The organism is Blastocatellia bacterium (assembly GCA_016713405.1).
Classification (GTDB): Bacteria; Acidobacteriota; Blastocatellia; order Chloracidobacteriales; family JADJPF01; genus JADJPF01.
Genome location: JADJPF010000012.1, coordinates 57,672 through 115,342, shown reverse-complemented (window position 1 = coordinate 115,342; position 57,671 = coordinate 57,672). Strand labels below are relative to the sequence as shown.

General features: G+C 34.2%; 44 protein-coding genes (2 of these 44 cut by a window edge). 25 read left to right on the top strand and 19 right to left on the bottom strand.

Translation table 11 applies throughout. From position 1 onward, the window contains the following. Positions 1-3,828, bottom strand: partial view of a carboxypeptidase regulatory-like domain-containing protein gene (locus tag IPK14_16095; protein MBK7994842.1) — the 5' portion only. It extends 2,112 nt beyond the left edge of the window; the window shows 3,828 of its 5,940 coding nt (coding positions 1-3,828); its start codon is at positions 3,826-3,828; its stop codon lies beyond the left edge, outside the window. Positions 3,829-4,143: 315 nt separating this feature from the next. Between IPK14_16095 and IPK14_16090 the strand changes: the two genes are divergently transcribed. From IPK14_16090 to IPK14_16075, 4 genes are all read left to right on the top strand, one after another. After that, positions 4,144-4,701, top strand: coding sequence for a sigma-70 family RNA polymerase sigma factor (locus IPK14_16090; GenBank protein MBK7994841.1), 558 nt, complete (start codon positions 4,144-4,146; stop codon positions 4,699-4,701). Then, positions 4,698-7,343, top strand: a complete 2,646-nt coding sequence (locus tag IPK14_16085) for a FecR domain-containing protein (GenBank protein ID MBK7994840.1) — start codon at positions 4,698-4,700, stop codon at positions 7,341-7,343. The genes IPK14_16090 and IPK14_16085 overlap by 4 nt, the downstream gene beginning before the upstream one ends. Before the next feature lie 116 nt (positions 7,344-7,459). Next, entirely contained in the window at positions 7,460-7,768 is a 309-nt protein-coding gene (locus tag IPK14_16080; protein ID MBK7994839.1) for a hypothetical protein, read from the top strand. Further along, a complete protein-coding gene (locus IPK14_16075; protein MBK7994838.1) occupies positions 7,758-8,318 on the top strand; it encodes a HemK family protein methyltransferase in 561 nt (186 codons plus the stop codon). The genes IPK14_16080 and IPK14_16075 overlap by 11 nt, the downstream gene beginning before the upstream one ends. Positions 8,319-8,320: 2 nt before the next feature. Here the strand turns inward: IPK14_16075 and IPK14_16070 are convergent, their stop codons facing one another. Then, positions 8,321-8,659, bottom strand: coding sequence for an XdhC family protein (locus tag IPK14_16070; GenBank protein ID MBK7994837.1), 339 nt, complete (start codon positions 8,657-8,659; stop codon positions 8,321-8,323). A 254-nt stretch (positions 8,660-8,913) separates the two neighbouring features. Further along, positions 8,914-9,522 (bottom strand): menaquinone biosynthesis protein, encoded by a 609-nt coding sequence (locus IPK14_16065; protein ID MBK7994836.1) that lies wholly within the window; start codon positions 9,520-9,522, stop codon positions 8,914-8,916. 362 nt (positions 9,523-9,884) lie between these two features. Between IPK14_16065 and IPK14_16060 the strand changes: the two genes are divergently transcribed. From IPK14_16060 to IPK14_16050, 3 genes are all read left to right on the top strand, one after another. Then, the gene (locus IPK14_16060; GenBank protein MBK7994835.1) at positions 9,885-11,333 is read left to right on the top strand and encodes an alpha-amylase; all 1,449 of its coding nucleotides are present in this window, start codon (positions 9,885-9,887) and stop codon (positions 11,331-11,333) included. Between the two features lie 98 nt (positions 11,334-11,431). Beyond that, positions 11,432-12,232, top strand: coding sequence for a 5'-nucleotidase C-terminal domain-containing protein (locus tag IPK14_16055; GenBank protein ID MBK7994834.1), 801 nt, complete (start codon positions 11,432-11,434; stop codon positions 12,230-12,232). Between the two features lie 20 nt (positions 12,233-12,252). Then, a complete protein-coding gene (locus tag IPK14_16050; protein ID MBK7994833.1) occupies positions 12,253-13,218 on the top strand; it encodes a metallophosphatase in 966 nt (321 codons plus the stop codon). Positions 13,219-13,277: 59 nt separating this feature from the next. On the opposite strand, the gene IPK14_16045 is transcribed toward IPK14_16050, so the two are convergent. The 8 genes from IPK14_16045 to IPK14_16010 form a co-directional block, all read right to left on the bottom strand. Continuing rightward, on the bottom strand, positions 13,278-13,757 hold the full coding sequence (locus IPK14_16045) for an SUMF1/EgtB/PvdO family nonheme iron enzyme (protein ID MBK7994832.1): 480 nt from the start codon (positions 13,755-13,757) through the stop codon (positions 13,278-13,280). Beyond that, positions 13,751-14,935 (bottom strand): SUMF1/EgtB/PvdO family nonheme iron enzyme, encoded by a 1,185-nt coding sequence (locus IPK14_16040; protein ID MBK7994831.1) that lies wholly within the window; start codon positions 14,933-14,935, stop codon positions 13,751-13,753. Before IPK14_16040 ends, IPK14_16045 begins: the two co-directional genes overlap by 7 nt. Before the next feature lie 141 nt (positions 14,936-15,076). Next, positions 15,077-16,426: an FAD-dependent oxidoreductase gene (locus IPK14_16035; protein MBK7994830.1), complete on the bottom strand. Its 1,350-nt coding sequence runs from the start codon at positions 16,424-16,426 to the stop codon at positions 15,077-15,079. A 13-nt stretch (positions 16,427-16,439) separates the two neighbouring features. Beyond that, positions 16,440-17,300, bottom strand: coding sequence for a presqualene diphosphate synthase HpnD (gene hpnD, locus IPK14_16030; GenBank protein ID MBK7994829.1), 861 nt, complete (start codon positions 17,298-17,300; stop codon positions 16,440-16,442). Between the two features lie 36 nt (positions 17,301-17,336). Beyond that, positions 17,337-18,206 carry a squalene synthase HpnC gene (gene hpnC / locus IPK14_16025; protein ID MBK7994828.1) on the bottom strand — a complete coding sequence of 290 codons (870 nt, stop codon included), beginning with the start codon at positions 18,204-18,206 and terminating at the stop codon, positions 17,337-17,339. 4 nt (positions 18,207-18,210) lie between these two features. Continuing rightward, positions 18,211-19,080, bottom strand: coding sequence for a 4-hydroxy-3-methylbut-2-enyl diphosphate reductase (ispH, locus tag IPK14_16020; protein MBK7994827.1), 870 nt, complete (start codon positions 19,078-19,080; stop codon positions 18,211-18,213). Positions 19,081-19,199: 119 nt separating this feature from the next. Further along, positions 19,200-21,773 carry a TonB-dependent receptor gene (locus IPK14_16015; GenBank protein MBK7994826.1) on the bottom strand — a complete coding sequence of 858 codons (2,574 nt, stop codon included), beginning with the start codon at positions 21,771-21,773 and terminating at the stop codon, positions 19,200-19,202. A 294-nt stretch (positions 21,774-22,067) separates the two neighbouring features. Further along, positions 22,068-22,802, bottom strand: coding sequence for a hypothetical protein (locus IPK14_16010; protein MBK7994825.1), 735 nt, complete (start codon positions 22,800-22,802; stop codon positions 22,068-22,070). 229 nt (positions 22,803-23,031) lie between these two features. Between IPK14_16010 and IPK14_16005 the strand changes: the two genes are divergently transcribed. Beyond that, positions 23,032-23,757 (top strand): hypothetical protein, encoded by a 726-nt coding sequence (locus IPK14_16005; GenBank protein MBK7994824.1) that lies wholly within the window; start codon positions 23,032-23,034, stop codon positions 23,755-23,757. 261 nt (positions 23,758-24,018) lie between these two features. Here the strand turns inward: IPK14_16005 and polA are convergent, their stop codons facing one another. Together polA and IPK14_15995 are read right to left on the bottom strand one after the other, a co-directional pair. Beyond that, on the bottom strand, positions 24,019-26,658 hold the full coding sequence (gene polA, locus IPK14_16000) for a DNA polymerase I (protein ID MBK7994823.1): 2,640 nt from the start codon (positions 26,656-26,658) through the stop codon (positions 24,019-24,021). Between the two features lie 148 nt (positions 26,659-26,806). Next, positions 26,807-29,209 carry a hypothetical protein gene (locus IPK14_15995; protein MBK7994822.1) on the bottom strand — a complete coding sequence of 801 codons (2,403 nt, stop codon included), beginning with the start codon at positions 29,207-29,209 and terminating at the stop codon, positions 26,807-26,809. A gap of 416 nt (positions 29,210-29,625) precedes the next feature. Here IPK14_15995 and IPK14_15990 point away from each other — a divergent pair, with 416 nt between their 5' ends. From IPK14_15990 to IPK14_15960, 7 genes are all read left to right on the top strand, one after another. Beyond that, positions 29,626-31,893 (top strand): hypothetical protein, encoded by a 2,268-nt coding sequence (locus IPK14_15990; protein MBK7994821.1) that lies wholly within the window; start codon positions 29,626-29,628, stop codon positions 31,891-31,893. A 122-nt stretch (positions 31,894-32,015) separates the two neighbouring features. Next, positions 32,016-32,795: a hypothetical protein gene (locus IPK14_15985; protein MBK7994820.1), complete on the top strand. Its 780-nt coding sequence runs from the start codon at positions 32,016-32,018 to the stop codon at positions 32,793-32,795. After that, positions 32,795-33,433: a hypothetical protein gene (locus tag IPK14_15980; GenBank protein ID MBK7994819.1), complete on the top strand. Its 639-nt coding sequence runs from the start codon at positions 32,795-32,797 to the stop codon at positions 33,431-33,433. The genes IPK14_15985 and IPK14_15980 overlap by 1 nt, the downstream gene beginning before the upstream one ends. 224 nt (positions 33,434-33,657) lie before the next feature. Beyond that, complete coding sequence (locus IPK14_15975; protein MBK7994818.1) at positions 33,658-35,454, top strand: serine/threonine protein kinase; 1,797 nt, start codon at positions 33,658-33,660, stop codon at positions 35,452-35,454. A gap of 90 nt (positions 35,455-35,544) precedes the next feature. Beyond that, positions 35,545-37,626, top strand: coding sequence for a sigma 54-interacting transcriptional regulator (locus IPK14_15970; protein MBK7994817.1), 2,082 nt, complete (start codon positions 35,545-35,547; stop codon positions 37,624-37,626). A 240-nt stretch (positions 37,627-37,866) separates the two neighbouring features. Beyond that, a complete protein-coding gene (locus IPK14_15965) occupies positions 37,867-39,426 on the top strand; it encodes a hypothetical protein (GenBank protein MBK7994816.1) in 1,560 nt (519 codons plus the stop codon). Between the two features lie 173 nt (positions 39,427-39,599). Next, on the top strand, positions 39,600-39,899 hold the full coding sequence (locus IPK14_15960) for a DUF962 domain-containing protein (GenBank protein ID MBK7994815.1): 300 nt from the start codon (positions 39,600-39,602) through the stop codon (positions 39,897-39,899). A 40-nt stretch (positions 39,900-39,939) separates the two neighbouring features. Here IPK14_15960 and IPK14_15955 read toward each other — a convergent pair whose 3' ends face one another. Further along, positions 39,940-41,019 (bottom strand): hypothetical protein, encoded by a 1,080-nt coding sequence (locus IPK14_15955; GenBank protein ID MBK7994814.1) that lies wholly within the window; start codon positions 41,017-41,019, stop codon positions 39,940-39,942. A gap of 255 nt (positions 41,020-41,274) precedes the next feature. On the opposite strand from IPK14_15955, the gene IPK14_15950 reads away from it, so the two are divergent. The 4 genes from IPK14_15950 to IPK14_15935 all read left to right on the top strand — a co-directional run bounded on the left by IPK14_15950 (position 41,275) and on the right by IPK14_15935 (position 44,683). Continuing rightward, complete coding sequence (locus IPK14_15950; protein ID MBK7994813.1) at positions 41,275-42,831, top strand: hypothetical protein; 1,557 nt, start codon at positions 41,275-41,277, stop codon at positions 42,829-42,831. 17 nt (positions 42,832-42,848) lie between these two features. Next, positions 42,849-43,649, top strand: a complete 801-nt coding sequence (locus IPK14_15945) for an enoyl-CoA hydratase/isomerase family protein (GenBank protein ID MBK7994812.1) — start codon at positions 42,849-42,851, stop codon at positions 43,647-43,649. 121 nt (positions 43,650-43,770) lie between these two features. Further along, positions 43,771-43,920: a hypothetical protein gene (locus tag IPK14_15940; protein MBK7994811.1), complete on the top strand. Its 150-nt coding sequence runs from the start codon at positions 43,771-43,773 to the stop codon at positions 43,918-43,920. Between the two features lie 136 nt (positions 43,921-44,056). Then, the gene (locus IPK14_15935; GenBank protein ID MBK7994810.1) at positions 44,057-44,683 is read left to right on the top strand and encodes a 2OG-Fe(II) oxygenase; all 627 of its coding nucleotides are present in this window, start codon (positions 44,057-44,059) and stop codon (positions 44,681-44,683) included. A gap of 39 nt (positions 44,684-44,722) precedes the next feature. Here the strand turns inward: IPK14_15935 and IPK14_15930 are convergent, their stop codons facing one another. After that, positions 44,723-46,624, bottom strand: coding sequence for a DUF1926 domain-containing protein (locus tag IPK14_15930; GenBank protein MBK7994809.1), 1,902 nt, complete (start codon positions 46,622-46,624; stop codon positions 44,723-44,725). Between the two features lie 122 nt (positions 46,625-46,746). Beyond that, complete coding sequence (locus IPK14_15925) at positions 46,747-46,980, bottom strand: hypothetical protein (protein MBK7994808.1); 234 nt, start codon at positions 46,978-46,980, stop codon at positions 46,747-46,749. Between the two features lie 182 nt (positions 46,981-47,162). Between IPK14_15925 and IPK14_15920 the strand changes: the two genes are divergently transcribed. From IPK14_15920 to aroF, 6 genes are all read left to right on the top strand, one after another. Beyond that, entirely contained in the window at positions 47,163-48,077 is a 915-nt protein-coding gene (locus IPK14_15920; protein ID MBK7994807.1) for a universal stress protein, read from the top strand. 46 nt (positions 48,078-48,123) lie between these two features. Beyond that, positions 48,124-50,466: a VWA domain-containing protein gene (locus IPK14_15915; GenBank protein ID MBK7994806.1), complete on the top strand. Its 2,343-nt coding sequence runs from the start codon at positions 48,124-48,126 to the stop codon at positions 50,464-50,466. A gap of 692 nt (positions 50,467-51,158) precedes the next feature. Further along, complete coding sequence (locus IPK14_15910; GenBank protein ID MBK7994805.1) at positions 51,159-51,872, top strand: SOS response-associated peptidase; 714 nt, start codon at positions 51,159-51,161, stop codon at positions 51,870-51,872. 90 nt (positions 51,873-51,962) lie between these two features. Continuing rightward, a complete protein-coding gene (locus tag IPK14_15905; protein MBK7994804.1) occupies positions 51,963-52,538 on the top strand; it encodes a hypothetical protein in 576 nt (191 codons plus the stop codon). Further along, positions 52,535-53,923, top strand: a complete 1,389-nt coding sequence (locus tag IPK14_15900; protein MBK7994803.1) for a glycoside hydrolase family 1 protein — start codon at positions 52,535-52,537, stop codon at positions 53,921-53,923. Before IPK14_15905 ends, IPK14_15900 begins: the two co-directional genes overlap by 4 nt. Beyond that, a complete protein-coding gene (aroF, locus tag IPK14_15895; protein ID MBK7994802.1) occupies positions 53,889-54,917 on the top strand; it encodes a 3-deoxy-7-phosphoheptulonate synthase in 1,029 nt (342 codons plus the stop codon). Before IPK14_15900 ends, aroF begins: the two co-directional genes overlap by 35 nt. A 4-nt stretch (positions 54,918-54,921) precedes the next feature. Here the strand turns inward: aroF and IPK14_15890 are convergent, their stop codons facing one another. The 3 genes in view from IPK14_15890 to IPK14_15880 are tightly spaced (at most 22 nt apart) and all read right to left on the bottom strand, a layout consistent with a single transcriptional unit that may run on beyond the window. After that, positions 54,922-56,331, bottom strand: coding sequence for an amidase (locus IPK14_15890; protein MBK7994801.1), 1,410 nt, complete (start codon positions 56,329-56,331; stop codon positions 54,922-54,924). 12 nt (positions 56,332-56,343) lie between these two features. Continuing rightward, a complete protein-coding gene (locus IPK14_15885) occupies positions 56,344-56,673 on the bottom strand; it encodes a hypothetical protein (protein MBK7994800.1) in 330 nt (109 codons plus the stop codon). 22 nt (positions 56,674-56,695) lie between these two features. Beyond that, positions 56,696-57,671 carry the 3' portion of an SUMF1/EgtB/PvdO family nonheme iron enzyme gene (locus tag IPK14_15880; protein ID MBK7994799.1) on the bottom strand. It continues 4,580 nt past the right edge of the window, so only the last 976 of its 5,556 coding nucleotides appear in the window; its start codon lies off the right edge, out of view; its stop codon occupies positions 56,696-56,698.

The window sequence follows — 57,671 nt, the reverse complement described above, 5'->3', positions numbered from 1 at the left end:
ATATTCCCGTATTCTAGGAGTAGTAATTTGATTAGAGCTATTTCTACTAGTTAGGCTAAGTAAATTTTTACTTAACTCTACATTAACGCTTGTGTCTGTTGTACTTATGCTAACTAAATTCTCTTGCGCACTAACTTCAACAATATCTGATTGTCCGCCTGGCCTCATAGCTATATCTAATGCGGTTATAAATGTTTCCTTAATAATTACATTTTGATTAGAAATATCCAAAAATCCAGCAGCAAAAGCTTCTACTGTATAAATACCTGCTGGTAGACCAATTAGCAAATATTCTCCTATTTCATTAGTAGTAGTTTGATAAACCAAACTTGTTAAAAAATTAGTAGCTTTGATCGATGCACCAGGAATAACCGCGCCTGTTTCATCTGTTACTAAACCCTTAAGTAAGCCTTTTAGCTCCAAATCAGAAAAAATAGGCTTGTAATTCGTGCCAATTGGTATAGGGCTTTCCATTAAATCATTTGTGTTTAATAAATAAGAAAAATGTGTTACTTGAAAATCATCTATTGTTTTCGCTAACGCATCTTTGCCTATACTATTAATATAAATTTTTAATTTTGAGCCAATTTTAACTTTTGTATCTGTTTTAGTTTTTCTTTCTCCTTCTTCAAGATAAGTAACTATGTAAGGAAAAGAAAGTATTTGGTTTTCAACTTGAAAATCTACTTGATAATTATTTCCCCAGGGATCTTTTATTTTAGATAAATCTACTTGAACATTTTTTAAGATTGATTGAAGTTCATCTATAGTTTTAGGAAAATTACCTGTTTTTTCTAAATTATTATCTAAAGCTTTTTGGATAACACCTTGAAAATAAGCAAAATAGTTAGCTTTGGCTTGCCAAACTAGAATTTCTTCTTTTGTTGATTTACCACCACTAATTATTTTTACTAAATAATTTGTCTTATGTATTTCAAAATCAACTTTATAAAGATTCCCCCAAGGATCTAGCAAAGTGTCTAAATTTATTCCTCGCTTTAATATTTCTCTTTTTAATATTGCTGAATCACAAATGCAATCACCTGTTTTAGTAGGATAAGAACTAACTACTTGATTAAGCACTTCTCCATAAGGCTTAAAGTAGGGCCAACCCATATTTAAGGCAACAAAATCATCTGTTGTATCAAAAATTTTGTCTGCTCCAGCAGTAACTATTTCCATTACATCCATTTCAGCTTTTACAAAAAACTTTACTTTATAGTTTGTTCCCCAAGGATCTTTTAATTGATAAAAATAATCTCCAAAATATCCAAGCAAAACAAACAGTGTTGGTTCATTAGTGGGGTACAAAGAATTTTTTGCATATTGTGATTCTAAAGTTTCTTTTATTTCTTTTAAGTCTTTTTCAATTACTGATGCAAAAAGCCTACTGTAACTAGCACTAAAGCGATTAGTTTCAGTTATAACAGGAAAATATATATTAGTGTTTGCTAGTAAAATTTCTGCTACCAAGTCTAAATCTTGTGATATAGGTTTAGACATATCTAAAGTCTTTAAGTTGTCTAAAGTAATTCCACTTATGTTTTCATAGTTATTTGAAGCATGAAGGTAAGTTTGATAAAAACTATTTGGCCGATAATTTTTATCTTCTTGGGCGCGTTCCTCTACAGCTTTATCAAAAATAGTTATTCCCAAAGCACTTTCTAAAACTTGTTTATCCTGTGTTTTTACTTCTAGTGTTGCCTTTACTTCCTCAGCAGGGCGATAACTTTCTTTATCTAACTTTAATGATAATTCTAAATTTTTATTGTCAGGGTAAATTATTGTTTTAATAGAACTAGGAAAACTATGTTTGCTACCTTCATTTTCTTTTATTGAGTAAATAACTAAAGTTATTACACCTGAAAACGTTTGATTATAAGGTAAGGTTAAGTTAGCTTTTCCTTGATTTAGCTCTAAAGTTTGTGAATGGATGACTTTTAAGTCTTTGACTACATCAACTACTAACAACATTTCTGCTTTGTTAGCAACTATTTCAAGTTCAACTGCTTCACCTGCTTTGTAAATAGTTTTATTTGTAAAGGTATGTAAACCAACCTCACTTGAAGAAATATAAAAATAATTTTTTCTAAAACCTACTTTCCCAAACTCATCTTGAGCTACAAAACATATTTCGTTGTCTTCTTGTAAATATTTTAACAAGTTTTTATCAACTACTTTTGCTACACCATATTGATTTGTTTTTGTAGTTAATAATGGATTTTTTAATAGATTAATAATTTCGTTATTTTCTTTTTTATCTTTTATTTGTTCATCTAATTTATAAAGAGAAATATTACATTCTGCTGGCCTACCATCAGCATAAAAAGCTGACAAGTAAAATTCTACTGGTAACCCTTCTGTTGCTGATTGGTGAATTAAATAAATATGTATATCGCTTTTTGATAATCTTAATGTAAAGCGTTTTTGTTCTGTTCGATTCGTTGAAGTGTCTGTAACATAAGCAATAAAGTCTAAATCATTATAAGCTTTGTAGTAATCCTCAAAATCTTCTTCACCTGATAAATCAATTGTAGTAGTAAATTGTCCTAAATTATCTAGCTCTCCTTGATAATCAGGATCTTCAATAATTCCTGAATCTAAGTTAATAATTTTAACTGTTCCTTTATTAAGACTTTTACCAAACAAATATTGTGCATTAATTGTAATTCTTGGATTTTGTTTTGGTAAATAATAAGCTTGATCTGTTTTAATATAAACAGCAAAATTTGGTAGTTCATAGCGACTAATTTTTACATTTTGCTCACTACTTAATAAGTGATATTTATCATCATTTAATTCTACTTCTATTCGATAATCTCCTAGCTCTAAGTTTGCAGGAATCAACCAATTTGTGTTAACAATACCAAATTTGGAGGTTTTTAATTCTTGGCGAAATAGATTTGCTCCACCAGGAGCATTTATTTTTATTTTTACTGCCTCATTAGCCAAAGCTTGTTTGTTAGACTTCAAAATTAAAACTCTTAAGTTTAAGGATTCTCCTGGTTGATAAATTGGCTTATCTGTATTGATATAGGTATAAATAACCTGATCAAATCTAATAGCTTTTGTCAGAGTTTGAGAAAATTTTCCTAGTTTAGCAGTTACTTTAACTTCTGAATCTAAAAAATTTATTTTTTCTGGTAGATCAAAATATAACAGGCCGTGTCCATCTATGGCAGTTGTACAACTAGATTTTACTGTGGTGTTATCTAAAGCTATTTCTCCATCAATTAACACATTATTAATAGCTTGTTGTGTTATTGGATGTAAAGCTATAGCGTGTATTTGATAACGTGATTTTTCTCTAATATACTCACTAGACACTAGTTTTAATTCAAATAAATCAGGCAATAGCTTAGATAATGCAATTATCCCTTTGTAGTTTGTTGTAGATTTATTTACTGTATCAACAAAAATACTAGTTTGTAGATGCTTTGCAACAACAGATTGTAATTTTAGTGGTTCAGTAAACACGCTATAGCGCAACCGATAGTAAATAATAGTTGGGTTTTGTAGCAAATCTTCTGTAAAAATAGGCAGTTTTAATTTTATAGCGTTATTACCTACACAAATTTTTTGGTATTCTGAAACGCTAGCTTTAATTTCATTTTCTGGATCTACCAACTCAATTTTTACTAAACCTTCTAAGTCACAACCCAGGCTATTAGTTATTGATAGCTCAACATTTGGAAATTGTTCATCTAGTGAAAATACTGTTTTTTCCTCATCAACTTTGATTATTGGCTCTAGGATTGTTTTATAAGAAGCTTGAGCAGCAATAAAAGATAAAAGTAAGAAAGGTAGGGCAAGAAAATATTTCCACATAAATTTATTCCTAATTTTTGGAGTGTTTTGCGTGGAGAAATTTTTGTGCAAGGTTTATGCCAATAAGTTAATAATATAAAAAAATATTATAACTAGTTCATCTAATTAGATTTACAATAATCAATTAATTAATAATCAAGCAACAATTTCACTTATGAAAATTAATATAATCCAAAAATTTAAATTACTTACAAATTTTTGTTTTTAAGCTTTGCTGGAAAAAATTTTCTTTTCTTAAAAGTTAGTTGTTAATAATTTTGTTGGTTGTCCGTTTTTATAAATAGAAAAGCAATCAACACATTTTAGGAGGGTGCTGTGCCGGCAGTAGTAACACAATTAAAATCGCTGTCAGACCCTAGAGCTAGTATTGAGAGTTTATTTCAAGAACACTATGACAAAGTTTTCCGCACTGCTTATAGAATTACTGGAAATATTGTAGATGCTGAAGATGTGCTTCAAACAATTTTTCTACGTATTATGCGAAGCAAACAAGCAGAAGATCTTGCCCCTAACCCAAAAAGTTATTTAATTCGTGCAGCTATTAATGCAGCTTTAGATATTGTTAGAACTAGAAACCGTACTAAGTCAGTCCCTATAGAAACTTTAGTTAATTATCCTACTGATAATAAAAATCTTAATCCTTATAGCCAACAAGAAGACCGAGAGTTACGCCGGCAAGTACAAAAAGCGATTTCTAATTTAGGTGGAAAATCAGCAGAAATTTTTGCCCTACGTTTTCTTGAAGGTTATGACAATCGGGAAATAGCTGAGTTATTAGGAATGTCTCAAATGGTTGTAGCCGTTATGCTTCATCGCGCCCGAACTAAAGTGCGTAAAGATTTAGGTATGTTTTTGGAGGAGTTACCAGAATGAACAACAAAAAAAATACTAAAAACATTGACAATTTACTAGACCAAACATTAAGCAAAATCCAAGAAGATAATTTAGATCAAAATACTGTAAATATGGCGGCTCAACGAGTTTGGGCAAAGCTAGGAGAAAATACTATGGAAAGTCCTATTACTGAAGTAAGTCAAATCCGTACTTGTGCCGATTTTCAAACTTTAATACCAACTTATTTAGCGAATCAACTGCCTGCGGCACGAACTACACTTTTTGAAGACCATACACGCGAATGTTTGCCCTGTCGCAAGGCTCTAAAAGAAGCTAGAAGTGGTAAACCTGCTGTAGCTAACCCAACTTTAACAGCAAGACGGCCTACTTCAACCTTTACCCGTTGGTTAATCGCTGTAGCAGCAATTTTGATTTTAACTTTAATTAGTGCGCCAATTGTCCAACGTCTTACACATACAGGTAGCGTCCAAGCTAGCGTTACTGCTTTAGATGGAGCAGTTTATCGGGTTGCTAATAATAATAGCGACTTGTTAACTGTAGGTGCAGAGTTAAAAGAAAAAGAAAAAATTCGCACTGCTAAAGATGCTGACGCAGTAATTTACTTAAGCGATGGCTCACAAATTGAAATGAAAGAACGCTCTGAATTTTATCTTTCAGAAAGCCCAAAAGGTATAACACTACATTTAGAGCGTGGAAATATTATTGTTCAAACAGCTAAACAAAATTCTCGCCCGTTTTATGTAGCAACTAATGATTGCTTAGTTTCTGTCACAGAAACAACTTTTGCTGTAAATAATGGAATTAAAGGTTCTCGTATTTCTGTAATTGAAGGCTCTGCACAGGTTGACTACTCAGGTCAAGACAAAAAGCTTGCAGCAGGTGAACAACTAACAACTAACTCTAGTCTAGGCAATGTACCAATTAAAGATGAAGTTTCTTGGAGTCGTGATTCAGCTAAATATAACAAATTGCTAGCTGGACTTTCTGCATTACGTAAGGATATAGATAAAGTAAGTATTGTTGGTGTACGTTACTCTACAGAGTTACTTGATATAGTCCCAGAAGAAACGGTATTTTATGTATCTTTACCTAATTTTAGCAGTTCTCTTGCTAAGTCTTATGGCGTATTGCAAGAACATTTAGCTAAAAATGCAGCTTTACAAGAATGGTGGCAAAGTAAGCATTCTGATGATAGCCATGACAAATTAATCAGCACTTTAGTAGAGTTTGGTCAATATTTAGGTGAAGAAATAGTAGTTTCTGCGGCAATGCAAAAAGATGGTTCACCTAATAGCCCATTAATTCTTACAACTACTAAGGATCCTGCTGGACTACGTGATTTTTTAGTTAAACAAAAAGAAGAGTTTCAATCAAAAGGATTATTCTTAAATATTGTTGATAATCCACTTACAGTAGACCCTCAACTTGGCAACAATAAAAGAGACGTGTTTGCTTGGATTAACAATAATTTATTTGTTGTTAGCCATAGCTTAAACCAACTAAGCCAGTTTGCTAGCAGCTTAAATGCTGGGCAAAAGCCTTTTGCTAGTAGCTTTTTCCACAATCGTATTGCTCAGGTTTATCAAGAAGGTGCTGGACTAATTTTAGCTGTAGATTTAGAAAAAATTGTTCCTAACACTCTTAAACCAGGTGATGAAAAACAACGAGAAGTTTATAAAGAATTAGGTTTCTTAGACTTAAAACACTTTATTGCTGAACAAAAAATTAATGCAGATAAAACACAAAATCGCGCTGTATTAAGCTTTAATCAAGCTCGTACTGGTATAGCTGGCTGGATTGCTGACCCTGGCCCAATCGGTGGACTAGAATTTGTTTCTCCAGATGCTAATGTAGTAAGTGCTTTTGTAATCAAAGATCCAGCATCACTTGTAGCACATTTAATAGAGAATTTAAGCAAATTAGATAACAACTTTGCTCAACAACTTCAAACTGTAGAAAACTTACATCAACTAAGTGTTACAAAAGACTTTGCTGCTACCTTAGGTGGTGAATTTGTATTTGCTGTTGATGGGCCAGTTGTTCCGACTCCAGCTTGGAAAGCAATTTTTGAAGTTTACGACTCTGCTAAATTGCAAAATAGCCTAGAGCGTTTAGTTACAGAAGTTAATAGCTGGGCAACCAAACTAGGCAAAAAAGGCTTACAAATAGAAAAAAGTGAGCTAAATGGACAAACCTTCTACACTATCAAATCTTTAGATACAGGATTGGAGATGAGTTATGGTTTCAATAATGGTTACTTTATTGCTGCTGCTTCTCGCGCATTGGTAGACCAGGCGTTACGCTATCGTGATTCTGGTTATACTTTAACCAAATCCTCTAAATTCTTAAGCTTATTGCCAACAGACAACAATGCTAACTTTTCTGCAATGTTTTACTATGATTTAGCACCTGTCTTAGCACCTGTTGCTGGTCAACTAAGCAAATCTGTTGGTGACAAAGATTCTAATGAACAACAAATGATTAACTCAATAATCAATGCTAAACCAACACTAGCTTATGCTTATGCTCAAGGTGATAGAATTAGCTTTGCTACAAATGGCGATTCAAACCCATTTAACTTATCACCTGCAAATTTATTAGGCATACCAAATGCGTTTCACCTACAAAAAATGGTTAAAAAGAGCGTTAAAAACAAATAGTTAATTCCCTTAAAAATCTAAACGTCTTAAACCCTAGACCAACAAATCTAGGGTTTTTTATTTTTTGTAATTTAAGTTAAACTAAGCAAAAATTTTTACTTTTTGTCATAACCTTCATGTCAAATATTCATCAACTGTTAAAATTTGCAACTGAAAGTTTACAATCGGCTCAAATAGATGATGCTCGTCGTCAAGCTAGTTTGCTGCTAATGGATTTACTTAATTGTAATCAAGCATATCTGCTAGCTCATGATAAAGACGAAGTAGAAGATATTTTAGTAGAAAAATATAAAGTAGCTGTAGAGCGTCGCGCACAAGGCGAACCACTTCAATATATTAGTGGTAAACAAGAATTTTATGGACGAGATTTTATTGTTACACCTGATGTGTTAATTCCCCCGTCCAGAAACAGAACTGCTTGTTGAATTTCTATTAAAACTAGCCAAGGAAAATAAAATAAGTAATCCTAATATTTTGGATGTCGGCACTGGTTCAGGCTGTATTACTGTTACTTTAGCTATAGAATTGCCTAACGCTAAAATTACAGCTATTGACATTTCCCCTAAAGCTTTAGCGATTGCCAAGCAAAACGCGGCTAAACACCAGGTAGATAAGAAAATAACTTGGGTTATTAGTGATTTAGTAAGTAATTTAAGAAACAGCGAACAGTTTTATTTTTGTTGTGCTAATTTGCCTTATGTAAATCCAGAAGAGCTTGAAACTTTAGCAAAAGAAGTAAAAGATTTTGAACCACATTTAGCACTTTTTGCAGAAAATCAGGGTCAAGCATTAATTAAAAGATTGATTCAAGAAATTGTGCCTTTTATTTGCAAATCAGGTTATTTAATTTGTGAAATAGGCTTTGGTCAAGAAAAAGATTTGCTAAATGTAGTAAATACACATATTTGGCAAATAGAAGAAACTATAAAAGATTTGCAATCTATACCAAGAATTATTGTATTAAGAAAAAAATAATTTTATTTATTTTCTGGCAAAAATGGTTCAATAAAAATTTCCATAATCCCCCCGCAAACATCGCCGTCCGGCTCATCAGGGTCTGCTATAAGTTCAAAGCGACAAAGTTCAGCTTTCCCTTGTCTCATCAGCCTTTGAGCCGCTCCAACTACATCAGCTTCAACACAACCCCCGCCAACCGTGCCTGATAATTTTCCATTTTGATAAATTAACATTCTTGCACCAGCCCTTTGTGGTGTAGATCCTTTAGTTGCCACAACACTTGCAAGTGCTAGCGGTTGGCTATTTTCTTTTGCTTCCAATAATTCTTGGTAAAGTGCTGCTGGATTAAGTAAATTCATTTATTAACCTCTAACTGCTTTGTTTTATTATTTGCTGCAAATAATAGAGTTTTCATTTAATTTAGTAAAAAACTTTATTGGACGATTTTCTAAAATTAAACCTAATTCTGCTGCTAGCTTATAAAAATATTCTAACCCTGCCAAGTTTTCTTTATCTAAATCATAGTTAACATTGCTAGTAAGATAATCTAAGAGTGATACAGGAGAAATATTTAGATTATAGCTATATTCTTTAACAATATTATTTAAGTTATTTATACCTTCTGTTTAGCTTCAACAAACAATTTAGCTAAATCTAAATAATCTTTATCTATTGCATTATCAGACCAACAATTATTAACAGCCCAAAGAGCAAACACAAAAGGAAGGCCAGTAAATTTTCGCCATTCTTGAGCTAAATCATAGACATGATAATTATTTAGCTCAACAGTAATAGCAGGATCTCCAATTAGTAACGCACTATCACTAGTATTTAACATATCCTTTAAGTTAGGTGGTGATGTAATGTAATGAGGTTTAATTGAGTAAAATCTTTCTAAGATAATTTTTATAAGAGTTGCAGAAGTACGTGATGAAATATCTAGTGCAACAGTATTTATTTTATCTATTGGGCATTTGCTTACTAAAATTACGCTACGCACAGCTTGTTTAGCAGGGACAGAAATATCAGGAATTAAGCAAATATTATTTATTCTTTGATATTCAATAACAGGAATTAAAGCAATATCTACTATATTTTCTGCTAGTAAATCTGCGCAGAGTGATGAAGCAGTATTTCCTAAAAAGTAGCAATTATCTTTTAAGCTTCCTTGTAAAAAGCTATAAATTAGGGGGTGCAGAATTAAGATAAGTAGATGCAGCAATTTTAAGTTTGTTCATTAAAAAAATCCTAAAATATAAACATATAAAGAGCAAAGTTTGATAGTACAAAACAATTTTACTGACTGACAAGCAGAAGTAGAACTTAAAGAAAAGTCATACTAATAGTAGTTACTAAAAGTCTGTTTTATTTATATTATTTTAGCTAACCTTTATAAAATCTATAGTTTAAGTTTTTTAAAATTATTCTTTTCTGCTAAATTAGATTTTCTTTTCCCTCTAGTAATGGTTATAGTAGGCAAACGATAAAATTTCTAAGCAATCCCGCTAGAAATTAATAATGCCTCTATAGAGCTAACCCTTTAAGGAATAAGGACTAAATAAGATGTCAATAAATGGTGTAATTATGCAGTTTTTCCATTGGTATACTGCTTTTGACGGTAAACTTTGGAAAGAACTAGCCACCAAAGCCCCAGAACTTGCACAGCAAGGTTTTACAGCTATTTGGCTGCCACCTGCTTGCAAAGGACAAGGAGGAAAAATAGATGTTGGTTATGGAGTTTATGACTTATTTGATTTAGGAGAATTTTTCCAAAAAGCCAGCAGAAGAACTAAATATGGAACTAAAGAAGAACTTTTAATAGCAATAAAAGCGGTAAAATCCCACAATATGCAAGTTTATGCTGATGTAGTTTTTAAGCATAAAAATGGTGCTGATGAAATAGAATCTGTAAGGGTTCAAGAAGTTGACTGGTTTGATCGTAATATTACTAGAAGTAATTGGTATCAAATGCTTGCACACACAGGGTTTAGCTTTCCTGGTCGTGGCAATATGTATTCTAGTATGAAATGGCATTGGCAGCATTTTGATACTCTTAGTTATAATGCGGAAACTAAAGATAGGTCTAAACTTTATCGTCTAAAAGATAAATATTTCCCTCCTGGTGTGCCAAATGAATATGGAAAGTTTGAATATCGTACAGCTTGCGAACTTGACACAGATGTTTCACAAGTACGCGGGGAACTAATGTATTGGGGACGATGGTTTATTGACACTACTGATGTAGATGGATTTCGTATAGATTCAGCTAAATTTTTAAGTGAGCATTTTTTTCGTGATTGGATTAATCATTTACGCGCTCATTTTGCTGGACGTGAGCTTTTTTGCGTTGGTGAATATTGGTCAGATAGCCTTGAGGAATTAAAAAGCTATATAGAAAAAACTAATGGCGTAATGTCACTATTTGACTTCCCACTACACTACAAATTACATCGTGCAAGCATTTTAGCTACTAAATTTGATTTACGTACAATTTTTGATAACACTCTAGTTAAGACTTTCCCTGCCCTTGCTGTCACCTTTGTTGATAATCATGACACTCAACCTTGTCAATCATTAGAATCTACTGTAGAAGCTTGGTTTAAGCCTTTAGCCTATGCCTTAATATTACTTAGGCTTGAAGGTTATCCTTGTGTTTTTTATGCTGATTATTATGGTGCAAAATATGAGCATGGCGAAGAAAATAACCCTCCTGTAGAACTTTATTCGCATCGTTGGCTAATAGATAAATTTTTATGGGCAAGAAAATATTTTAATTATGGAGTGCAACTAGATTATTTTGATCATCCTACAACAATAGGTTGGGTAAGATTAGGCGATAGTGTTCACCCCAAAGCTATGGCAGTAGTAATGAATACTGGTTTTGTAACAAAAAAATGGATGGACATAAGGCGAGCAAATACAACATTTGTAGATATCACTGAACATATCAAAGAAAAAGTTATCTCTGACTCGCGTGGCTGGGCAGAATTTCCTTCTTTGCCAGGCTCGGTTTCTGTCTGGGTGCAAGAATAAAACAAGCAAAAACTTGTTTTATAAAAGCTTTATGCTATAACTTCTCTTAACTAAAACATCAATAAATAAAGCTCTATATTCCTTGTAGGATAAATTCTATGTCAAAGATTAAAACTTTGTTCTACTCTTTAATACTTCTTGCTAGTTTAAGCTTTAACTCTAGTGCTTTTGGTCAAGAAGCCGTTAAAGCAACAAGTCCAACTTATCAAGTAACTTCAAGTCAACATAAAATAGATAGTAATATTACAGAAGATAAAACTATTAGTGATATGCTTGCCCCTTATGCAGAAAATGTAAAAAAACAAATGGCTTCAACTATTGGACAAGCAAAAGAAACTATTAATAAAGAAGGCCCTGGAGCAGGTCGCTTAGGTATGTTAATTACTGATATAATTCGCCAGCAATCAGCTAAGGCATCTGGTCATAAGGTTGATTTAGCTTTTCAAAATAATGGTGGTCTTCGTGCAGAAATTCCAGCAGGAGAAATAACTATTGGAACAATTTACAGATTAATGCCATTTGACAATGAGCTTGCTATAGTTGAACTTTCTGGAACAGATGTCATAGAACTTTTTGAAAGTATGGGGTCAAGCATTAAAGATTTTGGAGCAGCTATTTCCGGCGCAGAACTAACTTTTCAGGATAAAAAGTTAGTTAAAGCCAAAATTGATGGTAAAGATATAGATCCTAAAGCTACTTATACCTTAGCACTAACTGATTATCTTTATAAAGGTGGTGGAGAATATCCAACCTTACGTAAAGGAAAAAATTATAAGATAGTAGGCTTATTGCTACGTGATGCAATTATTAATTATATTAAGTCTGAGCAAGCAGAAAATCGTGTGATAACAACACCTGCTAGCCCAAGAATTACCTTAGTCAATGCCCAAACCCAATAAAGCAATAGAGAGAAAAATTTATGAGTAATGATTTTTCAAGAAGAAATTTTCTTAAAACCTTAACTGCAAGTGCTTTATTATTTGAAACTAGCAATTTTTATTCTGCTCAAGCTAGTGATGAAACTAAAATCACAATTTTGCATACTAACGACACTCATTCACAGATAGAGCCGTTTCCAGAAGGCACTCGTAATGCTGGAATGGGAGGCGTAGCACGTCGAGCTAGTTTTGTTCGCCAAATTAGAGCAGAAAACCCAAACACATTGTTACTTGATGGTGGAGATAGTTTTCAAGGTACACCTTACTATAATTTCTACCATGGAGAATTAGAAATAAAATCAATGTCTGCAATAGGTTATGATATTGTAACATTAGGAAACCATGACTTTGATGAGGGTGTAGATAGCCTTGTTAAAGCCTTACAACATGCTAAGTTTGATATTGTTTCTGTAAATTATGATGTGTCAAATTCTGCTCTAAAAGATTTTGTTAAACCTTATGTTATCCGTAATTTATCAGGTATTAAAGTAGGTGTTTTAGGTTTGGGTATTGATTTTGATGGTTTAGTTGTAGCAGATAAGCATATTGGTGTTAGTTACCAAGACCCAATAAAACCTGCTCGTGCCGTAGTAGATGAATTACGCAATAAACACAATGTAGATTTAATAGTTGCAGCATCTCACTTAGGTTATAAATATGATAATGAACCTGATAGAGTATGTGATGTAAAAGTAGCAGAAGCAATTCCAGAAATTGACTTTATTGTTGGTGGGCATACTCATACTTTTATGAAAGAGCCTGCTGTAATTAAACATCAAAACGGACGACAAACCTTAATTTTTCAAGTTGGTTTTGCAGGAATTAATGTAGGTCGTGTAGATTTTACTTTTAAGAAACGTCAATTAGTTAGTTGGCAAGCAGGTATTTTTAATATGGATAAAGAGCAAATAAGCCAACTATATTCAATAAGTAACAAAATTATTTAACTTAAAAGAAAAAAGCCGCTAATTAGCGGCTTTTTTCTTTTAGAAACTATTTTTAAGCATTATTTCTTTGCTTCTTGTGTATCTGAGTCTTTTTCTGGTACTTCACATAAACATCTAAAACCTACACGATCTATATCTTTATAGGCAGGTGGCAATACAAAACGATAAGTTGTTGTTGCTCTATCTGGAGGGTCACCATAAGAAGCACCTCTAATAGCTTTGGTGTTTGGTTCAACTTTACCTTTACCGCCAGGATAAAGAAGAAAATCATCTTTAGTCCATTCACGAACATTTCCCGCCATATCTAAAACACCATAAGGGCTAACATCTTTGCTATTAGATCCTACAGGCATAATTTTGTTATGTACTTTATTTACATTTGCATAGCCTTCTAACCAATCATTGCCCCAGGGATAAACATAATTTTTTTCTCCCCGTGCTGCATGTTCCCACTCTACTTCTGTAGGAAGCCGATAAACCATACCTTTACGAGTACCACGCCAATGACAAAAAGATGTTGCATCATCCCAATTTACAATAACAGGAAGTTGTAATAGTTCATTAGGTGGCTTTGGCCCTGCCCAAGTTTTAGGCGGCTCTTTTTAGTATCTTGAACAAATCCCCAATAATCTTCATTAGTAACTTCTGTTTTATCCAAAAAATAACCATTCTGAATTACTTTTTCATGAACTGGTTTTTGATAATCATCATCTGTATTATTACGCCCAATAATTACTGTTCCACCAGGTATATAAACCATTCCATCTGGTGTTGGAGGTGGCGGAACTTCTTTTACTATAGGCTTATCTGTTGCAGCATTAGTGTTACTTTTTAAGATTCTAGGTAAAGCAATAACTCCAGCAACAATAAACAGCACTACAACTGAGGCAATAGCAACTAAGGCTTTGTTATTATTTTTCTTTGCTTTAGTACCAATTACCTCTACTTTTCCAGTATTAACATTAACTTTTTCAACAAACAAGGTGTTAAGTTGCGCGGCTCCAACAGCAGGAGCAACTTTGGTGGTAGCTTTAGTAGTAGTTGTATTAGTGTTAAGTGGTAGAAGTGGAGTTGCTTTAGTAGTTACAGTTACAGGCCCGCCACTAGCAGAAATCATTTCAATAGTTGAATAAGTGCCTTCCATAGAAGCAGATACAGCACCCATAGCTTGAGTAACAGAAGCATCCATACTTACTTTTAAGCGTGGAGGCTCTTCATCAGCATTTACTGAAATATTTTCTTCAGCAAGTAAGTATTCTTGAAAACCAACTTTGATATTGTACTTGCCAGGTAAAAGAGAACGTACAACACCATTACCCATCTCATCTACTTGTACTTTTGGAAAATCATCTACATAAACAATTGATCCAGGAGGAGCATTAACCTGAAAACGAATTACTGAATAAATGTAATTGGCGGCAGCATTAAGAACAACTTCTTTATCCTCTGCCATTTCTGGGGACTTATCCTTATCATTTAGTAATCTTACTTCTAAAGGAGTTTCGCTGTCCCAAGTTTCATTATTCCATTTATCAATTACTATTTCAGCTTCAGTATCACTCCATAATTCTACGTAAGCTTTACCAGTAAATTTTTGGGTTTGTGGATCTGTTTCCATAAAAATCCACTGTACAGTAGAGATGGGATCTAAGATTTCTAACAAATTAGGAATTGTCTTATCTGAGGGAACTTTTTCAAAAACTACTTTTTTTGCCATTAAATACTCCCTTCCTGAATAAATAAAATCTCAGGTAAAATTTGGAGGTTTTGTTTTGTTAATTAACTAGATTAAACTTTTGACAACTTTTATATAATAGCCTAAGAACCTTAGTCTGAACAGATTAAAAACTATCTTTTACTAACTGTTATTACTTCCTATTATATGTTCAGCACACCGATGACCGCTTAATACAGCACCTTCAATAGTAGCGGGAAGTCCTGTATTAGTCCAATCCCCAGCTAAAAAAAAGTTATTTATAGGTGTTATTGTACTTGGTCGATTAGCTTCTGTTAGCACTGAAGCAGAAAATGTAGCATGATGCTCTTTAACTACTAGTGAACGAACAACTTTTGCATTGCTAGCTTTTGGTAGAAGCCTTTTAACATCAGCAATTGCAATTTCTACTAACTTTTCTTTTGTTAACTTAGAATACTCATGTGCAGCACTAATTACAAAAGTTAATAGTTGTTCTTCAGTTTTTGAGCGAGCAAATAATATATCTTTGTTAAACATCCATTGCAAATGCGTTCCTAACATTCCAGCAAACCCTAGATCTGTTATTTTACGATCAAACCAAAGATAAACCGATACTATTGGCGCAGAGCTTAAAGATTGCCATTGCTTAAAATAAGTACTTTCTTTAAGTAAATCTGTAGGAAGTAATTCTTGTAGTGCAAAATAAGGTACTGCACTTATATAAAAATCTGCATTAAGTACATTATTATCTTTAAGCACTACGCCTTGGCAACTATTATTAGTAATATCAAACTTAGTAACATTAGCTCTAAGTGTTACTTGTCCGCTATGAGATTCAATAAAATTTTTTGCTTGTTCTGTATAAAGTTCACTTAGTCCTACTTTAGCCGTCACCATTGTAGAATCTTCTTTTGTACCAGCAAAAGCTTGCTGTAAGACTTTTATTAATAGGGTAGCAGGTGCAACTTTTGGATCTTCATTAAGTGTAGCAATTGCAAAGGGATACCAAAACCGTTCTTTCATTAAAGAGGATTGATTACAACTATCTAGCCACTCATCAACCGTTAGCTTGCCAAATTTACTTGCTAGTTTACCGTTTTTTGTTTGTAAAGCACTACCTATAAGTAAGGCCCTTATTTTATCAGCAAAACTAATACCTTTTAGACGAAATAGTCCAGCAAGTAAATGTAGTGGGGCAGGCCAAGAAGGACAAAGCAAAGTAGTTTGACCATTTTGCTCATCAAGAAAATCAACTCGAGATTGTTTTTGAAATCGTAATTGCTCTAAAGTATTTAACTTAGCAAAAAACTTAAAAGTCTCCCGATAACAGCCCATCATTAGATGTTGCCCATTATCAATAACCTCTCCTGATATTTGGTCAATAAAAGAATAAGCACGTCCACCTAAAAAAGCACGTCTTTCTAATAAATGGACTTTATAGCCTGCTTCGGCTAGTGCTACTCCAGCAGAAAGTCCTGCTAATCCGCCACCAATGATTAAAACTTTTTTCATTGCTAAATTAAATTTAACTCCAACGGCATTTTGTCCATGTGCTAATGGACACTGTAGCTTTTTCCCAAGTATTTAGTCTTATACGCTGATCAAACACATTATAACGAGCAGAAATTATTTTTTCTAAAATCCTATGATAAATCTGTCCCATAATTTCTGCTGCAAACATATTTTTTTTATCTATTAAACTAAGTGTTGTTCTAGCTTTTTCAAAAAAACTTTCTGCACGCTTGCTTTGATACTCCATTAAAGCAATAAATTCATTACTATAAATATTACTTAATAAATTAGTTTCACTATAACCAAAATCTTTAAGTTCATCTTGAGGTAAATAGACCCGATCACGTTGAGCATCTTCTTTTAAGTCTCTAATAATATTAACTAATTGTAAGGCTTTGCCTAAATTTATAGCATATTCTTTAGTAGAAGGGTCTTGATAGCCAAAAATTTCAATACACATTAGCCCAATAACACTAGCAACGTGATAGCAATAGCGTTCTAGCTCTGCAAAATTACGATAACGGCATTTATTTAAGTCCATTTCCATGCCAGTAATTAAGTCTTGAAAATATTCTTCTTTTATTGAGCAATACTTAAGAACTTGTTGAAGTGATTTCCCTAAAGTAGTATTAGGAGTGCCTGTAAAACATTTTTGAATTTCTACTCTCCAAAAAGCAAGCTCTGTTTGTGCATTATCAACTTTTAAGTCTCCATCTACAATATCATCAACTAGACGACAAAAAGCATAGACAGTTTCTATTGCCTGACGTTTAGGTTTTGGCAAAAACAAAAATGAGTAATAAAAATTAGTATTTGATTGACGTGTAATTAGTTCTGCTGATTGGGCAGCACGTTCAATAGTTGTATTAGACATATAAAGAATATTAGAAAGTTTTTGAAATAAAAGCTTTTAGCAGAATTTTACTTTTGTGCTTGTTTTTATTGTTGGACGATGAACAAAAACATTAAATTTTTGTTCTTGTAATGCTTTTAGTAAACTGCTACCACCTAACCAAACTAGCCTTAATTCTATTCCTAAGCGTCCGCCAACAGAACGACAAAGCGGTTTACCTTGTAAAAATAAGCTTTCTGTACGTTCAGCTAGAGACTGCATCATCCTAACATAATTTTCATTATAAAGCTTATTGTGAAGGTCAGTTTCACTATAGCCAAATTTCTTTTGCTCTTCTTGAGGTATATAAATGCGATCTTTAGCTAAATCAACTACAACATCTTGCCAAAAATTAGTTAGTTGTAAAGCAGTGCAAATATTATCAGACATTTGATGAAGCTTTTTTTCTTTATATCCAAAAAGCAATAAAATCAATCTTCCAACAGGGTTAGCTGAACAGCGGCTATATTCTAATAGATCATTAAATGTAGTGTGGCGAGAGTGTTTAACGTCCCAAACAAAAGCATCAATTAAATCATGAAAAAGTTGTAAGGGAAGTTGGCAGACTTTAATAGTTTCTGCTAAAGCAGTAAAAACAGGATGGTTAACATCCTGTTTTTGACATTGTATAAGAAGATCCCGCCAATTTTCTAAATTTGCTAATCTTTCTGAAGCTGATAAATTTCCTTCATCAGCAAAATCATCTGCACCACGAGCAAAAGCATAATTACTATAAAAATGAGGCCGTTGCGTGCGAGGAACTAAAATAGAGCCTACAGGAAGATTTTCATAATGGCCTGTAGCAATCTTTTGACAATGCCCATAAGACTCGGCAAGTGTCCAAGTGTGAGACTCTAAATCTACAGTTTTAAGAGAAGTTTTTGACATTAAATTAAACTGCAACTGGACTAGCTAGTTCTTGGGCCATTTCTTCTAATCTTTGATAAACACGTTTAATCATCCAATCAGGCGTTGAGGCTCCGGCTGTTAAACCTACGATTTTATGTCCATTTATATCTGATAGAGAAAGTTCATCTTCTGTTTCAATATGGAAAGTATCTACTCCTGCTTCGCGGGAAAGTTCAGCCATTCTTTGAGTATTACCACTATTTTTTCCACCAACAACAATCATTAGATCAACTTCTTTTGCCATATCTAGAATTTCATCTTGACGATCTGCGGTGACATCACAAAGAGTATCAAACATTAAAGCTTCTGGATAAATCTGACGAATTTTTTCTGTTACTTCATGTAAGCGAGCGCGGCTTTGGGTACTTTGGGCAACAATACAAACTTTATCTGGCGGCAAGGCAGGCAAATTTTCTAAATCTTCATCAGCATCAATTAAATAACCTCGTCCTTGAGTAAATCCAAGTAGCCCAATTACTTCTGGATGCCCTCTTTCACCTACAATAATAATGCTATAACCGTCATGAGTGTGTTTTTTAACAATTCCTTGTATTCCACCAACATGAGGACAAGTAGCATCAACTATTTTTAAGCCCTTTTCCTTTAAGTGTATTCGTCTTTGTGGAGTAATTCCATGAGCGCGAATAGCAATTGTTCCATCAGTAATATTATCTATATTACCAGAAACATGAATATCACTTTGTTCTAAGACTTTTAATACTTGGGGGTTATGAATTAAAGCACCATCGGTATAAATAGGAGAATTACCATCATTAGCTGCTTTCATCACTAAATCAATTGCACGGCTTACGCCCCAACAAAATCCAGCCGTTTTTGCTACAATAATTTTCACCGCAAAGCCTCCTTGCTAACAGCTACCAGAAAAAAATTTATTATTTATTAAATAGAAAATTACACCCAATTTTAATGTTAAAACAAAATTGGGTGCAATAGTCGAGTGCCAATAGCTACCTACCACATAAAAGCAAAATCTAGCCGGTAAAACCTACGATAACTAGCAAAAAATGTCCCAAAGCCAGGATCAGCTTGATTAGCCTTGATATTTCTTGGGTTAAAGTGGTTAGTCACATTAAATAAACTTAAGGTAAATTGAGCATCATACTTGTCACGAACCCTTATATCTTTGCTAATAGCCATATCTAAAGAAGCAAAACGTGGGAATCTTACGCTATTACGTGGCCCAACAAAATTCTGTGCTTCATCTCTAATTGAATAAGGAAAACCTGTATGAATATCTAGCAAAGGTGAAACTGTAAATCGAAGAGGAAGCTTAAATGTTCCATTAGCTAAAATTCTATTAGGAGCATCTATTGGTAAGCGTCCAAATTCATTTGGTCTTAAAATTGGGTCAGGAAAATCACCATAGTAAGTATTAAAGTCATTTAACTCCCCTGTAGCACGACTACGAATATAGGAAAAGGAAAAGGCGTTTTCCTTTGGTAACTTAAAGTTAGTTGTAATTTCTAGTGAGCGATAGCGATTTCGTCCATTATTAAAAAGCTTTATAGCATTAACACCATTTTCTTGTGTTGGAGAAACAAAAAAATCATTATCTGTACGGCTTTGCAGGTAAGCAACTTTTAACAATGTGTTGGGAGTAATTTTTTGGTTTACTTCTAAATTAAAAGTTAAGTTTCGTGGTGCAGAAAATTCGCTTCCAGTATTTACTTTACTATTTGGTGTTGGGCCTAATAGGTTAAGAAACAAGGTTGGACTACCAACTACAGTTTGTCCATCAGCGGCAAAGTTAGTGATTAACTGTTGAGGTCTATCACGAAAACTTAATATGTTTAGAGGCAATTTATCATAAAATAGCCCAGCAGCAGCTTTTAAGACTGTATTTCCACTATTTCCAGGCGAATAAGCCATTGCTAGACGTGGCATTACATTAATAGTCGCGGCTGCTCTTTGGGCCTCAACTCTTAGCCCATAATCAAAACTAAAATTACGTTTTATTAACCATTGATCTTGGGCAAAAGCTGCTACTTGTGCATTTGCGGATCTTACTGCACCAAGTGTAAAATATTGAATTGTTTGTGTTTTTGTTCCATCTAAACGAACTATATTAACATTATTATCAGTAATATCACTATCAGAGCCTAAATAATTTAAGTCTACTCCTATTTTAACATTATGTGTGCCAGAACCAGTTTGTTGAGGTGCAAAAGTATTAGTGACTGACAATTGGTAACGTTCCGTAATTCGGTTTTCACGATGAAAATAATTTCCATCACGTCTTAAAGGACTAAAAATCATTAAGTCATTTCCCTTGCCTGCTACTTCTGAATTAATGCGTTTATATTGAAATAAAGTTTCAAGCAGAGAACCATTTGATAAAGTGATTCGGTCAACTAAACCTATAGTAAAATCATTACCATTTTGATTAGGAGATACTACTTGAGGGTTAAAAAAGTCTAGTCCAATGTGTTGTAATCTTTTAGTGGAAAAATTTACTGTAGTTGTTAGTGTATGTTGTGGATTAAGAATAAAATCTAACTGAGTAAAACTACGGAATACTTGTCGCTTAATTTCATTAATTGGAGAAGCTAGTCCTCGAACAGGTTTTTTATCTATACTTACTTCAAGCCCCTGAGAAAAATACGCTCGATTTTTTACAATGGGCCCTTCTAAATGTAGTCTTGGTGAAACATTGCTAAATCCAAAAAGTTGACCACCTCTAAACCTAGGTTCAGGAAAAAAGTCTGTAAAATCAAACTTAAATTTATCTCCTCCACGACGAGTTTCTACTTTAGTAACACCGCCTGTAAAACGTCCATATTCAGGCAAATAAGGATTGGTATAAACTTTAATTTGTCCAATAGACTCTAAAGGAATATTTTTAGTAAAATCTCCTGTAGCAGGATCACTACCATCAGCACCATTTATCAACAATGCACTTTGATTTTCACGTGAACCTTTGATACTCACTTTGCCATCAGGAGGACGGATAACATTTGGAATTGTGCCTAATGTAGCGTCAAAATCACGACTTAAGGCAGGAATCATTTTAATTTGTTGTAATTTTAGTTCCCCAGCAGGTTGATCTAATTTTTCTATTGGGTTATCAGACTCAGCTTTAACTTCTACTTCAATACCAACAGGAGAAAGTTTTTCTGATAGTTGAATAGAAGCGCGTCCCATCATTCCACCAACAATTTCTACATTATCTTCAACATAAGGTTCGTGGTTATCAGCAGTGATTTCTAGTCTATATTTAGCTTGAGCAAGACCTGGAAATTGTACTAAACCTTTAGCATCTGTGACTTTTTCGCCTACTTGTTGATCACTATTATTAATTACCGTAAAAACCTTAATTATTGCTCCTGATAGCGGACTACCTTTAGAGTCCAATATTTCAATACTTAAAACACCATTTTCTACTTGTTGAGCATAAACGCTGTTAGATGGAAAAGATATTTCGCTAACGGGAAAAGCTATTGCTAGCAAACAAAAGCTAGCAAAAACACGAGTATATTTTGACCAATTTTTTTTTGTTTTTTTACTAGTTATATTACTACTATTCATAATGCCTATACCTGTTTAATTAAGTGTTTATGTTTGATGCGTAGTGATTAGAGTTAATTTGTTAAATGATTATAAATAATCTTATTACGCATTCATTATTAAAAAAATACTAATGTTATTATTTTAAGTAATTTTTTAAATGAACAACGAGCTATGTTAACAAAAATTTAGTAATTAGAAAAGCTAAACAGAAAAGCTAGTTGTCACAAAAATAACTTATAACCTTTTTATTTAGTTATAGTTAGTATTAAGACTAGACTACTAACTACTCCAACACCTCCTGAAAACTTTGGTTCAATATTTTGGTAAACAATCTTTTAGTACAGAAATAGATTTTTTTAGATTAAGTAGAAATCTAGCTGCTAAAATGGGATGTTTAGCTAGTTCTACCAGCATTTTAAGGTTATTAACTTCCGCCATTTCATTCATAGCTAAATTAACATTTGGTAGATCTCCACTTGCATCATCACTAATTACCCGTAAAACCGTAGCGGGCAAAGCTTTTTCTTTTGCTGCACTTAGAATTTGGTAGCTTTCCATATCAACAGCAATAGTTTTATAGTTTTTAGCTAGAGATTTTTTTTGATCTGCTTTACAAACTACCCAAGGTAAAGTAATCCCATCGCCTTGATGAATTGTTAAGCTATTAGATTGTAAAGTATTTATAATTAAAGATGTTAATTTTTGATCACAATTAATAGGAGAATCTAAGCTAGCATTATCAGATGGAAGAAAATAGCAATTTTTATAAATAACCAAATCTCCTTGTTGACATTCTTGGGATAAACCGCCAGCAAGTCCAGTTATTATCACAATTTTAGCTTTAGTATTATCTAAAGCTATTTTAGCTTGTTGAGTAGCGTTTTTTGGCCCCATTTTAGTACAAAAAAGCTCCACTAAAGTATTTCCACAAAACCCTTGTCCGCCTAACAATTGGTTTTGATAATTTATCGCTTTCCAATCACTTAAAATCGCTTTTACCAAATTATATTCCAAATCACTAGCAGCAAAAATTGCTACATTTGTCATAGAGAGCCTTTTATTGCTCATCAATTTAGTATTTTAATAACTAAAGTCTGAGCCTAAGATGTGTAATTAATTTAGAGTGTTGCCAGATTGACTATCTGCTAAGGTAGGGATTTTATATAATTTTTCTCTTATTGGTTAATCAAAATAGCTTAGAGTGTTATCAAAAGAATTATTTAAGCTAGTAATTAGTTGCTTATTCTGGGATTTTATCCTTATCTTTTAACTATTTATGACAACATTTAGTGAGCCAGAGAAAACTTTAGCTGATGTGCTGCAAGGTACACGAAACCTTTTGCGACTATCAATTACAGAATATAGCCAATTATTTCAAATATCTAATCAAATTATTGTTGACCTTGAACAAGGCATTCTACCTAATACATTAGATGATAAAATTTTTAGGATTTTATTAGCTAATATTGCAATATCTTATAGCCCAGATCTTTTAGTTATTTTTCTAGCCGCAGCACAAAAAAAGTTCCCTAACTTAAAACTAGATAGTCCTTCGGCTTTATTTGGCAAATTATTTGCCCCTAATTTCACAGAAGATTTATCACTATTTCCTTGGATAAGTAGTGGAACTCGTTTCCGTTGTAGATTGCTTCAATTAACCGATCAAGCTAATGGAATTTTGCTTTGGGCCGAAGACAAAGATACTCATCATCAATTAGTAAGTGTCTGCCCTTCATCAAGTGCTGCATACTTAAATTTAATAGATAATTATACAGTGATTTTTATTCCATCTATTTACTTGTTTCTAAGATTAAATACAACTAAAAGCCAGTTACCTATTCTTTTAACACCTCGTTTTAATGAAAAACTTCCAATTGGCTTGTCTATTCCTCAAGAAGCTTTTCCAGTAAAATCACCTAGTCAAATAGAAGTGCAACAGACTCCAAGACGACTACTAATCTATTCACCTGACAGCCATTCAATAGCAGAAATACAATTCTAGTAGCCCAGCATATTAAATAAAGTGTAACTTAAATAAAATAGCATTAGTGAGGCTTAAGCTCTGAAAAGACAATATAACTATAGCCTAATTACACTGTAAACTAAGTAAGTTACTATTTTTTGAATTTCTTAAGTTGGCGCATATAGGGTTAAAACCTTAGTCTATATATCTATTACCCTGTTGGAGCTTTAGATTTAAGAATATAATATTTCTTAGTTTACAGTGCATTTACTTCTCTCTAATTTTGTTTTTATATTTATATTATTTTAATTCTAACCAGTTTTTTCCTGTGTGTACTTCAGCAACTAAAGGTACATCTAAAGAATATACTTGCTCCATTTCATTTTTTACTATTTCTTTTACTTTTTCTATTTCACTTTCTGGCACAGATAAAAGTAACTCATCATGAACTTGAAGCAACATTTTAGCTTTTAAGTTTTCTGCTTTTAAGCGTTTGTAAACATTAATCATAGCTAGTTTTACTAAATCTGCTGCCGTTCCTTGAATAGGTGCATTGATAGCTTCTCGTTCAGCCCTAGCTTGAAGGTTATGATTTTTATTATTTAGGTCGGTTAATCTGCGAATACGTCCAAATAAAGTCCTAACAATGCCATCTTGCTCTCTGCCTTTTCTAGGTATTTCTTCCATATAATGACGAATACCTGTATAAGTAGTATAGTAATTTGCTATAGCTTCTTTTGCTTCACTTCTGCTAATTCCTACACGCTGAGCTAGACCAAAAGCCCCAACTCCATAAGCAATACCAAAATTAGTAGCTTTTGCTAGACGACGTTTGTTTTTTAACTCTTCCTCAGTTTTAGCCCCAAAAACTTCTTTAGCCGTTTTAGTGTGAATATCCTCACCATTCTTAAAGGCTTCTGTCATTTTTTCGTCTTTGGCAATATGAGCAAGTAACCTTAGCTCAATTTGCGAATAATCAGCAGAAAGTAAAACGTGTCCTTCTTCAGCTACAAAAGCTCGTCGGATTTTGCGACCAAGTTCAGAACGTACAGGAATATTTTGTAAATTAGGATTAATAGATGAAAGTCTTCCTGTAGCCGTGCCTACTTGATTCATTGTAGTATGTATCCTACCAGTTTTTACATTAATTAATTTTGGTAGAGCATCAATATAAGTGTTTTTTAGTTTAGCTACTTCTCTGTAATCAATAATCTTTTTAGGCAGTTCATAGTTAGCGGCTAATTCTTCCAATACATCAGCACTTGTTGAAACTTTGCCGGTTTTAGTCTTTCGTGAAACAGCAATATTAAGTTTTTCAAATATATTAGCTAGTTGTGCTGGCGAATTAATATTAAATTCTTCCCCTGCTAATGAGTAAATTTCTTGAGAAAGACGCTTTATTTCTTCCTCAAACTCTTTTGATAACTCTTCTAATATTTGGAGGTCAAGCTTAATTCCTGTCTGCTCCATATCATAAATAATTTCAACTAATGGAAGTTCAAATCTATGATATAGATCTTCTAAACCCATTGTTTTTAATTTGTTATGCAAAGTTATAGTCAGACGATTTACTAAATCTGCTTTATCAAATTGAGAAAAATTTTCTGGACTTATCCCTAAATATTCTTGTGCTAAATCAGTTAAACTATAGCGATTCTCTTCAGGATTAAGCAAATATGCTGCTAATAAAATATCTACCACAATATTTTCTAGCTTAACTTGCCCTGATAAATTCCCATAAATTTGATTAAGTATATTTAAGATATTTTTGCTATCATGAACTCTTTTTGCTAAAAAGCCATTTTCCCAAATATCTTTTAGAGCTAGCAAAGTTTCTTGGTAATCTAACGAAGCTTGGCTAAAGTCAATTTTGTAAGCATTTGTTGGAGAAAGTGAAAAAGAAATTTTGTCAACTTTTTCATTATTTGCAGTCATTTCCAAAGAAAAAGCAAATTCATCACTTGCCCAAAGTTTATCTAAAAAGCTTTTTAGCTCTGTTGGACTAGTAATTTGTTGATAATGCAAGTTTTCTATTACACTGCTATTATTGTCTACGGTTGAAAACAAGTTTTCAGGCTCTATAACAGCAAATTCCTGTGTTAAAGCTCTAAATTCTAACTCTGAAAAAATCTCAAAAGCTGCTTTGTTATTAGGCTCTAATCTACGTAATTTTGATAGGTCAAATTCTACTGGAACATTTGTATCAATAGTAACTAATTGCCGAGCAAGTTTAGCCTTGTCCGCTTGTGTAAGTAGAGCTTCCCTATAAGATTTACGTGAAACTTTTTCAGCATTAGCAATCAAATTATCTAAAGAGTCAAATTCTGCTAGTAGTCCGCTAGCCCCTTTTTCACCAATTCCAGGCACTCCAGGAACATTATCTGAGCTATCTCCAACTAAACTAAGGTAATCTATAACTTGATCAGGACGTACACCTAGCCATTTTTTTACACCTTCAGTATCGTTTAAAACATAGCTTCCCTTCTCTAACCTCATTATAGAAACATTTTCATTAACTAGCTGTCCCATGTCCTTATCACTAGTCAATATAACAACTTGCAGACCTGCGGCAGCCCCTTTTACCGCAAAAGTCCCAATAATATCATCAGCTTCATAACCAGGCTTTTTAATAGCAGGAATATTTAAGGCTTCGCAAACCTTTGCTACATACTCAATTTGTGGGGGCAAATCATCAGGAATTGCCGCTCTTTGAGCTTTATATTCAGGATAAAGTTGATGTCTAAAAGTAGGTTCTATGGTGTCCCAACAAACAGCCCAATAATCTGGCTTATCTTCCTTCATTAGCTTACGTAGAAGCATTGTAAAGCCAAACACGGCATTAGTAGGAAGTCCTTTGCTATTAGCAAGTTGGCGAATAGCAAAAAAAGACCGATAAAGATGCGCCATTCCATCAATTAAAAAGAGTTTTGGTTTGCTCATTAGTCCCCCTAAAAAATAAACCTTTAGACTCTAGCTATATTCCTTTTTCCATCAAGCTTTCTTAGAAATTGATTCCAAAACAATAAAGCGGTAGAAACAAATTATTTCTACCACTTTATTATATTAATGATAAGTTGGTTTAAAGGGTTTATCTAAAGGCTACCTTTGCATTAGCAGCATTGATCATTCCACCATTAAATAAAACGGTTAGTCTTCTTCCATCAGCAAGTCTAGTTTGAATAGCTTGGAGTTGGTCAGCAGAATTTACTTGGAAAGCTATTTTGCTGGCATCTGCTTTAATTCCAAGGGATTTTAAAAAATCATCAACTTGGTTGCCAAAAACTTGTTCAGGTTTAGCTTGAGCATCTGACACTGGTTTATTACGGTTGGCATCAAATTGACCTTTGGCTGCTGCTAGTCTAGCGGCTCCTGCTGCGTTTGCTTCGGCTGCTGGTGCTGGTGGTAGTTGAGGATTGTTTCCTACTGGCAACCGGTTTAGCTCATAGTTAGAAGTCCCAATGCTTAAAATTCTTAAACCTGTATTAACTTTTCCTTGTGGAGCAGCTTCATCATTCTTTAATGCTCGGTAAGCTTCAGCAACATTACCATAAAGTTCGCGTGGGTCTGGTGATGGTGCTTTTGGATCTGAAAGTGTATCATAAGCTTTACGTAAGCTGTTTAGAGCATCTTTTACTTCTCTACGTGTATCAGCCGACAAATTACGATCATCATTAGCAATATCGGTTAAGTTTTTAGCTAAATTGCCCACATTAGCTTGGAAGTTAGCGCGTGAAGTTAAGTCTTGAGCATAAATATTTTGTACAAATTTCTTTTGAGCATCAGTTAAGCTATTAGCTTCTTTGTAGAAAGAAAGAATTCCTCGTCCATCAAATACGGTTCTAGGTAAAGTTGCTGTGCTTGATGGAGGAAAACTTCCATTATTATTAAATAATGTTACTGATCCTCTATTACCATCAAAAGTAACTGTAGAATTAGCGGTTTGGCCTCCAGCAGTGCGGGTTGTTCTGGTAGAAGCACCATTAAAAGCATCTGCTGGTAAGTTTAAGTTGTTGCGCAATACATTATTTACTTGGTTGTCGTCGCCTTTAGCAGTTTTACTAGTAGCAATTTGTTGTTTTAAGGCTCTTATAGCATCAGCAGCATTTGGTGTTGCTGGGGCGGTTGGTGCAGTTGGCGCGGTTGGGGTTATTGGTGCAGGTTTTACATTAGTGTTATTTGTAGTGTTATTTGTTGCTGCTATACCAGAAAAAGCAACTTTTGCATTAGCAGCATTAATAATTCCACCAGCAAAAAGTGCTGTAAGTTGTCTTCCATCTGGTAAGCTAGCTTGGATAGCTTGAAGTTGGTCAGCAGAATTTACTTGGAAAGAAATTTTCTTAGGATCAACATTTCCTGCTCCAATAGATTTTAAGAAATCGTTGACTTGGTTGCCAAAAACTTGTTCAGGTTTAGCTTGAGCATCTGACAAAGGTTTATTACGATTTACATCAAACTGACCTTTAGCTGCTGCTAGTCTGGCTGCTCCTGCTGCATTTGCATCGGCTGTTGGGGCTGCTGGTAGTTGAGGGTTATTTCCTACTGGTAAGCGATTTAGTTCATAATTAGAAGCACCAATACTTAAAATATTAAGTCCATCATTAACTTTATCTTGTGAAGCAGCAGGGTCATTTTTTAACGCACGGTAAGCTTCAGCAACATTACGATAAAGTTCGCGGGGGTCTGGTGCTGCTGCATTTGGGTCTGAAAGTGTGTCATAAGCACTACGCAAACTGCTTAAAGCATCATTTACTTCTCGACGGGAAGTTTCAGAAAGCTTTCCAGGGTCATTAGAAATATCAGTAAGATTTTTAGCAAGGTTATTTACATTAGCTTGATAATTAGCTCTTGATGTTAAATCTTGTTTATAGATATTTTGTATAAATTGTTTTTGATCATTTGTTAAAGTGTTGGAATTTCTATAAAAAGAAAGTATTCCTTCTTTATCAAATACACTTCTAGGTAAAGTTGCAGTGCTAGATGGGGGAAAACTTCCATTGTTATCAAATAAAGTTACTGCGCCTTTTCCGTTTTCAAAAGCAACTCTTGAACTAGTGGTTTGTCCAGCAGCATTACGGGTTGTTGTTGTAGCACCATTAGCAACAGAATCATTAGAAAGGTTAAAATTCCTATTTAGTAAATTATTAACTTGATTATTGTTACCTCGTGTAATTTGGCTGCTGTTGATTTGTTGTTTTAAGGTGTTAGCAGGGTCGGTTATAGGAGTAGGAGTAGGTTTTGCACTTGTGCTAGTGTTATTGTTTTTTAACGCTCCTGTCCCTCTTTTCATAGGGGCGCAGCGTTGGTTGTAAACTTCTTCTGCTTGTTTTTGCTGTGCTTTAGCAACTGACAAAGGCTTTGTTCCATTAGCTTCTTCTTTTTGTACTTTTAAGCCAGCTAAAGAACCTTGTTTTTCTGCTGCTTTATTCTCAGTAGCATTATTGTTAGTATCAATTCTATTAATATTATTATTACTTATGTTATTGACTGCCATAACTTTTCTCCCTTAAAAGTTTTTAATTGAAAATTTTGATCTCAAGTTAAATAAATCTTTTGGCGATAAATAAAAAATTTTGGTGACTAAATTGATTAGAAATTTTAGTATTTCAATAAATTTGTTGTGCTTTTGTAAAATATATTCCTAAAAAACTTTTTTCTTCATAAAAATTTTTCCAGATTTAGCAAAAATTTTTTAGGATTTATCCAAAAATTACAGCTATTTACTTAATGTAAAAAAATTTTACACGCTAAAACTACTAAAATAGTTAAATCTTTCATAAAATATCGCAACATTTATTTAGAGCAAACTGATAACTGAATGAATATCCATTCATAATTTTTTTCTTAATATTTTAATATTTTAAGTTGGTGCTACCAATTAAATACTGGTAAAAGGAAAGGGAAGCTTAAATGTCGATAAGAAACGTACAAAATGATAGTGCTGCTCAAGTTAATGATTTAATGAAGCAATTAGACACTTTTCAAGGTAAAAGTGAACAAAAAAGTGTTAAATCTGATTCAAGTCCAATATTATCAATGCCAGATCCAGGCCAGGCACAACGTTTAGCCGGCCAATTTGCTCGTTCACGTGTTAGTTTAGGAAGTTCTATCCGTCAACAACAGCTAGCTGGACTCTTAAGCACTAGTGCTAAAAATTCTCCTGAAGCCCTTAATCGCTCAATAGCTCAAATTTCTAATGCTGCTAAACAAACTGATGGTATTCGACAAGCAAGAACAGAAAATTCTTTAGCGACTGCTCAACAAATAATCAATAACGGTACTCGTGAAGAACGTGACATGATTGGAAGACCTATTAATCAAACCAGTGATGCAGTTGCAAGCAACCCAACTTTAGACACATTAAATAAAATCTTAGACACTTTTACGCAAATTATTGATTTAATGAAATCAATGATTCAAGCCTTACGCCAAGGCCAACAATCTAGCGAACCATCCACACCAGCACCTACTCCACAACCTGATCAAGGACGTACAGAACCAACTCCTGTTCCTAGCCAACCAACCCCAACTACACCAACTCCTGCTCCAGGTGGCAATGCAAATAATGAAATTGCAACAGCCCGAGAAAGATTAACCCAAATAGGTTTTGCTGGTAGCACAATGCGTCAAATTACTGATAGTGCTGCTGTTAAAATGTCCAAGCTTAATGATAATCTATTAGGCGAACTTGCTAGAGGCGGTGCTGACAATGAACGTGCTTTTGCTCGTAAAATTGATGGATTACCACAAGATGCGCTTGATAAACTAGTTGGTCTTCCTGAAGCTGACCAAACACGTATTGCTAAACTTAGTAGTCAACAAATACTTACCGAATTAAGTAAAGCTACACCAGCACCAGTTCCTACACCTACACCTACTCCAACTCCAACTCCAACTCCAACCCCAGGAGCCGATATAGCAGCAGCCCGAGAAAGATTAACCCAAATAGGTTTTGCTGGTAGCACAATGCGCCAAATTACTGATAGCTCTGCTGTTAGAATGGCAGGACTTAATGATAATCTATTACGTGAACTTGCAGCAGGTAACGCTGACAATGAGCGTGCTTTTGCTCGTAAGATGGACGCTTTACCACAAGATACATTTGATAAATTAAAAGCCTTAGAACCAGGCGAACAAAGCAGAATTGCTAAATTAGCTGGCGATCAAATCATTGAAGAAATTAAGAAGAAAACCCCAGCACCAACTCCTACACCAACCCCCACTCCAACCCCTACACCAGGTGGTGATGTAGCAGCAGCCCGAGAAAGATTAACCCAAATAGGTTTTGCTGGTAGCACAATGCGCCAAATTACTGATAGTGCTGCTGTTAGAATGGCTAAACTTAATGATGGTTTATTAGGCGAACTTGCAGCAGGTAATGCTGATAATGAGCGTGCTTTTGCTCGCAAGATTGATGGCCTACCACAAGATGCTTTTGATAAGCTAGCTGGCCTTGGAGCAGCAGATCAAACCCGTATTGCTAAACTTAGCAGTCAACAAATACTTGAAGAACTTAAGAAAGCTAACGGGCCAACACCAACACCTACTCCAGTACCTACCCCAGGCCCAACACCTACTCCAACACCTACTCCGGGTAAAGCAGCAGCTTTTTCCAATGCAGTTGATGTAATACTTGGTCGTAAGCCAGCAACCGAAGCAGAAAAATCTGCTGCCACAGAAGTATTAAAACAAGAATTTGTCACCAAAGAACTAAACAATACTCGTAGCCGTCGTACTGATCCAACATTACTTAATGATAAGTTCCCTAAAGATAAAGAGCTTGTTGTAGGTGCTAATGGTGATAAGAAAGTATTTTGGAATGCTTATGATAACCTACACTTCTTAGCACGTCACACATCAGAGCATTTTGACACTGCTGATATTAAAGCTAAGAACGGATTCTGGCCTGCTGGAACAAGTATTCAAGATATAAATAGATACCTTGAAACAATTGCTACAACTTATGGTAAACAAATAGAGCTACCTAGAGCAGGATCTACAGGCCCAGGATTTAAGTACTTTGAATTTGAATTGCCAGAAAACAAAGATATTAGAGTTTCTGTTGGAATTCAAAGCGATGGTCGTATTACTAGCTTCTTTGCTTTATCTGGCCCTGGTGTAACTAACTTCTCTGATAGTGAAGCCAGAAAACTCTTAGGTGCTATTGGTAAAGCTTAAAACAAGCGAAAGATGTTCTAAAATCTGACAAGATCTAGCAGGTGTGCGAGTGTTTAACTTGCACACCTGTTTTTGCTTGTTTAATATTTATTAGCAACAAATTTATTTCGAGATAATTTTTTATGCTCAAACTTATTTTAAGCACATTTCTAGCACTTAACTTAGTTTTATTTGATAGTTGTGAAACAGCTAACAATAAGGAAAACAAAGAAAACAAAGAAAACAAAAAGGCTGTTGAAACTACTAAAACCTCTAAAACTGACAAATCAAGTGAAACTTCTGAGCAAGCTACAAAAACAACTAAAACCCCTACAAATCAAGCAACAAACACTTATAATGCAATAGAAATAGTTTTAGGGCGCAAATCTGCTAGTAGCCAAGAACAGGCCGAAGCACTAAAACTAGTTAAATCTACTTTATCAAGTAAAGAATTAAAAAATAATAGGAATAAGCGTAATGATCCTAACTTATTAAAGGATCGTTATCCTAAAACTACTGAATTATCTGTTGGTAATCCAAAACAAGATGTTTTTTGGACAGCTTATGACCGTTCTCATTTTGCGGCTCGTCATTTAATGGATTATTTTGATAGCACAGATATAAAAGGGAAAAATAGCTGGTGGCCCTCAGGAACAACAATTGAAGAATTATATAGCTATTTACAAAAAGCTATAGAAAACAATAAACAAAGTATTTATTTGCCTAACCCAGCCAAAACAGGCTCAGACTTTAAATTTTTTGACTTTAACTTACAACTACCTGATAAAAGCAATATCCGTGTTTCAGTAGGTTTAACTAGTGAAGGACGTGTAACTAGTTTCTTTCCTAAAACAGGAAAAAACATTATTACTTTATCAGAAATAGACGTAAAAAACTTACTTACTGCGATAGGAAAACGATGATGTATAAATCCGTGTTTTTTTCTTTATTACTATTATCTTTACTTAGTATAGGTTGTAATAATTCAAATAACCCTCAACCTACAAATAGTCCTCAACCTAATACTACTTCTAGCCCTCAACCTAATGCTACTTCTAGTCCTGAAGCTAATTCTACAAATGAACCTACTCCACAACCTTCTACAACACCAGATCTTTCAAAATCAGATCTTACTTCTAAATTACCTCCTCAACTAGCAGGAAAACTTACTCCAGAGCAGTTAAAGCAAATCGAAGAATATAAGAAAAACCCTCAAGCATATATAAACAATAGGACTGCTCCTGTAAATTTTGCTAGACAAGCTAAAGCAATCAATGACCGATTACGTTTATTTGGAGAAGAATTAAAAACTTCTCATAGTCCAGAACAGCAAAAAGCTTTAATGGAAAATGTGCGCCAAACAATAAAACCTTCTTACGATTTAATGTCTAACTTAAATAGTCAAACACCTTTACCTAAGCCTGAGCTAGCAAAAGCAATGCTAAATGCTTGTTCTAAACTTGACAAAGCCTTAGCAACTGGTGATCCTAAAACTTTACAACCTGTTTTAGAAGAATTTAACTCAGCGTATAACTCTTTAAAAGATGAATTTCTACGCTAAGTATTTTATTGATATTGTAATAGCTTAGGTAATATTATAATGTAGCTTAAGCTATTACAAACAGTTCTAAATTAATATTGTCAAAGAAGTTTTATCCGTTATACAAAAGAGATATCTTAGCTGTACCATTGTTAAACTTATGTTAAAATAGGCAACTTAAAAAGCAGATTAAGCAGGCACAATTTATAAGCTTACTAATATTTTACACTTGTGGAGGCAGACGGATGAAGGAGTGTGCCTATTGTAATAGTTGTTTTGAAGATGATGTAAAAACTTGTCCTAAAGATAACCAACCCTTAATAGATTCGTTTGCTGGTAGTCGTGTACTCGACACTAAGTATTTATTAGAAACCTGCATTGGTCGTGGAGGTATGGGAGCAGTTTACCGAGCTAAACATGTCCATCTTAACCGCCCTTTTGCTATTAAAACTGTTTTGCCAGAATTTGCTAGCCGTGATCCTCAAGCTAAAGAGCGTTTTCTTCAAGAAGCCCAAGCCGCTGCTGCAATTCAACATCCTAGTGTAGTGGCAATTACAGATTTTGGAGTAACATCAGATAAACTATTTTACTACGTAATGGAATATATTGAAGGCAAAAGCCTAAGTGAAGAATTACGTAAACATGGTGCAATGTCTCCAGAAAGAACCTATAAAATTTTTAAGCAAGTCTTAGCTGGTGTTGGGGCTGCTCATCGTTTACATATGGTTCATAGAGATCTAAAACCTTCTAATATAATGCTAACTACAATTTCTAACCCTCAAGATGATTTTAAGGTACTTATCCCACTTAATGATGAGCCTGAAGACAGCAAAGCTATGGATAATGAGCTAGCTAAAGTAGTAGATTTTGGATTAGCACGCTTTATTAATAGTGCTGTTGGTCGAGGCGCAGATTTACAAGAAGGAGGTTTAGTAGGTTCTCCTCTCTATATGTCGCCAGAACAATGTGAAGAAGCCAGTAGTGTTGATGAACGTTCTGATATATATAGCTTAGGTGTAATTCTTTATCATATGTTAACAGGAGAGGTTCCATTTAAGGGAAGTTCTTTAACTGCGATACTAAGCGCACATTTATTAAAAGAACCTCCTCCACTACGAAGCATCAAAGGAGAAATTCCAGAAAAAATTAGAGAAAGTAGTCTTAAAAACGCTAGCGAAAAACCAAATTTACGATATCAAAGTATTTCTGAATTTGCTGAAGATTTTGAATCAGCAATGAGTGTTTATTTAACTCCTGAAGCACAAAAACTTAATGTTATTATGCAGACTATCCCACCTGCTTGTGAGGTTTATATTGATGATGAATATCGTGGACGTACAGGCCCGGAAGGAAAATTAGTAATCAAAGGTCTAACGGCTGGAACCCACCAAGCTAGAGTTATCTTAAAAGGTTATTTAGAATGGTCACAATCCTTTAGTGCTGCTTCTGGAGATTTTAACTTAAAAGCAACATTACAAAGAAAAGAAGATGTAGAATTAGCAAAAGCTAAACCTTCTACAAAACCCATTGCTAAAAAACCCATTGGATCAGCATCTACAAGTGAAGTGGCTGATAGTGTTTACTATCGTTCTATTCCTAACCAACCAGCAGAATTATCTTACTTAAATGCCTTTCTAGCTGTTTTAGCTACTTTAGCTACTTTAGGAATGGTTAATATTTTTGAACATATTGATCCTTTATCTGCAAGTATCAGCCAAAGGATATCTATACCTATTGAACCTTTAATGAGTTCTATGGTAATTCTTACAGTAATTGTTTTTAATATTTCTGTGCTTATTCCAGATACACTCCCATCATATCGTAATAGTATTCCTTTAGGTAGGATGTTTAACTTTGCTAGTTTACTATTAGTAGTAATCATAATTTTCCCTCTTTTAGTAGGAATAATATTTAAGTTTAGTGGGGATACAAACTTAGCCCCTCCTATAGCCTGGTTTGGAATGCGTGCGTTGATTATTGTGTGTTGCTTGTTACTACAACAACGTGTTAAATCTAAAGGTAAAGTAGGATTTTTAATCTAATTTTTACTAATTAAGTTTTCTTTGTTCTTTGTTCTTTGCTGTAATCGCTAAATATCAAAAGTTAGTAGGTTTTCTAGGGAGGAAAAATTAGTGTCAGCCGAACCAAGCTTATCTATTGAGCGAACATTACAGCTTTATGAGCGCAAACTACAAATGTATGCAGCACGAGAGCGAATACTAGAAAGAATTAACCCAGAAATTAATAAAGCTATTGACTTAGATAAATTTCTACAAGCTACGGTAACTGAATTAGGTAAAATGATGGGAGTAGACCGTTGTGATATAATGGTCTTACGTAAAGATGCAGAATTAAAAATTGGTCATGAATATCGTGCTGACAATTCTGTTGCTTCTTCTTTAGGCTTAAGCTTACCTGTAGATTTCCAGAGTTTAAGCCGTTCTATTAAATTAACAGCACCTATTGCAATCAATGATACACAAAACTCTAATAATTTTCTTTTCCGCCAAATAACAGAAAAAGTGCAAACTCGTTCACTCTTAGTAGTCCCAATCAGTTTAGCTAGTGAACCTTTAGGCTTTCTAGGCTTTCACCAATGTCAATTTGTCCGTAGTTGGGTAAAAGATGAAATAGAATTTGTGGAATCCATTGCAAGATTAATTGCTGTAGGCTATCAATACACTCGTATTTATCAAGAAAAAGAAAAAGAAGCTGAAATTAATAAAGTTTTACTAGAAATTGCTAATGATATAAATGTACAACGAGATCTATCTACAATAACAGCACATACAGTAAAAAGATCTTTATCGCTTCTTAAAGCAGATTTTGGTTGTTTAGGTTTGCTAGATTCCGCTAAACAAATCTATTTTGATGCAGTTAGCCCTGCAACAGCAGATCGAGTAACTTCATTTTTTAGTAAAAGCCTTATTCCTTTACCACTAAATGACTACCCTTTACTAAAACGTTCTTTTGCAGATAAGCGAACTTTAGTAATACAAGATACAGACACAACAGAAATTTCTAAATTTTACTTACAAAAACTTTTTATAGGCCAAGCAGCTTTAATAGTTCCTCTTTTAATTAATGAGCGAGTTTTAGGAATTTTAGCTCTGATTTGGTCAGAAGCTAGCCGAGCATTTACAGATTTTGAAGTAAAGCTAGCTGAAGGTATTGCTAGCCAAATTGCTATTGCTATGGAACGAGAGCAATTATCAACAGAAGTTTTACAACTAAGACGAGAGTTAAAAGGCCAACAAGCTAATAAAATGCTGATAGGTTCAAGCGAAAAAATTCGCCAAATCATTACTATGGCACTAGATGTAGCTGAAACTAACAGCACTGTACTTTTAGAAGGCGAAACCGGAACAGGAAAAGAAGTATTAGCTACTTTAATTCAACAAAATTCTTCTCGTCGTGAAGGGCCTTTTGTAAAAGTAAATTGTGGAGCAATTGCAGAAAGTTTGATGGAATCAGAACTTTTTGGACATGAAAAAGGTGCTTTTACAGATGCTCGTAATCGTCGTATTGGACTTTTTGAAGAAGCAAACTTTGGTACTTTATTTTTAGATGAAGTAGGTGAACTTAGTCCAGCAGCACAAGTAAAACTTCTAAGAGTATTAGAAGACAGCACTTTTACTCGTGTAGGAGCAAATGAAACAATTAAAGTAGATGTTAGGATTATTGCAGCAACTAATGTTGATCTAAAAGAAGCTATTGAACGAGGGCGTTTTCGTGCAGATCTTTACTATCGTCTTAATGTTTATCCAATCCGTTTACCAGCCTTAAGAGATAGAAAAGAAGATATTCCACTCCTAGCAATGCACTTTTTAGAGTTACATAGCAAAAATACGGGTAAACCTTTTTCTGGAATTTCAGATGATGCACTACAACTCTTAAAAGCTTATGACTGGCCAGGTAATGTGCGAGAGTTAGATAAAGTAATTCAACGTGCAGCAATTTCAGCTAAAAGCCGCGTTTTAACAGTAACAGACTTTCTTTCTATAGAAGCATTTCAATCATTAGTAACAGAAAAGTCAACCGAAAAACTAAAATTAGAAATTGAATTAGGAACGCCTATAGAAATAGTAGAACGTCGTTTGATTGAGCAAACCCTAGCCTACACGCAAGGCGATAAATCTCGTGCAGCTAATATGTTAGGCATTGGAAGAAAAACTCTTTACCGTAAGCTAGAAGAATATCAAAAAGAAAAATAACCTACCCCATTTAGTCTAGTTCTACACCAATTGGTGTAAAAATTTCTCTTGCAACTTCTTTTCTTAGTCAAGAATCTCTACTAACAAAATTTTTAAGAGAGTTAATTGTTTTATTAACTCTTTTAATGGCACTAATTTTAAATTATTTAATTAAAACCAAATAATTCTTCTTTTGGCATAGCAATTGTTGGCTAGCTTTCGGCTAACCTATGACTTTTTAGTAATACTTAGGAGTGTTACATGAAAACTTGTCCTGTTTGTAACCGTAATTATTCTGATCATATGAAATATTGTTCTCGTGATGGAACCACACTACAAACGGGCATTTTATTAACTGTTTGCCCAGAATGTGGAATAAATTATCCTAATAAAACTACTTGTCCTATTCATAATTTAGAGTTAGTAACCTACAGCCAAAAAGCTAATCCAACAGCTAATTTTTGTAATTTATGTAATCAATTCTATCCTTTAGCTACTCAAAATTGTCCTTTACATGGTGTTGAACTACAAGTTAAAACCCTTAATAACAAAGGTGGATTTGAATCATCTATTGATGTGTCACCTGTTGTAGCTAATATTTTAGAAGAAATCACTAGTTCAAAACTAAATGAGTCAGAAAACCCTGGGGCAAATAGTTTTGTAACAGAAAAAACTGTTGTTACTTCAAATTTAGAAAACACCCCTCCATCAGCTAGTATTGAAACTAAAAATTTAACGGCTCCGGCAGTATTGCCTTTTGATACTCTAGGTAAATATGCTGTAAGTCATTTTTCTTCTTCAGCAGATCGTAAACTATTTGTAGCCTTAGCCTTAATAGTGCTTTTATCTATAGCAGGGTTTGCTGCTTATAGCCTTCCTTATGCTTTAGAATGGGCAAAAGTATCTGCTGATACAGAAGAAACTTCTACTATTACAGAAAACAAACCTGTTAATAATACGGTGGAAGAAATAAATAAAACTATAGAACCTTTAGCAAGCCCAACAGAGCCAACAAATAATAGCCAAGTTATTCCAGATTTAACAAATCCTGTAAATTCAACAACTTCAAAAGATAAAACTACTAATGTTACTCCTAAAAAGATAGATGTTAGTAATAAATCTTTATCATCTGAGCCTAATAAAAAGCCTACAACTACCATAACTGCTAAATCAAAAACTACAATCAACCCATCTAAAACTAGTTATCCTAATAAAACTACTAAAGTTGAGGCTGTAAATTCTGGTGCAAAACAACCAGTTGTTGCTAAAAACCAAAAATCAACTAATGAAAAATCAACTGTTGTTGAAAAAAGCAAATCATCATCTTTGCCTAGCAAAGAAGCTTCAGCAAATTCTTCCACTAATAAACCAAAAGTGGCGGATCAAAATACAGCAAAAAGTCCTGCAAAATCACCAATTAGAACTTGGGAACCTTCTGTAACAACAGCAGAGATTAAATACCCAAGCCGACAAAAAGCAAAAGTAGTACTTAGTATTGCTAATAAATCCCGTTTACAAACTAGTAATGGTTATATTTATCAATTTGACCTTGTTGTCAGAGAATTAAATGGCGTTGGAATAAATTGGAACTCTACATCAGCTTATAAAAGCAGTTACTCAGGAAATAGTGATGCAGTTTCTAATTTTTTAGATAGAAGACTAGCACCTAACGCGACAGAACGTTATCGTATGTCCATAAGAATGACAGGACATTCTATTGAAGATTGGTTTGGAGAAATAATTTATAAAGGCTTTGGAATTGACGAAAATGGAAATTCTGTAGAATTACGAGGCTCTTTAGCTTTAGATAATTCATTCTAAAGATTAATAATTTTCCTTAGTAGATTTTTGGGGCCACTTTACCAGTGGCCTTTTAGTTTTTAAAATTTAATTCTTTCTTGCCTCAAAAATTAAACACCCATATACTAAGAAATACTTCAATTAATCTTAATAAACACAATTATTAAATATCAGAAATAGAAAGGTGTATAAATATGGCTTCATTTGTAGAAGAATATAAAGCAAAACATCAACACCCAATTAATAAACTTACTCATACTATTGGTATCCCAATGATAGTTATTTCACTAGTAGTAGTTTTTTTTAATTGGAAATTAGGGCTTACTTTATTTATAGTTGGTTGGATTTTGCAATTTATTGGTCATAGCTTTGAAGGTAATATGCCTGCATTTTTCTCAAACCCTATTTATCTATTGATCGGCCCTCTTTGGTTTTTGAAAAAAGTTTTTGGCAGTGGTATTGAAGCTAAACCGCAAACACAGCAAAATAAATAACTTATAAAACAGCTATCCTATAAGTCGTTATTTTGCTAGATTAATTTTCTACAAAACTACCTGTGTGTGTTTTTACGTTAACAACAATTTTTCCTAAATTAGTTTTGCGTAAAAATTTAGCTTTTTTACTAACTACATCTGAAGTAAAACTGCTGCCTAAACCTTTTTGGGGAAGTTTAGGAAGTTCTCTTAAAGGCAACATATTATCTGAACTAGAATAATTAGGCTCACCCCAGCCAAATCCATCTATTTGCCAAAGTGCTGCACTCCACCAAGCATAATCATGTTTAGCTTGGTCAAAAGCTTGATTTGGTAATACAGTTGTTACACCTAAGATTTTTGTCCCAAAGATTTCTCGATATTTTATAGATTCTGCAATTTTTGATGGGTAAGTATCATCAAATTCCCCATTGCGAATTTGAAAAGACTCAAGTAAAACTAGGTCATTACTACCTAAAATACAGGCTTCTCCAGCAGGATTTCCTCCACCTAATTTATTAAGCGGAACCCTTTTAGCCTCAAATAAATCTTGCAGGTTAAAAGCATTTAGAAAAGCACTTAAACCAAATTTACGAATCACTTTTATAGCAGCATTTTGATGGCTACGATTAACGCCATAATCATAACCTGCTTCATCTAGAAAAATTCCCACTACTCCCATATCAGCCCAAAGACGCACCCGGTTTTCTATTTCTGCTAAAGATAAATTTTGGGAATTACCTAAATCTACATAGCCATAAACACGAGTTTGTTTTTCTGACTGGCTGAGTCGGCTAATTATCTGACGTGTATTTTCATGCTCTACCGGCCCTGCTCCTTGAGGTTTACGACCTAAAACAATGTCTTTAAATTCTAGTCCATCTCCAAAAACTACTATGTCATAGCTAGAGAAAATACTTGTAGCCGTTGCTAAATCCCCTTTTGCTCCATTAACTAAACTTGGAAAACCATAATAAATAGCAAGTTTAGGTGGCAAAGGAATTTGTTTATTGTCTGTTTCAACTATAGATTTAGTTGTAGATTTAGTTTCCTGTACACAAGCTATTAATAAACTTAGACTTAGCAGCCAAGTAATCAATATCCATCTTTTAGTAGCAAACATTTTTACTTTATTAAACATAGCAAGTTACAATCTAAAAATTAAATTTTGGTTGATTAACTTATTAGAAAAATGCAATTTATTAGTTTTTTCCAAGCTTTTTGGGTTCTATTTGTTTTCTACTTACTTTTTTTTTGGCTACCCAAAAAACTATTATCTAAAAAAGAAAATTTTCTTACACAATTAATTAGTGGTTATCTTTATACTACACTAGTAATCTTTTTAGGTGTTCACCTCTTAATCTATCTTAATATATTAAACTGGTTAACTTTGCTTTTGTGTTATTTATTTTGGCCTTTTGTAATTTGGTTTAGAAATACTTTTTGGCAAACACAAACTTCTATTAGTTCTTATTTAGCAAGCAAATTTCTGCAATTACTTGATTTAGTTGAATTTAGTAGCTTTACAAAAACTTTTCCAGAATACTTAAAAACTAAATCAAAAGAAACTTACTTAAAATTATTTACGAATCTAGGAAAATTTAATTTTTCTAACCCTAACACTACCTTAGCAGTTTTAGCAATAGCTACTCTGCTTGGATTTATCTTGATTTTTCGGTTTTCTCAGCCATTGCAGGAATTAAGATTTGCTAGATCAGATAGTTATCAAACTTTACTAGAATCTTGGCAAATAATTTTAGGTCAACCTTCAAAAATAACTTTTTATTCTAGTATAGTTGCTAGTCTTTCAAGTCTAACTGCAATTAATCCATTACAAACTATAAGATTCTTTTCTCCAATATTAGGTATTTTTCTAGTTTTTATGCTTGCTTTAACTATTTGGCAATTAACTAATCAAAAAAATATTGGGTTAATTGTTAGCTATATTTTAGGTGCTTATACTTTTTCTTTTCCTATTGATAAAAAAATTACTAATTCACCATCTTGTTTATCAATAATAAATAATTATTTAGAAAAAAGTATGACTCAACAAATGTTTGCTGAAGAAACGACTTTAGCAACAATTTTTTCACTTTTAGCAATTATTTCTTGGTGTCAAGCCATAGAAGGAAGACAGAAGTTAACCTTTAAGCAAAACTTATTTAATAGCATTGTTTGCCTACTTTTGTTAACTTTAACTTTTCCATTGTTGCTAATTCCTACTTTTTTAACTATGGCTATTTTGTTGGTTTATCGCCCTTTAGCACTACTTATATTTAGCTTTTCATTAGCAAGCCTTGTTATTTTACCAATAGTTAAAGAACCTACTCAAATTTTACCTAAAGAACTTATCTTTATTTTGCCAATTGCTTTAATTTTATTTGTTAGCATTTTCTGTCAATTAATTAATTATTTTATAAAAATATTTACTAATAAATATAATGAAATTATTTTAGTTTTATTTTTTATTATTTTAGCAAGTTTATTTTTACCTTCTGTACCTAAGTTTCAATATTTAGAGTATGATATTACAGCAAGAAAAACCTTAGAAATTTCTGAACAATATCCTAAAAAACAATGGCTAATTGTTGCACCCGTTGAACAACTAGCTAGCAGTTATGGTAAGGGTTGGTATCAAGACTTAGCCGAGTTTGTAGAAAAAAATCAGGAAAAAGCAGCAAACCCTGACTTTTACCTATCTAGCACATTAGAAACTTTTATTTTTGTAGAAAAAAAACCTTTTATGGTTTTTGATAGTGAGCCTCTTTTAGTTCCCTTTGCAACATTAACTGACCCAACTTATCGTTATTATCGCTCTTTAGCAGGTCGTGCTAGCCTTGAGCAGCAAGCTTTAATCTTGTGTGAAACCTACCGTAAACTTCATCCAGAAACTAAAATTTATTACGAGGATGAAGTATTAAGAATTTATTATCTACCTAAAATTATAAATTAAAAGGAGTCTTAACTTATATGCCTAAAATCTTAGTTACTAAGCAAAATCACATTACTACTATTACTATTAATCGCCCAGAACAAAAAAATGCTATTGATCAAGAGGCAGCAGAATTACTAATGCAAGCTTGGTTAGATTTTCGAGATGATGATAATCAATATGTAGCAATACTTACTGGAGTAGGAGACACATTTTGTGCTGGTGCAGACTTAAAAAGTTATGTTACTCAAGCAAAAAGTTTTCCTTGGTCAAAAAATAAGCTACGTCGATTTATTTATAATGGCCCTGGCTATATGGGCTACACTCGTCAAACAGATATTTTTAAGCCTATAATTGGTGCAATCAATGGTGGGGCATTTGCTGGCGGCTTAGAGCTAGCCTGTTTAACAGATTTTCGTATTGCTTCAGAAACAGCTGAATTTGGCGTATTATGTCGGCGTTGGGGTGTTCCTTTAGTAGATGGTGGAACTCAACGATTGCCACATATTGTAGGCTTAGGCCATGCAATGGAGTTAATCATCACCGGCAAACGTATAGATGTTCATCATGCTTACCGTATTGGCCTAGTTAATGAAATAACTCCAGCTAATGAGCTTATGAACCGTGTTTATAAAATGGCTGAAGAAATTTGTTCTTTTCCACAAACAGCTATCCGCACTGATAAACAAGCTCTGTTAAATGGCCTTGGTACAACACTAGACGAAGGATTACGTATAGAAGCCCAGCTAGGACAATATGCTTTAGCAAGTGAAGATATGGAAGAAGGATTAAAAGCCTTTCAAGAAAGGCGAAAACCAAATTTCTCTCAAACTGACTAACTTTATCTATTTCTTGCAGCTAGTTTTAAACTATTCATTGACAAAACGCTAAAATATCAATATATACTTACAGGATTTTCAGCAATTTAATTTATTAGTTTAACCAAGGAGGATAACTACTATGGCGGCTCCAAAAGGTGGCGCAGGAACAAACAGACCAGCAGAAAGTGTATCAGATGAAGTAAAAGATCTAGCAGCAAACGTTACAGATCAAACAGAAACTCAACAAGCAGATTCATCTGAAGAGAAAAAAGATGAAGCCTCAGAATAATTAATAATACTTAAGCTATATAATTTATTAGTTTTTGGCTTTGTATCTGAGTTTTAACTTAAATTGAGGCAGAAAATATAAAGTATTAGTTTTCTGTCTCAACAATTAAATACTTAAAATTACTTAAGACTTCTTCATGGACAACGCAAATAGCCCAATTTCTGAAAAATATAAAAACCTTGATTTACTGATAAACTCAGAGCTTTTAACCATAAAAAAAGACTTTCCTTGGACACATTTTATTTTAGATAATTTTATTGAAACAACTTCTTTTAAGCAGTTTCAAAAAGCTATTTTTTCTAAACAACATACTTTTTCAATTCAAGAAAATGACCCTCACCAAATACAATTTGCAGTATTAGAATACATACCTTTAGCTAAAATTTTTTACTCAGTAGAGTTTAAGTCTATTTTAGAAACCCTTTCAAATACAAAATTAACTATTAATACTAAAAATTATGTTCAATTAAGACATATGGATCCAGATTCTCCAGAATTTCCACCACACATTGATGATATGGGGTTTAGATCAGTAGTAACAATTTACTATTTATCTCCTGATTGGAAAGAAGATTTTGGAGGACAACTTTGTCTTCATAAAAACAAGATTGGGGATGAAGACCAAACAGTTTTTATTAACCCAATTGAAAATAGGTTAGTAATATTTTTTTCTGATGATACCAATTGGCACAGCATTAAAAAAGTCTATGACTGGGAAAGATATACAATTTTAAGTGAGTGGCTTGTTAAGGAAAAAAAATAAAAATGCTAGGTGCGCGGGCAAAATGCCCGCGTCCTTAGGTTAAATAGCTATAGCTGTAAGACTTATTTCTATTGGGTCTGTGTTAGCTTGATTTGCTAGTAAAACTACTATAATTGATGAACCTTGATAAACTCTTTCAAAACCTTCTTCAGATTGTGAAACAGAAAAAACCGGGTAAATCCACCAATCAACAGCTTTGTTTGAATTTAGTTTAACTGCTAGCCTAAAATATTCATCTGTTAAGCTTAATTGGTCTTGTTTTTTAACAACACCTTGCCAGTTAAGGCGATGTTGTTCATCTCCAAAGCGAAAATAACGGTCATGTGCATCTCCAGCTAACAAATTAATATTAAATTCAACAGCTAGACGACCTGCAAAATTATCCTTTAGAAACAATTTACTTGTTATTGTGTCGCTATTTCCTTGAAAAATAAATGTTTGTTCCAATTCAATAGTTTCTGCCAAATTAATTTTTGCTAGATTTAATGTGTGTTTAACTGTAAATTCACATGCTTTTTCAAGCTCAGTTAAAGTTAAATGCCCTGATTGAGCCAGTAAAACTTTTCCATCTAATTGCTGAGTAGCAAAATCAGATAAACTTGTTTCTGTAGCTAAAGCATAGACACTAAAGCTATTACGAGGATATTTATCATAAACTAAAAATTTATCTAACCCTTTTTCTTTTACTTTAGCTATTCCATGAATTGTTTCTACATCATCTTCTTCATTATCATTATTTGCTAACTGTGTTGCTTCTTTAGTTTTTTCTACTAGATTTTCTATTTTTTTATTATTTAACTCACTGTTTGCTTCTAACTCTTCGGCAGCCTCCTCCAAACCTATTTCTTTAACACGCTGATGATAAGCTTCTTCTTTTCGCTGCAAAGAGTTAATTAAGCTAAAATTCCTAGTCTTAAAGTCAAGAACTGATAAACCACCTTCTTTATTATCATAAACAGCAGCAAAGCCTGAGTTATGAATTTCTACTTCATTAATTCCATCTCCATCAAAATCAAACTCACGCGATGTAATCCAGTTGGTTTGCTCTGCAAACTCTACTTTATCTAGTAAATGCTCTGCTTTAATTAATGCCATCAGCGAAGTGCTACGAAGATGTGGAGCATAAAGCCCACCAAATACCCCATGCCAAAAAGCATCATTACACTCGCCTTGCAATAAATAATCATAGGCTTCTTTTAAGCAACTTATTTTAGGGTTATCAGACTGAGTTAAGCAAATTGGCTCATTATATCGATGATAATATTGATAAAGTCTATGGAGGCGTTGACTTACTTGGAGCATTTTTTTATGGATTAGGTTACTTTCTCGATATTTTACAAGGAAGTTTCGCCAATAACCGCCTTGTAAATATTGGGCTAATTTTTTTTCTGGTTCGCTATCACCTAACATATGTTTTAGATCTACAAATTCTTGAGAAACCTTTGCAGGAAGAGACCATTCCATCATTTCTGCATAACTAGCAGTAGGTAGATATATTTGTCCATTAGGTTCACTTTGTTCTAAGTAATCACCTAGTTTAACAGTTTCTAGCCAGTCACTTTCTTTAGCAATAGCTTGATAAAACCTATCTAGCCATTGTTTTTTGTAGCAAAGTTGGTAAGTTTTGGGCCAAACACCAAATTTTTCTGTATCATCGCCCATTGCTACTAGCAAGTCATGCTCAGCTGTTTCCCAAAGCCCACGTAAATAAGCGATTGTTTCTTGTGGATCTGCAAATGGGATTAAATAGCGTACTCTCATACTAGAAGGAACAAGCTTAAGAGTTTGTCCTTGTTCTTCTGTAATATAGTAGCCAAATAGTTGGTTATCGCGTAGTCCTGCCATAGCAAAATGAGTATCATCTAAGATAGTATACTTAATGCCTGTTTCACTAATAGCGGACACTAAATTACTTTCCCATACCCTTTCAGCCGTCCACATCCCTTTAGCCTCATAACCAAGTTCTGTTTTTAGAAAGTGATTAAGCTTATAGATTTGTTCACAGCGATCTTTATAAGGTAAGATAGCTAGAATTGGTTCATAAAAGCCCCCTGAAATTAGCTCTATTTGGCCTTAGCAACTAGTTCAGCAAGTAGCTGTAAGTAATCTGGATGATGTAGTTTAAACCAAGCAAATAAAGAGCCTGTAAAATGTAATGCTAATTTGATCTTAGAATGGTTAGCTAGAGTTTTAACAAAAGGCAAATAAGATTTTTGATAAGCATCTTCTATTACATGATCAAAATTTCCTACAGGCTGATGAGCATGAATTACTAATGCTAGATGAACTTTTGGCATAAAATTTTTCCTCGTTTTAAGCATTTGCAATGGATAATTTGCTGTCGAGTAGACATAGATAAGATAGTTAGGCTACAATGACTTGGCAAGTTTATCACCTCTAGCATCTCTTACCAACGGTTCTAGCCGTTGGCATTGTTAAGTAGTGATTTTCTAAACTTTTTAATCGAGGCATAAATTGTATGTACCCGTTCCAGAACATTCTCTTCTCTACGGATTTTTCTAATAATTCTAAAAGCGCGTTAAAATATGCGGCAGCTTTTGCACGTCAACACAATGCAACATTGTTTATACATAATTCTCAGGAAGCAAGTCTTCCTCCTAATGCGTTAAAACTGTCTGAACGAGCATTATCAGACGGCAACCATCAATGGTTAATAACTATTAAAAAAGAATTAGAAAACTTAGCGCATTCCCACTTGTTAACAGGGTTAAAAGTAGAATTAATACTTACAGAAGGAAATCCCAAAGAAGAGATCCCCCGCGTTATTCGCGATCATGGTATTGATTTAGCAGCTATTGGCACAACAGCACGACCTGGGCTAGGTGGTGCATTAGGTTCAACAGCCCTTAGTGTTATGGGCCAAGCAAGTTGCCCACTATTGTTTACTCGTCAACCTCTACATGATTTTGTTTATTATAAAAAATCCGAAACCAATATTGCATTAAACCGCATCTTATTTGCTACTAGCTTATCAGACACTGATGATAGTGCTAAACGTTTGGCTTTTGCTTTAGCACATGCACATCAAGCAGAATTGACTATATTGCACTCAATAGGTTCATTCTTAGGCTATATTCAGGCAGTCTCATTAACTAAGATTATTGATGTGGAAGATCGTGTACGTTCAGATGCTAGCGAAAGATTATCACAGTTAGCAAAAGAAGCAGGTGATGTTGTAGCAGAGACTTTACTTACAGAAGGAAGTTGTGCTGATGAAGTTTTACGTGTAGCAACAGAAAAAGATGTTGATTTAATTGTTATTGGCACAGGTAAACCTAATGGTACTAACACTTTACCAGGGCGAGAAGCAGAACGAATTGTTCGACATGCATGTTGTCCTGTTTTAACTATTCGTCATGGTACAATTGCTTAAAGCATTTGTTTAGGATTAAAAATAAAATATAGACGGGGTTAGTCTAATGAAATACCAACTCTTTCAGTCGATTTTATTAAAGTTAAGATCGCGTTTAATAGGCGCGATCTTTTTCTTTCTTGCCTTACTTATAATTGTTCCTATCTTAGAAGCAGAAAGCTATGAGATTTTTGACCAAAGCTTTGAGTTTAAGACAGGTGGAACAGTCAAAATTGATAATCTAAGTGGAGAAGTCAAAATAGAAGTTTGGGCAGAAGAACTAGTTCATGTTGTAGCAAAAAAAGTAGAGCCTGCTGGTCATCCTGTTGCACTTTCTGATATAGCTTTTTTTAATACCAGAAACCAAATTCAGATAAAGACCCAACCAGCCGAAAAAACTACTCGTATTGACTTAACTGTCTATATTCCTAGAAATACTAGCCTAAGAATTATAACTAGTAGCGGAGCAGTACAAATTAAGGGAGCTATTGCAAGTGCATTGGTTGAAACCTCTGCTGGTAATATTAAGCTTGAATCCCCTGCATCACAAGATGCTGATTTAGTAGCAACTACAACTAATGGAACTATTAAAGCTGAAATACCAATAGAAACCTATGGAACGCCCTCTAGCAAGGCTGTTCAAGGCAAGTTAAATTCTGGTGGAAACCCTGTAATTTTACGTAGCAATGCTGGAAATATTCAATTGTCGCCTCTTCAATATGAATTAGATAAGGATGTTGCAACAATTCCTGCTGTTTCACCTATAAGCTCTAGTGGAGATCCTAATAATTATTACTCTGGCAATAATAGCAACTCTAATAATCGCAATAATAACTCTGTTAATGATGATTCTCTTTTTGGTGGCGCACCTCCAACAGTAAGCCGACGACCAAACAACAATAACAATAATGATAACTATCAGCCTTATACTTATGGTGGTAGTTATGGTGGTAGCAGTAGTGCCAACCCAGGGAATCAACCTAGTAACAACTCTAGTCGTGGAGGCAATTCTTCAAATGCTGATATTTTTGGGGCTGGCCGAAAATCCGATGGCACAAGCAACACGGTTGATGCTGGTAATTTAGGGGTAAATCGTAATAGTAGCAACAGTGATATAGATAGCCAAGGTGGTGTTGGAGTAAGAATTATTCCTCCCCCTGGTGCTAACAGACCTCAACAAAACAACGACTCTAACAACCAAAATAACCAAAATAATCAGTACAATCCTAATAATTCCAGTAACCCTAACAATCAAAATTATCCGGCTCAACCTCCACCATTGCAACGTCGTAAAAATAGCATTAGTGGTAATACTAGCAATAATGACAGTAGTCAAAACAATCAATATAATCCATCAAATGATAGTAGCAGAGTAAATAATTCTCCTAGTAATAATAATAATTCTCCTAGTAATAATAATGACTTTGATGATGTTGCTAGTAATCGGCCAAATAACGGCTCTGCACCTACAATTAGGCGGGACAATTCTAATAACTCTAACAATTCTAATAATACTGCTAGCAATAATGATGGATCTGATGATGATACAATAAAGATAGATACTAAGCTTGTCTCACTTAATGTAAGTGTAATGTCTCGTGATGGACGAGCAATTACTAACTTAAAGCAAAATGATTTTTATGTATTTGAAGATGGTATACAACAAAAAATAGAGCATTTTGAATCAGTTAACACCCCATTTAACTTAGTCATCCTGCTAGATTTAAGTGGAAGTATTTTAGATAAAATAGATGTTTTACGTCGTGCTGTTTTGCGCTTTATTGAAACCAGCAAACCACAAGATAGAATAGCAATAGTTTCCTTTACTCGTAGCGTCCAAGTAGTTTGTGAGCTTACTAACGATAGACAGCTAATTAAACAACGTTTGCAATATATGACTATGCCAAAGGGGGGAACAGCCTTTTATGAAGCAACTTGGTTTACTGTCACCCAAATGTTTAAGCAATATCCTGGCGAGCGTAATGCTGTAGTTTTATTATCTGACGGTGTAGATAACTCTATCAGCGTTACTTATCCAATCCCATCCCGTGTTACTTTTGATCAAGTTTTAAGAAAAGTTCAAGAATCTGGAGTTTTAGTTTTTCCAATATATTTAGATACAGAAAGAGAAAATGTTAGCCAAGATATTGAAGGGCCAGAAAGTTATGTACTAGCACGTAGGCAATTAGGAGCATTGGCAGAAACTTCTGGAGGAGTCTATTTCAAAGCTGACCGACCTGATAATTTAGAAGGTGTTTATGAAAAAGTAGCAGCAGACTTACGAACACTTTATAGTGTAGGTTATTATCCAACTAATTCAACAAGAGATGGTTCATGGCGTAAGTTAAAAGTTAAAATTGACAAACCTGATTTAGCTGTAAGAACTAGACGCGGTTATTATGCAAATTAACTTTTTATCAAAAACTGTAATAAGTACAGCGTAAACTAAGTAATCTGAAATTTTTATTTCTTAAAGCCCCAACGGGGCGATAGATATGTAGCGTAGGGCGCAAGCCCTACGTATGATAATGAGCAATTCCCAAAAGCCCCAACGGGGCGACAGAGTATTTTCTTAGCATTAAAAGACTATGTCGCCCTTACAGGGCTTAAAGAGACTTAATTATTATTTCCTAGGGCTTGCGCCCTAGGCTACAGTTATGTCGCCCCTCTGGGGCTTAAGAGTTAAGAATACAAAATTGCTATATTACTTAGTTTACAGAGTACTTAATACAACATAAATTAAATTTACTGATATTTTAATCTTAAAGCCCCAACGGGGCGGCATATTTGTAGAGTCACGTAGTGACGACATAATTAATTTGTTGAATTTAATAGGTTTATTATGCTACCGCTACGCGACTCTATTTATGTATAATCACTAAGCTTAGGTCTTACGACCTAGGCTACAATTATTTCGTCCCTTCAGGACTCAAGAAATTCAAAAAATATTAACTTACTTAAGTTACGCTGTAATAAGTATAGCTTAGAAGTGTTGGAATTAAGCTAGTTTATAAGACTTAACTATATCTTTAAGCTATGCTATTATTTTGCTTATCTTTTTCTAAAAATAGCTCTTATAAATCTATATGGTAGGTCAAAAAAATGTGTGGTCGTTTTGCATTACATAGTGATGGGTCTGAAATTATTACTAGATTTGGAGTCCAAGAAACCCTTTTTGACTTAAAACCACGTTATAACATTGCCCCAACTCAACAAATAGCTGTAATTACCCAAGATAATATTAGAACTCTATCAGGTTATAAATGGGGGCTAATTCCATCTTGGGCAAAAGATACACAAATGGCGAGTAAAATGATTAATGCACGTTCAGAAACTTTGTTAGAAAAACCTTCTTTTCGCAAATCACTTATTAGTAAACGCTGTTTAATTCCTGCAAATGGCTTTTATGAATGGCAACAAGTAGGAAAAAGTAAAATTCCAATCTATGTACAGTTAAAAAGTAAAAAACTTTTTGCCTTTGCTGCTCTTTGGGATGAATGGCAAAGCGTGGAAGGTGAAAAAATACGTAGCACTACTATTATTACTACAGAGCCAAATCCTTTACTTGCTAAACTCCATCATCGTATGGCTGTAATGTTGCTGCCAGAACAGGAAAACATTTGGCTAGACTCCAAGATTAAAGACCCAAACCAACTGTTAAAGTTATTAACACAATATCCTGAATCAGAGCTTGAGTACTTTCCTGTTAGCAAATTGGTAAATAATACAAGTTTTGATAGTCCAGAATGTATTAAAGCTTTAGAAACCTTAGAAATTCAAGAACCTATTAAACCTATTCAAGAAAGCTTTTGGTAATATTAAGCAATATCACTATATTTCATTTAATAGGTAAGCCTAAATTGACCCCACAGCCTAACACAACATAAAATATAAAGTTTTACTGTTATGCCAAACAAAACCAAAAAGCAGCTTATTTTAGAGATTTTTGAGCAAGAAGGTTTCTCAGAGCTAAATGATGAAGCTATTGCATTAATAAATTCTCACCTAGTTGAAACTTATGGAATTGGGGGAAAAACCTCTAGTGCTTATATTGCAGAAATTTTAATTAAAGTAGGAAAAAAAGTTCATTATGAAGAACAGCTTAGCATAGATCCTGAATCTGAAAATCAAGCCTTACTGCAAAAATTAAGTTTTGACACTTTAATTGACGCTGAAAATTCATTACGAACCTTAACCAGGTTACTAGCAGAATTTCAGCAAATAGCAGATAAGGAAGCTATTTGGCAATGTCGGGACTTTGTTAAACGTGCTAGGTTACGCGCTCAACTAATAGCAAGTAACCCAAAAATACCTAATGAAAAGAGATTAATTAAATCTGAGATAGTATTTTGGTTTGAAATTTGGCTTACCCATCCAGATATTTTTATAGATTGGTTAGAGTTAAGAAAATCTTCTTCTGATTTTCTTAATAAATTTAGTAATGAGCAAGAAGAAAATCTTCAAAATAAGGAAGAAGAATGAGCAAAGCGTTAAAAACTTTTGAGTTTCCAAAAAATTTTCTTTGGGGAACAGCAACAGCCTCACATCAAGTAGAAGGAAATAATAAACTTAATGATTGGTGGGCTTTTGAACAAGAACCCGGACGCATTCACGATGGCAACCCATCGGGTGAAGCCTGCCGCCATTATGAACTTTATAAAGAAGATATTGCCTTGATGAAACAACTTCATCAAAATGCACACCGCTTTTCTATAGAATGGAGTCGTATTGAACCTACTGAAGGCAAATTTGACCAAGTAGCAATTGATCATTATCGAAATGTACTAGAAACATTACATAAGCATAAAATAGAGCCAATGTTAACCATTCACCATTTTACTAATCCACAATGGTTAAGGGCAAAAGGGGCTTGGGAAACGGCGGACGTTATTCCTTATTTTGAAAGATTTGTTCAGCTAGTTGCTCGTGAATATGGGGATTTAGTCAAATATTGGGTGACAATTAATGAACCTATGGTTTACTCTGTTATGGGTTATGTTTTATGTGCTTGGCCTCCAGCTAAAAAAAGTCCAAAACTAGCTTTTGCCTCTGCTGCCAATATGATGAAAGCGCATGCGGCAGCCTACCGTATTTTACACAGCACAGCAAAAATTAAGCCTATGGTGGGAATTGCCCATAATATAAGGATTTTTGACCCAGCTAATGCTAAATCTTGGTTAGATAAAAAAGTAGCCCATTTCCAAGATTATGCCTTTAATGAAGTAGTTATTCGCGCTCTTACGGAAGGAAAATTACATTTTCCATTAGGAAAAGGGGAAATTCCTGGAGCAAAAGATTCTATGGATTTTATTGGCATTAATTATTATTCACGTGATTTAGTTAAGTTTGATATTACCAAGCCACATTTAATGTTTGGTAATAATTTTCCTCCTGCTGATGCTGAGTTAACTTTATTTGGATGGGAGGTTTACGCAGAAGGGCTTTATAGACTCTGTAAAAGAATGTCAAAATATGGTCGTCCAATTATGATTACTGAAAATGGCATCCCTGACGATACAGACGAACAACGCCCTAGAATTTTGCTTGACCATTTAGAAGCAATGCACAAAGCTATTTCAGAAGGAATTGACGTACAAGGTTATTTTCATTGGTCATTTATTGATAATTTTGAGTGGGCAGAAGGCTATCGTACCCCATTTGGACTAATAGCTTTTGATCCTAAAACTCAAGAACGTACTGTTAAAGACAGTGGTAAGTTATATGCAGAAATTTGTAGAACTAACTCTATTACTCCTGATATGCGTAACCAAGTAAAAGGACGTTCTGCAACCCCTAAAAAACATTTTAATTTATATGGAGATATGGGAGTTTATGTTAGTAGTAATGCGGGCGCAAGCAACCGATGAACAAGTGCGTAATGTTGTAGAAACAATAACATCTATAGGCTTAAAAGCTCATGAAATTCCAGGCAGCCAGCGCACGGCCATTGGTATTACTGGAAATAAAGGAGAGCTTGACCCAGCAGTTTTTGAACTATTGCCAGGTGTAGCTGAAGCTATTCGTGTTTCTAAACCTTACAAATTAGTTAGTTGGGAAGTAAAAACAGAACCTACTATTGTTAAAGTAGGTAGTGTAGAAATAGGCGGCGGTGATTTAGTAGTAATTGCTGGCCCTTGTTCGGTAGAGTCACACGAGCAGACCTTTGCAGTTGCAGAAGCAGTTAGCCGCCAAGGTATAAAACTTTTTAGAGGAGGAGCATATAAACCCCGTACTTCTCCTTATTCTTTTCAAGGTCATGGTGAAGATGGCTTAAAACTTTTAGCTGAAGTTCGAGATGCTTTTGGTTTAGCGATAGTGACAGAAGCAATTGACCAAGAAAGTTTAGAACTAGTTGAAAAATATGCAGATATGATCCAAATTGGCGCACGAAATATGCAAAACTTTAGCCTGCTTCGTCAAGCAGGCCAAATGCGTAAGCCAGTAATGCTAAAACGCGGAATGTCAGCTAATTTAGAAGAGTTTTTAATGGCCGCAGAATATATTATGGCTGAAGGAAATTACCAAGTTGTGCTTTGTGAACGTGGCATTCGTACCTTTGCAGACCATTCGCGTAACACTTTGGATTTATCCGTAGTTCCAGCAGTAAAAAAACTAACTCATTTACCAATAATTATTGACCCAAGTCATGGAACAGGTCGCCGAGAACAAGTTATTCCTATGGCACGTGCTGGGATTGCAGTTGGAGCAGATGGAGTTATGGTTGAGGTACATTGTCAGCCAGAACGCGCTTGGTCAGATGGCCCTCAAGCCCTGTTGCCATCAATGTTTGCAGATATGATGCAACAATTAAAAGAAATTCATAATGTAGTCAGCAATCTAACTGTTGCATCAGCAAAATAATTCTTTAACTCAATGGTGGACGGCGTTTATGCCAATCAGTTAGTTTTTGATACTGATTGGCAATCTCTACCAATGTGTTTTCACTCCAAACCCTTCCAATAAATTGTAGTCCTGTAGGCAAAGCATTTTCACCAAATCCATTAGGCACTGATATTGCAGGTTGCCCAACAGCATTGTCAGCAGAAATAACCGGCGCACCAAAATCTATATCTTTATAAACTTCCTCAAATGGCTTGTCTATTGGATAAGAAACACAAGGAAATGATGGAGAAATTAAAGCATCATATTTACTAAAAACCTCGTCCATTGCCTTTTTCATTGGTTCACGCACTCTTAAAGCCTGCAAATAATCAATTGCTAAAACTGCTGTCCCAGCATAACCACCCCATTTATCTTTAGGATTACGTAATTCTTTTGATCGTCCGCTTTCGATTAGGTCACGAAAAGCACTTGCACCTTCTGCCCCAACAATCAATTCTATTACTTGTCCAAAAGGCATATCAGGTAATGCAACTTCGCTATCAACATCAGCAAATTCTCTTAAGATTTTTACTGAGGCTGTAAAATTTTCTCTAACTTCTGTTTGGGCTTTTTGAAAACAATTTTTAACTATTCCTAACTTAAACCGTTTTTTTCCTTCGCTGATATTTTTATAAACAAACGGCTTATCAACGCTGCTAGCATCTAATGGATCTTGACCAGAAATTGTAGCTAGCACTAAAGCACAATCATCAGCCGTTCTACAAATTGGCCCTAATTTGTCCAATGTCCAGCAAAGAGCCATAGCACCATGTCGGCTAACTCGGCCATAAGTAGGGCGAAGTCCTGTAACACCACAAAATGAAGACGGACAAATTATTGACCCTGAAGTCTCTGAGCCAATAGCAAAAGCTACTAGTCCAGCAGAAACAGCCGCACCTGACCCAGAGGACGACCCCCCAGACCAAAAGTTAGTGTTCCAAGGTGTTTTCCCTGGCCCTGTAAATGAAGAATCTGCGCTGTTATATCCAAAGCCTCCTGCAAGCTCTACCATTGCAAGTTTAGCAACCAGCACTGCTCCGGCTTCAGTAAGTTTTTTTACTACAGTAGCATCATAGCCAAAAACTTGATCTTTATAAGGTGCTGCGCCCCAAGTTGTAGGTATTGCTTTAGTTGCCAGCAGGTCTTTCACTCCATAAGGAATACCATGCAAAGGCCCTCGATATTTTCCTGCCTTGATTTCCTCATCAGCTTCTTTTGCCTGTTTTAAGGCCAGTTCCTTGGTGATAGTAACAACTGCACCAAGTTTTTCTCCAAATTTAGCTAATCGCTCCAAATAGCTTTCAGTTAATGCTAAAGAAGTAATTTTTTGACTTTGAATTAACGCAGATAGCTCACCAACAGATGAAAATAATAATTCGCTAGTAATTTCCATTAACTTTAGCTCCTAGCCATTAACTTTAGCACTAAAAATAGTGGCTGGTTCATCGCCATTTTTTAGCTTAAATTGTTTTAAGTCTTCTGCTATTTCAAGGTTTCGAGCAATAGCACCTTCAATTTTTGTTAGATCATCTTTTTCAATATGTTGTCCATAACGAAATTTTACTACTTCCATTAACCCTTTTGCAGCAGTCTCTTTTTGGGTCACTGTACTAGCAATTTCTTGAGATGGGACATTTAACGAAGCAGCACAAAAAGGTGTTAGCATCGGGGCAGAAACCCCTAAAGCTAGTTTTTTGGTAAATTCCCGACGAGATTTATTAGTTTTATTAAACATAATTATTACTCTTTAATATAAGTTATTTAGTAAATACAACCCGAAAACCTAAATCATCCCCTCCTTTATCATTAGGAGAAAGATAGGATCGATCTGCTGAACGAGGAATTCCGCCATACCAGTTACTTCCGCGAACTACCTTATTTAAGCCAGAAACAGGCCCTTTTGGATCTGTCACAAGTTCTTTTGGATAATCTCCATACCAATCTTGACACCATTCCCAAACATTTCCATGCATATCATACAAACCCCAAGCATTAGGTAGCATTTGTCCAACAGAATTAGGTGGGCTTGTTGAACTCTTATTATACCAAGCCATTTTATCTAAATCTCCAGCCTGAGGCCCCTTAGTACCAGCCCTAGCAGCATATTCCCATTCTGCTTCGGTTGGAAGTCGATAATTTTTTCCTGTTAATTTTGATAATCTTGCACAAAATTCTACTGCATCATCCCAGGCTACATTTTGTACTGGCAAGTTATCTCCTTTAAACTGAGAGGGATTTATACTAAGAGATCTCTTTATTTTTGGTAAAGAAGCAATTATTTTCCATTGAGCTTGTGTTATCTCATATTTACCAATATAAAAATTAGATATTGTTACTTTATGAAGCGTTTCATCTCCTCCATGTCCTTTTTCATCTATAGGTGATCCCATTTCAAATGTGTCACCAGTTATTTTTACCATTTCTAAACTTATATCATTACCAAGATTTTCTACATACACATTTTCATTATTTCGTTCAACTATTGGCATTATATCATTTACATTTTCTGTCTTATTACTTTTATTTATTATTTTTGATATTAATCGACCTTCTTCTAAATAGAATGGCACTTTTTCTGTAACTATTTTTGATACCTCTTGTGGCGATCTTTCTTCTGGTATTAGTAACCATATTTTTGTTGTTTTATCTTCACTTGCAGTTAGTATTTTTTCACCATTACTGGAAAATATTCCACTATTTAAGCTTTCTCTATGTTCTGTTAAAGCAACTAAA

Coding starts and splice junctions, on each gene's coding strand:
- IPK14_16035 (MBK7994830.1), bottom strand. CDS start 16,426: ATGAAAAAAGTTTTAATCATTGGTGGCGGATTAGCAGGACTTTCTGCT.
- IPK14_16050 (MBK7994833.1), top strand. CDS start 12,253: ATGAGTAATGATTTTTCAAGAAGAAATTTTCTTAAAACCTTAACTGCA.
- IPK14_15915 (MBK7994806.1), top strand. CDS start 48,124: ATGAAATACCAACTCTTTCAGTCGATTTTATTAAAGTTAAGATCGCGT.
- IPK14_15925 (MBK7994808.1), bottom strand. CDS start 46,980: ATGCCAAAAGTTCATCTAGCATTAGTAATTCATGCTCATCAGCCTGTA.
- IPK14_15965 (MBK7994816.1), top strand. CDS start 37,867: ATGAAAACTTGTCCTGTTTGTAACCGTAATTATTCTGATCATATGAAA.
- IPK14_15885 (MBK7994800.1), bottom strand. CDS start 56,673: ATGTTTAATAAAACTAATAAATCTCGTCGGGAATTTACCAAAAAACTA.
- IPK14_15955 (MBK7994814.1), bottom strand. CDS start 41,019: ATGTTTAATAAAGTAAAAATGTTTGCTACTAAAAGATGGATATTGATT.
- IPK14_16055 (MBK7994834.1), top strand. CDS start 11,432: ATGTCAAAGATTAAAACTTTGTTCTACTCTTTAATACTTCTTGCTAGT.
- IPK14_15900 (MBK7994803.1), top strand. CDS start 52,535: ATGAGCAAAGCGTTAAAAACTTTTGAGTTTCCAAAAAATTTTCTTTGG.
- IPK14_15975 (MBK7994818.1), top strand. CDS start 33,658: ATGAAGGAGTGTGCCTATTGTAATAGTTGTTTTGAAGATGATGTAAAA.
- IPK14_15905 (MBK7994804.1), top strand. CDS start 51,963: ATGCCAAACAAAACCAAAAAGCAGCTTATTTTAGAGATTTTTGAGCAA.
- polA (MBK7994823.1), bottom strand. CDS start 26,658: ATGAGCAAACCAAAACTCTTTTTAATTGATGGAATGGCGCATCTTTAT.
- IPK14_15890 (MBK7994801.1), bottom strand. CDS start 56,331: ATGGAAATTACTAGCGAATTATTATTTTCATCTGTTGGTGAGCTATCT.
- IPK14_16060 (MBK7994835.1), top strand. CDS start 9,885: ATGCAGTTTTTCCATTGGTATACTGCTTTTGACGGTAAACTTTGGAAA.
- IPK14_16070 (MBK7994837.1), bottom strand. CDS start 8,659: ATGAATTTACTTAATCCAGCAGCACTTTACCAAGAATTATTGGAAGCA.
- IPK14_15940 (MBK7994811.1), top strand. CDS start 43,771: ATGGCGGCTCCAAAAGGTGGCGCAGGAACAAACAGACCAGCAGAAAGT.
- IPK14_15920 (MBK7994807.1), top strand. CDS start 47,163: ATGTACCCGTTCCAGAACATTCTCTTCTCTACGGATTTTTCTAATAAT.
- IPK14_15995 (MBK7994822.1), bottom strand. CDS start 29,209: ATGGCAGTCAATAACATAAGTAATAATAATATTAATAGAATTGATACT.
- IPK14_15910 (MBK7994805.1), top strand. CDS start 51,159: ATGTGTGGTCGTTTTGCATTACATAGTGATGGGTCTGAAATTATTACT.
- hpnC (MBK7994828.1), bottom strand. CDS start 18,206: ATGTCAAAAACTTCTCTTAAAACTGTAGATTTAGAGTCTCACACTTGG.
- hpnD (MBK7994829.1), bottom strand. CDS start 17,300: ATGTCTAATACAACTATTGAACGTGCTGCCCAATCAGCAGAACTAATT.
- IPK14_16085 (MBK7994840.1), top strand. CDS start 4,698: ATGAACAACAAAAAAAATACTAAAAACATTGACAATTTACTAGACCAA.
- IPK14_16015 (MBK7994826.1), bottom strand. CDS start 21,773: ATGAATAGTAGTAATATAACTAGTAAAAAAACAAAAAAAAATTGGTCA.
- IPK14_15985 (MBK7994820.1), top strand. CDS start 32,016: ATGCTCAAACTTATTTTAAGCACATTTCTAGCACTTAACTTAGTTTTA.
- IPK14_16010 (MBK7994825.1), bottom strand. CDS start 22,802: ATGACAAATGTAGCAATTTTTGCTGCTAGTGATTTGGAATATAATTTG.
- IPK14_15980 (MBK7994819.1), top strand. CDS start 32,795: ATGTATAAATCCGTGTTTTTTTCTTTATTACTATTATCTTTACTTAGT.
- IPK14_15930 (MBK7994809.1), bottom strand. CDS start 46,624: ATGTGGACGGCTGAAAGGGTATGGGAAAGTAATTTAGTGTCCGCTATT.
- IPK14_15945 (MBK7994812.1), top strand. CDS start 42,849: ATGCCTAAAATCTTAGTTACTAAGCAAAATCACATTACTACTATTACT.
- IPK14_15960 (MBK7994815.1), top strand. CDS start 39,600: ATGGCTTCATTTGTAGAAGAATATAAAGCAAAACATCAACACCCAATT.
- IPK14_15935 (MBK7994810.1), top strand. CDS start 44,057: ATGGACAACGCAAATAGCCCAATTTCTGAAAAATATAAAAACCTTGAT.
- aroF (MBK7994802.1), top strand. CDS start 53,889: ATGTTAGTAGTAATGCGGGCGCAAGCAACCGATGAACAAGTGCGTAAT.
- IPK14_15990 (MBK7994821.1), top strand. CDS start 29,626: ATGTCGATAAGAAACGTACAAAATGATAGTGCTGCTCAAGTTAATGAT.
- IPK14_16005 (MBK7994824.1), top strand. CDS start 23,032: ATGACAACATTTAGTGAGCCAGAGAAAACTTTAGCTGATGTGCTGCAA.
- IPK14_16040 (MBK7994831.1), bottom strand. CDS start 14,935: ATGGCAAAAAAAGTAGTTTTTGAAAAAGTTCCCTCAGATAAGACAATT.
- IPK14_16080 (MBK7994839.1), top strand. CDS start 7,460: ATGTCAAATATTCATCAACTGTTAAAATTTGCAACTGAAAGTTTACAA.